Consider the following 57671-nt stretch of genomic DNA (forward strand, 5'->3'; position numbering starts at 1 on the left):
TGGTTCAAACAAACCAATACCGTATTTAACTTGTAAGCGAGGTGTAATATAACCACTGACTATCACTTGCGATTTATCCCCACCACCTTGTGTTTCAAGGTTTAAATTCTGAATACCAAATGTTTCCCCTAATTTACCTACTAATTGGCTACTTTGTGCTAATCCTAAACCGATTAACGCCGTACCAACAGTATTATTTGCACCATTATCATCAGCAGCTAAAGAATGACCTGTTAATAAATAAGATAGTGCATTATCTTGTGACATTGCAGGATCAGAAAAAACAGATACCTGTGGTGATTCAGCTGATCCTGTTACTTTAATACCTGCAATCACATTATCTTCAATGGACTTAGGATTGCGGATTGCTTCTATATTGATGAATGGTTGTGATGGTAAACCAGAAAAACTAATTTGTCCTTTATTGATTAATAAATCTTGCCCAAAAGAAGTGTATCGACCTTGAATCAGGTTCACTTGTCCAAATAATCCGAGATTTTGCTGTTCTTGTCGTACATTTAAAATACCACTGATATAACTTTTTAAGCCATAGGCATTAATTTTTACTTCTTTCTCAATATTCACTTGAATATTAGCTCGTAGTGCCATTTCATTTGTTTTGCTTGCAGGCGGTTGATTATTTTTATTTAAGATAACCTCATCACTACTAACTTTAACAGCACTTTCTGGAAGTTGGTTGATATTGATATTACCAGTTGGAATATTAACCTGCCCAGTTAAGTTGAGTAATTTAGGTGTTGCTTGAATTTGAATATTTGGGCTAACAGATAAGTTTGCAAAAGGTAAAATTGCTAATTGAAATTTTTGAGCATTGATCTTGAGATTACTATACCAATCAGAAGATTTTGACCAACCTGCATCACCAACGAGGTTTAATTGATCCTCTTTGTTAGAGATAATTTTGCCGTTAATTTTAGATTGATTGCCATTAAAAGTTAAATTTAATTGCCCCTTCTTAATATCAAAAGGTAGGGATTGGAGAGAAGCTTGTAGATGGTTTAAATCGATAGTTCCATACAGTAATGGATTAAGTAGTGAACCTGTAAATTTTAGTTGACTATTTAATTCACCTTTCAGTTTTTCATTTTTAAATAATAATGGTTGGAGAAAATCTAATTTTAGCCCGCTAAGTTGCAATGTACCATTTAGGTTTCGTTGTTTTTCTAAATCATCGATTTGGATTTGGCTATTTAATTTTCCTTGTTGGTTGAGATTAAGGATTGCTTGTAAGGATAAATTATTATCCGCCAGTTTACTGTGGAGATTGATTTGATCGAATTTAAAATTGATTGTCCGATAATTTAATTTTTGTTTTAAGTGAATTGTTGAACTAGTAAAGTCTAGGTTTAAGTTTGCGGGTTTCTGTTTAAACCAAGCGACATTACCTGCTAGATTAAAATTTCCTAATAGCGAAGTATCGCTAGGTAGAAATTTTTGTAGAAAATGTAGGTTTGCATTTTGGCTAATAAATTCTATTTTTCCTTCTTGTCCTAAAATCAGGGGTTGTGGAAAGCACAGTGGTAAACTTTGGTTTTTCCAGCAATGGGCAGAAATAGTGGTAAGTTGTTGTTGATTATTGTAAGTCAGATCAATGATTTGATTATTATTGAATAACCCCACAGGAGTGGTTAAATTTGCATTCAGGAGTTTGCCTTGCCAACGTTGTTGTGGTTGATCAAAACGACCTTGTAAGTCTAAATTTAAGCTAATAGGCGATCCTTTAAGATTGAGCGTTAAGCTGTGTTGTTGTTCATTACCTTGTGCCTGTAATTTGATCTGGCTTAAATTCAGTGTATTGCCATAAAGAAAGTTATTCGCCTGAAGGTCCAATTTTCCTGCAATTTGATTTTGCTGGTGATTAATATCACTTGTTAAATGAAAATTTTGTAATGAAAATTGTTGAAAACGTAAGTTATTGCCTTGTAAATCTGCTATCAAGATAGGATTAAATAACTGTCCTTGAAGTTTTAAAGTACCATTTAAAGTCGCAGTAAGATGCGGAATTAAGCCAGTTAAATTTGGTGCATTAATTTTTGCTAAGAAATCGGAGTTTTTACCTAAATGCCCTTTAAAATAGAGATGATTATTGCCGTAATATAGATCTAAACCAGTGGTATTAAGTAATACTTGTGGTGGTGTTACGTTTAAATTCCCTGTTAATAGTAAAGGTTTATGGTTGAATACCCCTTTGAGATGAATATCATCAAGTGTTAATTGCAGGTTTTGATGTTCAATGGTACCTGCTACCTTGACTTCACCAGACAAGGTTGATTGCCAAGACTTGGTGTTAAGGTAATCTTCAAGATGTAATTGATCTGGTTTTAAATTTGCTCGCCAATGAATCGTCTTTTCCCAGTCAATCTTGCCATCAAGTTGTAAACTTCCTCGTAAAGCCTTTATATTCGCTTGTGTGATTTGAAAAAAGGTTGGTGTACCTTCCCCATTGATATTAAGGGTTAGCTTAGGGCTGTATAATCCTGCAACTTGCCCAGTTAAATTAAGTTGATATTTTAATAGGTTACCAGTGAGATTGAGATCTAGATTAGTCAGGTGTAATTGGTCAGTTTTCGGATCTTGTTTTGGTTGTAATTGCAGTGGGTAATGTGCTTGTTTTATGTTTAGGCGTAAATTAAAAGGGGTACGCTCTTGGTTTAAATTAATAACGGTGTCTAGTGTTAAATCTGCAAGACCACTAGTAGCAAGGTGTAATTTGGATTGCCCTATCAAATTTCCTGTTGCTGAAAGCTTAATTGTACTAGCAGGAATCTGTTGTTGATCAGGTAAAGCGAGTTGGTTGCGTTGTAATAGTTGGTTTAATTCCTCTGTGGTATGCCCTGTTACAGCCAATTCAAAGGGAAAAGATGAACTAAATTGTGCGTTACCATTTATTGTTAAATTACCAATTGGGCTGAAGGCTGCCAGTGTGATATTTTTAATTTGCTCTGGGGTTGCAGCAAGATTAAGTTGTAATCTATCAAGGATAAAAGGTGAAGCGGTTGGATCAGGGTAATATTGCCAATTTTCTCCTTGTATCTTTTCAAGAGTAATTGCAAAAGGTAATTTAACACTGCTTGTTGGCGATAACAGTGGTTGAGTTAATTGTTCTTTTAGTTTATTCCAATCTAAAGGGGAATCTAGACGAGTAGCTTGTGAACTCGTTACTTTGTTAGATGTAGCCTGAATAAAGGTTAGCCCTTGAATAATTGTAGGGGCTATATATATCCCTTCTTGATCACCCGTTTGAACAGCTGTTTCAAAATGTTTTAGCTTTAATTGGCGCTGGTTAAGATTAAGGGATAACTGGTTTATCTCTAATTGATTGAGAGTAATAGAGGGTAGCTTGATTACTTTCTGCTGATCTTCTGGATTCGCTGCAGTTTCTGTAGTATTAACAGTATGAATATCAATCTGCGGTTGTTGTAAGCTTATCCGCTTAATACAGAGATGCTGGTTTAAAAGGCAGGAAAAATCTATTTGTAAATCCGCTGTCGCAAGTTGGATATTAAAATCCTCGCTGTGATAGCGTAGATCTTGTATCTGCAGCCCCTGTTGTAAGTTACCAGTTACCTGTTTAATACTAAGATCATTAATCCAATAAGTCGCAAGTTTTATTAATCCACGTTGCCCTACACCTGTACTAAGTAAAAATGAACTGGTGATACCAAAGAATAAAAAAAGTAAAAAAATAATCCACATACAACGATGCCATAAAGTATGTTTTTTTTTCACTTGCGTATTTTTTTCTTTTTCTACCACTGTTGGATCTTGGCTCTCTTTCTTCATTTTTTGTCCTAATTAGTTATAACTCTGCCCCTAAACCAATATAAAATTCAACATTTTTATTTTTGTGTCGTTGAGTATTAACTGGGGTAGCCACATCAAATTTTACTGCTCCAATCGGGGTATGCCAGCGAACACCAACACCAGCACCTTTGCGTAAATTTTTAGGCGAAAAATTATTCGCTGCGAAACCTGCATCGTAATAGATCGCTCCCCACCATTTTGGTAAGAGTTGATATTGATATTCTAAACTTGCAGTAAATAGTCGTGTACCACCAATTAATTTCCCATTATGGTTTCTTGGAGCAATACTATTATATGAATAACCACGAATACTGCGATCACCACCAGCGAAGAAACGTAAGGTTGGTGGGATTTTATCAAAGTTATTTGTGGCTAAATAACCTAATGATGCTCGCGTAATGAGGCGATGTTTGGTCGCAAAAGTACGCAACCAAGTCGTTGATGCTTGCAGTCGATAAAAATTAATATCCGATTTCCATAATTTTTGCCCGATATCAAGCTGAATTTTCTGTGAATCTCCCCAAGTTGGGAATAACCCACCACGAATACGAGTACGGTTGAATCCGATTGTTGGGTAGATAAGCATACTTTGTTCCGTCAGACCACCCTGTGTAAAATTATCACGTCTGACTTTCACACCAGCAAATGTTTGCCAGCCGTTTTCTCTATTCCAATAGCGTAAAGTTGCTAAAGTCAAAGCTTGTGTTTTGGTATCTTTATCTCGCTCTCTTTCGCCACCAATAGCAATTTCATAATAGTAGTTAAGAGGGTTTTTGGATAAGGGGATTTGATATAGCATCTCGATAGTTTGTTTCGGAGATGAAAGATACAAATTTGATGAAAAACTTTGCCCTCGACTATTAATCCATGGTTTTTTCCAACCAAATTGTAAACGAGGACCTATATCTGATGCATAGCCAATCCCTATTTCATAACGATTTTTAGGACGAGGTTGCATTAACACTTTTAAATTAATCAGATCGTTAGGTTGAATACTCGGTTGGACAACAACGGAACGAAACCAGTTAGTTGAAGAAAAATCTGCGGTTAATTTAGAAATATCTTGTAAAGAATAGGGATCACCACTTTTGATTTGTAACATATTAGTTAAGTAATCGTCACGGATTTGTGCACCTTCAAAAGTAATTTTTCCATATTTATAGCGATTGCCGCTATTAAAAACTAATTGCCAGTAAGCAGCGTGTTTATCAGGATTCACTTCTAATTGATGGCGTTCAAATTTAGCATTGAAATAACCTAGACTGACAGCCGTTTTTTTTAAATTATCTTTGTAATTTTCATAAGTTTCTTGGTTTAAAATCGTGCCTTTCTGAGGAATATCTTTTAATAGTGCTTGGAAGATAGGATTGTCTTTGGCCTCACCTTCTAGTTTGATATTAATTGCTGCAATACGGACAGGTTCCATTAATTTGACTGTTGCAATTAATACGCCAGTTGTTTTCGTTTTTGGGTGAAGTGTAAATTCAATTCTACTATTAAAATAACCTAATGCACGTAGTGCTTGATCAATATTTTCACTGACTAGCTGGCGATAACGTTCAGAATCTTCTGCATCAGTGGTGTTTAATGCAGCAAGATATAACTTAACATTATTATTAAGATCTTGATTATTAATGCCTTGTACTTTTAGTTCTACGGTGTAATTTTGTGTTTGCAGATTTTTTAGAGAATCAAAAGTGAGAGTTTCTTGGCTTGAATGATACGTGGTAGTGAATCCAGCTATAGGTGTTATTGTCAGAAAGAAAGTGCAAGAAAGCATATAAAGTAACGAATTATGCCGCATTTTATTTGAATCCTTATCAGTAAGTGACAATCTCTTTCTACTGGAATGGTTATATCAAAGAGGTAAGTATAATAACGATAAAATCTCTAGTAAATTATTATTTTAAAAAGAAGAGGTTAGGGAAAATTGATTGCTGCTGTTTGCGTCTCACTAAGCTATCAAATAACCGCTATTGCTAGCGGTAAACAATGTTGAATTAACGTTGTAGCCAATTAAGCGGATTATATGGTACTCCTTTATGACGAATTTCAAAGTAAAGGGCGGTTTGATCTTGTCCACCGCTACTGCCAACTTCAGCAATTTTTTGTCCTGCGGTAACGTAATCCCCTATTTTTACATCAATCGCCTGATTATAGCCATAAATTGTCATATCATTTTTACCATGAGCGATAACGACAACTAGACCATAACCTTGCAACCAATTAGCTAAAATGACTCGTCCAGATGCAATAGCAGTAACAGGGCTACCTTGAGGTGCTTGAATGACAATACCTTTCCAACGTAATTCGCCAATTTGTGTTTGGTTGAAGTAATGTAGGATAGTGCCTTTTACTGGGCGAGGATATTGCTGTTTAGCGATACCTAGTCCTTGTTCAGAATCATGTTTAAGTTTTGCTTCTTGGGTTGAACTTTCAATTTGAATAGTTAATTGTTGTTCATTTTTTCGTAGTGTTTCTAGACGTTGTTGATCTTGTTCTAAATTATTATTTAATTTTATCAAGGTTTGTTCTCTCTGCTGCCGCAGTTGTTCTAAATTAAGCTTTTTATTTTGTTGTTGTGTAATGTTTTGTTGCTGTTGAGTTTGTTGTTGAATTAATAATAAACGTTGTTTTTCAAGATGCTGTTTATCTTGGTTTAATTGTTGTAATAATGATAATTTAACTTGGTTAAAAGTAGCATAATATTGTTTGATACGTTCGCTTGAACGTGCATTTTCTGAGAATAATTTCTCAATTAATGAAGGATTAAGATTTTGTTGATAGGCGGTGGTAATAAGTAAGCCTAATTGTTCTTTTTGTTGTTGTATTTTTGCTTCTAACTTTTTAATTTTATTCTGATTTTCTTGAATACTTGATTTTAGCTTTTCAAGTTGTTGTTGTTGCTGTTGTAGTTGTTTAATCGTTTGATTGATTTGTTCTTCTTGAAATTGAAGGGCTTGTAACAAAAATTGTTGTTGTTTTTTCTGTTCTGAAATTTTTTGTTGTTGTTGGGTTAGTTGTAATTTGAGTTGTGCCAAATTTTTATCTGCTTCATCAGCGAAACTCAGATGAGAAAAGCAAAAAATGATAATAGTGAAGATCCCTGATAAAAAGATAGATTTTTTATCTCTTGCTTCTTTTTTATTCATAGAAGATTGACAAGGCAATATCGGTAAAATTGAGCGAAATAATATCATAAATTAGCTTTATTTTCTTTTGATTAAGATGGTTTATTGTAGGTGTTTTTTTGCGAAAGATCAGCAAACAAGGATAATTACACTGAAAACTATTTAAAAAAAAGTGGTTTTTTGTTATAAAAGGCGACAGTTTTTTTGAGTTATTTTTAGGAGAAAATTATGAAATTAGTATTTATCCGTCATGGTTTAAGTGAATGGAATGCGTTAAATCTTTTCACAGGTTGGCGTGATGTAAATCTTAGCGAGAAAGGTATTGAAGAAGCAAAAGTTGCTGGTAAAAAATTAAAAGAAGCGGGTTTTGAGTTTGATATTGCATTTACTTCAGTTTTAACTCGTGCTATTAAAACCTGTAATATCGTACTAGAAGAATCTAATCAATTATGGGTGCCACAAATTAAAACTTGGCGTTTAAATGAACGTCATTATGGTGGTTTACAAGGCTTGAATAAAAAAGAAGCGGCTGAAGAACATGGTGATGAACAAGTACATATTTGGCGTCGTTCTTATGATGTTTTACCACCAGCATTAGCAAAAGATGATCCAAATTCTGCACATAATGATCGCCGTTATAAACATTTATCAGCAGATGTTGTTCCTGATTGTGAAAATTTAAAAGTGACTTTAGAACGTGTATTACCTTTCTGGGAAGATCAAATAGCACCAGCCTTATTGGATAAAAAACAAGTTTTAGTTGCTGCTCATGGAAATTCTTTGCGTGCGTTAGCAAAACATATTGAAGGTATTTCAGATGAAGGGATTATGGATTTAGAAATACCAACAGGGCAACCGTTAGTCTATGAATTAGATGATAATTTGAAAGTAGTGAAAAAATACTACTTATAAAATTAAGAATGACTGAATAAAAACACTTTCTAGATCGCATAGAAAGTGTTTTTTACATAAAAAAACGTATAAAAACGAATTTCTATCTAGGTTTAGATTGTTTAATAGGGTAAAGTGCGGTTATACTTATACTACTTTTTTGTCAGTGGAAACGAGAATAAAGATTTATGGATGTATTAATTCCAAAAGTAATAGCTTTCGCAACACAGCATTTAGTACTAGTTGGTGCGTGGGTTATTGTTTTTTTTGCCACAATTTTTGTTTTTATCAAAGAAGCACTTTCTAGTGTAAAAGAAATTGATAATCAAGGTTTAACATTCTTGGTAAATAAAGAAAATGCAGTAGTAATTGATATTCGTTCATTAGATGAATTTAACCAAGGACATATTGCTGGTAGTTATCAATTTTTACCTACGGATATTAAAAACCGTAATATTGGTAAAATTGAGCAGTATAAAGAAAGACCTGTTATTGTGGCTTGTGCAAATGGTTTTAATGCACGTGGTATTGCACAGGAATTGTATAAACAGGGCTTTACTCACGTTTATAATTTAAAAGAAGGTATTACTGGCTGGCGTGTTGCAAGTTTACCTTTAGTTAGAAAACATTAATTTACATTTTTTATTAATCTCATTTAATAAGGATTTAGAATATGGCTAAAAAAAATAAAGCTGAAGCAGCAAAAGGTGCATCTAAAGAGAAAAAACAACAAGAAGAAGCTGTTGTAGTAAAAGAAGAAGTTGCTGCAACTACTGAGCAACCTGAGGCACAGCAAGAACAAGCTCAGCCAGTATTGCAAATTCAGCGTATTTATGTAAAAGATGTGTCTTTTGAAGCACCTCATTTACCTCATTTATTCCAACAAGAATGGAAACCACAACTTAAGTTTGATCTAAATACTGAGACAAATCAATTAGCTGAAGATCTGTATGAAGTGGTTTTAAACCTTTCTGTTGAAACAACTTTAGAAGATAGTAATGAAGTTGCATTCTTATGTGAAGTGAAACAAGCGGGTGTCTTTACAGTAAGTGGTTTTGATGATATTCAGTTAGCACATTGCTTAATTTCACAATGCCCAAATACTTTATACCCTTATGCTCGGGAATTAATTTCTAACTTAGTTAACCGTGGTACATTCCCTGCATTAAACTTATCTCCTGTGAATTTTGATGTTCTATTTATGGAATATTTACAACGTCAACAGGCAGAAGCAGAAGAAGCTGAAAAAGCACAATAAGGTTAGAGACATTTACTATTATTAAGTCGATTTCTGTTACACTAAAGGCACCTTGATGGTGCCTTTATTTTTTATTTGCTTATGAGGTAGGTATGTCAAATAATCAACTAATTCAGCAAACTACAATGGTTAATATGGAAGGAAAACAACCTATTACTGTATTAGGTGCAGGTTCTTATGGTACAGCATTAGCAATTACCTTTTCTAGAAATGGTTTTCCAACCATATTATGGGGGCATAATCCGCAAGAAATTGAAAAATTATCAAAGGAACGAGAAAATGCTCGTTTTTTACCAGGAGTGGTGTTTCCAGAAGCACTTCAATTAGAAACGAATTTAGTCACTGCATTACATTGTTCAAGAGATATTTTAATTGTTGTACCAAGCCATGTTTTTTCTGAGGTGTTACATCAAATTAAACCTCATTTAACTAAAAAGCATCGGATAATTTGGGCAACTAAAGGCTTAGAACGTGATACAGGACGTTTATTGCAAGATGTTGTTGAAGAGATTTTGGGAAAACGTCATCCATTAGCTGTTTTATCAGGCCCTACTTTTGCGAAAGAGTTGGCTTTGGGCTTACCCACAGCAATAACATTAGCTGCTAATGATCAACATTTTGCACAGCAGTTTCAAGCCAGAATTCATTGTAGCAAGCATTTTCGGGTTTATTTGAATCAAGATATGATTGGAGTGCAGTTGGGTGGTGCAATTAAAAATGTCATTGCGATTGGTGCAGGTATTTCAGATGGTATAGGATTTGGTGCGAATGCTCGGACTGCCTTGATTACAAGAGGGATTGCTGAAATTTCACGTTTAGGCGAAAGTTTAGGGGCGAACCAAGCGACTTTTATGGGAATGGCTGGATTAGGTGATTTGATATTGACCTGTACAGATAATCTCTCACGTAATCGTCGTTTTGGTTTAATGTTAGGCCAAGGGTTAACAACTGCACAAGCATTAGATGAAATAGGTCAAGTTGTTGAAGGCTTTTATAATACAAAAGAAACGTTATGTTTAGCCCAACGACAAGGTGTGGAAATGCCAATAACTGAACAAATTTATCAAGTGCTATTTTGTGGTAAACCAGCTCACGAAGCAGCAATAACATTATTGGGACGAGAGAAAAAATTGGAATAATAAGATTTATTTATCTTATTTAATAGTATTGTAACTGCTGTATTGATCTAATCAGTGGTATTTTTTAATTCTGAGAGAGGCATAAATGTCGGGATTAATAGGACAAATTTGGCAACATATTCGACAAGAAGCTACATTATTGGTTGAACAAGAGCCGATCTTAGGTAGTTTTTTTCACTCAACTATCTTGGCTCATCAACAATTAGAGCAAGTATTAAGTTATATTTTAGCCAATAAGCTTTCAAATCCAATTATGCAAGTCATTTCATTAAAAGAGATTATTGATGAAGCATATCGAACTTATCCTGAACTTGTAGAATTTGCTGCTTGTGATATTCAAGCTGTAAGAGAGCGGGATCCTGCCGTATCAATGTGGTCAACACCATTATTATATTTAAAAGGTTTTCACGCATTACAAAGTTATCGTATTACCCATTATTTATGGCAACAAGGAAGAAAAGCTTTAGCGATCTATTTACAAAATCAAATTTCAGTGGCATTTGATGTTGATATCCATCCTGCAGCTAAAATTGGATATGGTATTATGCTTGATCATGCAACAGGTATTATCATAGGTGAAACCTCAATTATTGAAAATAATGTATCTATCTTACAAAATGTAACTTTAGGGGGCACAGGAAAAGAAAGTGGAGATCGGCATCCTAAAATTCGTGAGGGGGTGATGATTGGAGCTGGTGCGAAAATATTAGGGAATATTGAAATAGGGCGTTATGCAAAAATTGGTGCAGGTTCAGTCGTATTACATCCAGTTCCAGAATACAGCACGGCAGCAGGCGTTCCAGCAAAAGTGATTAGCTTGAATAAGCATACCCATCCAGCTTTTGAAATGAATCAATATTTTGATGATCATAATAAATAAAATTTATTTAATATTAATTTTATAGGAATATCTAAAAAGATTTTTTATCACTTCTATTAAAAATAAGTTTATTGGTCAGCTTGAAAATATTTATTTCCCTAACTCTAAGATTGACAAGTATAGGTTTGTATTCTAAAATCCAACGTCCACTTTCTTTATGGGTGGATATTTTTTAAACATTCAATAGTGAATAACATTAAACTGGAGCTTTTTAATGGCAACTATCAACCAGCTAGTACGCAAACCGCGTGTGAAGAAGGTTGTAAAAAGCAACGTTCCTGCACTAGAAGCATGTCCGCAGAAACGTGGCGTGTGTACTCGTGTGTACACTACTACACCTAAAAAACCGAATTCAGCATTACGTAAAGTATGTCGTATTCGTTTAACTAATGGCTATGAAGTAACCTCTTATATTGGTGGTGAAGGTCATAACTTACAAGAACACTCCGTTGTATTAATTCGTGGCGGTCGTGTTAAAGACTTACCTGGTGTGCGTTATCACACCGTACGCGGTGCATTAGACTGTGCAGGCGTAAAAGATCGTAAACAAGGTCGTTCTAAATACGGCGTGAAGAGACCTAAAGCTTAATGGAACTCCGTTAAGTAAGGCCAAACGTTTAACTTAGTACCCTTGAATAGTAAACCATGACTCCAGCAATAGAGTTTTGGATAACCTGAAGATTTAATATACGGAGAAAAAGCCATGCCACGTCGTCGTGTGATTGGTCAACGCAAGATCCTTCCAGATCCAAAGTTCGGATCAGAATTACTTGCAAAATTTATTAATGTTTTAATGGTAGATGGTAAAAAATCTATCGCTGAAACTATCGTTTATAACGCATTAGATACTTTAGCTCAACGTACTGGTAAAGAGCATTTAGAAGCATTTGAAGCGGCATTAGAAAATGTACGTCCAACAGTAGAGGTTAAATCTCGTCGTGTTGGTGGTTCTACTTACCAAGTACCAGTAGAAGTGCGTCCAGTTCGCCGCAATGCTTTAGGTATGCGTTGGATTGTAGAAGCTGCGCGTAAGCGTGGTGATAAATCAATGGCATTACGCCTTGCGAATGAATTATCAGATGCTGCTGAAAACAAAGGTGCAGCGGTGAAAAAACGTGAAGACGTTCATCGTATGGCAGAAGCTAATAAGGCTTTCGCACATTACCGTTGGTAATTTTTATGATCGCCTTGCAGGCTTGGTTTCTACAAGCCTGCATTTATTCCTAATTTTAAAAGCCTAGCGAGAGGAAATAATCGTGGCACGTACAACTCCTATTGAGCGTTATCGTAATATCGGTATCAGCGCTCACATCGACGCAGGTAAAACAACTACCACTGAACGTATTCTTTTTTATACTGGTGTAAGTCACAAAATTGGTGAGGTGCATGATGGTGCAGCTACCATGGACTGGATGGAACAAGAACAAGAGCGTGGTATTACAATTACTTCTGCGGCAACAACTTGCTTCTGGCAAGGTATGTCAAAACAATTCCCACAACACCGCATTAATATCATCGACACTCCGGGACACGTTGACTTCACAATTGAAGTAGAGCGTTCTATGCGTGTACTTGATGGTGCAGTAATGGTTTACTGTGCAGTAGGTGGTGTTCAACCTCAATCAGAAACCGTATGGCGTCAAGCAAATAAATATAGTGTTCCACGTATTGCGTTTGTCAATAAAATGGACCGTACTGGTGCTAACTTCTTACGTGTTGTTGAACAAATTAAAACCCGTTTAGGTGGGGTTGCGGTACCAATCCAATTACCTATCGGTGCGGAAGATAATTTTAGAGGTGTGATCGACCTATTAAAAATGAAAGCGATCAACTGGAATGAAGCAGATCAAGGTATGACTTTTACCTATGAAGATATTCCAGCCGATTTACAAGATTTAGCTGAAGAATGGCATCAAAACTTGATTGAAACCGCAGCTGAAGCTTCAGAAGAGTTAATGGAAAAATACCTAGGTGGTGAAGAATTAACTGAAGAAGAAGTTAAAACTGCATTACGTCAACGTGTGTTAGCGAATGAAATTATTCTAGTAACTTGTGGTTCCGCCTTTAAAAATAAAGGTGTTCAAGCAATGCTTGATGCGGTTGTAGAATATTTACCAGCACCAACAGACGTACCAGCAATCAAAGGTATTCATCTTGACGAAACTGAAGGTGAGCGTCATGCAAATGATGATGAACCATTTGCAGCATTAGCATTCAAAATTGCAACTGACCCATTTGTAGGTAACCTAACCTTCTTCCGTGTATATTCTGGGGTGGTAAACTCTGGTGATACCGTCATGAACTCAGTAAAACAAAAACGTGAACGTTTCGGTCGTATTGTACAAATGCACTCTAACAAACGTGAAGAAATTAAAGAAGTTCGTGCTGGAGATATTGCGGCTGCAATTGGTTTGAAAGATGTTACTACAGGTGATACTTTATGTGATGTTAGCAACCCAATTATCCTTGAGCGTATGGAATTCCCTGAGCCAGTAATCTCGGTAGCGGTAGAACCAAAAACAAAAGCTGACCAAGAGAAAATGGGGATCGCATTAGGGCGTTTAGCACAAGAAGACCCTTCATTCCGTGTTCATACTGATGAAGAGTCAGGACAAACCATTATCTCAGGAATGGGTGAGTTACACTTAGATATCATTGTTGACCGTATGCGTCGTGAATTTAAAGTAGAAGCGAATATCGGTAAACCTCAAGTTGCTTATCGTGAAACTATCCGTACTACTGTTAAAGATGTTGAAGGTAAACATGCAAAACAATCTGGTGGTCGTGGTCAATATGGTCATGTTGTTATTGACTTATATCCATTAGATCCAGAAGGCCCGGGTTATGAATTCGTGAATGAAATCAAAGGTGGGGTAATTCCAGGTGAATATATTCCTGCGGTAGATAAAGGAATTCAAGAACAACTTAAATCTGGTCCTTTAGCAGGTTATCCTGTGGTTGATATCGGTGTACGTTTACATTTCGGTTCTTACCATGATGTTGACTCATCTGAATTAGCATTTAAATTAGCGGCATCATTAGCGTTTAAATCAGCATTCGGACGTGCAAATCCAGTATTACTTGAACCAATTATGAAAGTTGAAGTAGAAACTCCGGGTGAGTATGTTGGGGATGTAATCGGTGACTTAAGTCGTCGTCGTGCGCTTGTAAGTGGTCAAGAAAGTAACGAATTTGTAACCAAAATTAATGCGGAAGTTCCACTTTCAGAAATGTTTGGTTATGCAACAGACCTTCGTTCACAAACACAAGGTCGTGCTTCTTACTCAATGGAACCATTGAAATATGCTGAAGCACCAGCAAATGTTGCTGCTGCAGTAATTGAAGCACGTAAATCAAAATAATTTTTATTAGAGGACTAAGTATCAGGAATGATACTTAGTCTGACAGACAATAATAAATTTATTTTATATATTATTTTCACAGCTAAAATTGTGATAGTTAAATTAAACAAAATCTATATACCATAGTGGTGTGTAGAATTAATATTAAGGAAACTTAATCGTGTCTAAAGAAAAATTTGAACGTACAAAACCGCACGTTAACGTGGGTACAATCGGCCACGTTGACCATGGAAAAACAACTTTAACTGCAGCAATTACTACTGTATTAGCAAAACACTACGGTGGTGCTGCACGTGCATTTGACCAAATTGACAATGCACCAGAAGAAAAAGCGCGTGGTATCACCATCAACACTTCACACGTTGAATACGATACCGAAACTCGCCACTATGCACACGTTGACTGTCCGGGACACGCTGACTATGTAAAAAACATGATTACTGGTGCAGCACAAATGGACGGTGCTATCTTAGTAGTAGCAGCAACTGATGGTCCTATGCCACAAACTCGTGAGCACATCTTATTAGGTCGCCAAGTAGGTGTACCATACATCATCGTATTCTTAAATAAATGCGATATGGTTGATGATGAAGAGTTATTAGAGTTAGTTGAAATGGAAGTACGTGAGCTTCTTTCTCAATATGACTTCCCGGGTGATGATTGCCCAATCGTTCGTGGTTCAGCGTTAAAAGCGTTAGAAGGCGAAGCAGAGTGGGAAGAAAAAATTCTTGAGTTAGCAAACCACTTAGACACTTACATTCCAGAGCCAGAGCGTGCGATTGACCAACCATTCTTATTACCAATTGAAGACGTATTCTCAATCTCAGGTCGTGGTACTGTAGTAACAGGCCGTGTAGAGCGTGGTATTATCCGCACGGGTGATGAAGTTGAAATCGTTGGTATCAAAGAAACTACAAAAACTACTGTAACAGGTGTAGAAATGTTCCGTAAATTACTTGACGAAGGTCGTGCAGGTGAGAACATTGGTGCATTATTACGTGGTACAAAACGTGAAGAAATCGAACGTGGTCAAGTATTAGCGAAACCGGGTTCAATCACACCACACACAGATTTTGAATCAGAAGTTTACGTATTATCAAAAGAAGAAGGTGGTCGTCACACCCCATTCTTCAAAGGTTACCGTCCACAATTCTATTTCCGTACAACTGACGTAACAGGTACGATTGAATTACCAGAAGGTGTTGAGATGGTAATGCCGGGTGATAACATCAAGATGACTGTAAGCTTAATCCACCCAATTGCGATGGATCAAGGTTTACGTTTTGCAATCCGTGAAGGCGGACGTACTGTTGGTGCGGGTGTTGTTGCTAAAATTATCAAATAATTGATATTTACAATGAATAGAAAGGGAGCTTTTAGTTCCCTTTTTTATTATTTTTTGTATATATCAAATGAGAAATATTGAAAGATTATAATAAAAAATTATTGTATAAAACTTAGCATTTATTAAGCATTTGATGATAGCTTTTTATTCTGCTTGGAAATGGATTAAAAGAAAAGAATTAAGACTTTCTTTATATAATATGAGGTAGGTGAAGTAGGTTATATTTAACTATTAATTATAACTATTTATATACAAGCGTTAATTTTTAATATGAAAGCAAAAAATAAAATGCTAAAATTTGCAGTTCTAAAAATAAGTTTATGTTATAAGCCTGAATAAGGCATTAGTCGATAGGTCAGCTATGAGTACAGAAGTTGATAAAAAGAAAATTTCACATGAGTCGGCAAGTGAAAGTAAAGGAAAAAATGGTCTATTATGGTTTTTATCTTTAGTTTTAATTGCTGTATCTGCCGTTGGTAACCTTTATTATGCTGATAGATTTTCTATAGCTATTCGTATAGTGGGAGTAGTTGTATTATTAGCAATCGCATTGTTGTTACTGGCATTCACAACACAAGGCACTAAAGCCAGAGTTTTTTTGAAAGAGTCTCGTATTGAGTTAAGGAAAATTATTTGGCCAGCACGCTCTGAGGCAACCCAAACAACTTTTATTGTAATGGGGGTAACAGTTGTTACTTCATTAATATTGTGGGGGCTAGATTCCATTATTGTTAGTTTAATTAATTTTATCACCAGTTTGAGGTTCTAAATATGAGTGAAAATTCACCTAAAAAACGTTGGTATGTGTTACAAGCTTTTTCAGGTTTTGAAGCGAGAGTAGCAATGACGTTAAAAGAATATATCAAACTGAATCAAATGGAAGAGCAGTTTGGTGAAGTTCTTGTCCCAACAGAAGAAGTTGTTGAAAATGTTGGTGGTAAACGTCGTAAGAGTGAGCGTAAATTCTTTCCTGGTTATGTTTTAGTACAAATGGAAATGAATGATGATACTTGGCATTTAGTACGCAGTGTGCCTAGAGTGTTAGGATTTATCGGTGGTACAGCAGATAAACCTGCACCAATTTCAAATAAAGAAGCGGAGCTTATTCTTAATCGTTTAGAACAAAATAGTGATAAACCAAGACCGAAAACGATGTTTCAACCAGGTGAAGAAGTCCGGGTTAAAGAAGGTCCATTTATGGACTTCAATGGTACTGTTGAAGAAGTTGATTATGAGAAAAGTCGTCTTAAAGTCTCTGTCTCTATCTTCGGGCGTGCAACACCTGTTGAATTAGAATTTAGTCAAGTAGAAAAAAATAGTTAAAGTTTATACTAAAATTTAGTCTTTAAATTTTAGTTATAATTGTTTTTTATGCTTGAAAGTTAAACGTCAATTCATTAGAATGGCGTGCTTTAAACACATCGGGAAGCCGAAAGGCGTTATACCCATAAAGAGGAAAATAAAATGGCAAAAAAAGTACAAGCCTATGTTAAGTTGCAAGTTGCAGCTGGTATGGCTAATCCTAGTCCGCCTGTTGGTCCAGCATTAGGTCAACAAGGTGTTAATATTATGGAATTCTGTAAAGCATTCAATGCTCGTACTGAGAGTATGGAAAAAGGCTTACCAATTCCTGTTGTAATTACAGTTTATGCTGACCGTTCTTTCACTTTTATTACTAAAACTCCTCCAGCTGCTGTATTGTTGAAAAAAGCAGCGGGAATTAAATCTGGTTCTGGTAAACCGAACAAAGATAAAGTGGGTAAAGTAACTCGCCAACAAGTACAAGAAATTGCAGAATTAAAAGCAGCAGATATGACTGGTGCAACTATCGAAACCAAAATGAAATCTATTGAAGGTACTGCACGTTCAATGGGCTTGGTAGTGGAGGACTAATCAATGGCTAAACTAACCAAACGCATGAAAGCAATTAAAGCAAAAGTAGATTCAACTAAGGCTTATGATATTAATGAGGCAGTTGCTTTATTAAAAGAATTAGCAACGGCTAAATTTGTTGAAAGTATTGATGTTGCTGTAAATTTAGGTATTGATGCACGTAAATCTGATCAAAATGTTCGTGGTGCAACTGTATTGCCACATGGTACAGGCCGTAGCGTGCGTGTTGCAGTATTTACTCAAGGTGCTAATGCTGAAGCAGCTAAAGAAGCTGGAGCTGATTTAGTTGGTATGGAAGACTTAGCAGAGCAAGTGAAAAAAGGTGAAATGAACTTTGATGTTGTTATTGCTTCACCTGATGCAATGCGTGTTGTCGGTCAATTAGGTCAGGTATTAGGTCCTCGTGGTTTAATGCCAAACCCGAAAGTTGGTACTGTAACATCTAATGTTGCTGAAGCTGTTAAAAATGCAAAATCTGGTCAAGTTCGTTATCGTAACGATAAAAATGGTATTATTCATACTACTATCGGTAAAGTTAACTTTGAAGCAGAACAAATCAAAGAAAATTTACAAGCTTTATTAGCGGCTTTAAATAAAGCAAAACCAACATCAGCAAAAGGTGTTTACATTAAAAAAGTAAGCCTTTCAACTACAATGGGTGCTGGTGTTGCTATCGATCAAGCTAGCCTATAAGTTATTTGCTTTACAAAGGCATAATTTGAAATTATAATTATTGCCTTTATTTTGTGTATAGTACAAATTATACCGATTTCTGGTTGGTGCTTGACCATTTCAAGCCCCATCCAAGACCGCAGGGGAAAGTAATTTTCTTAATAATCCTGCGTAGATGGTGTACAGAATAAGAACCTAATTTCTGCTTCTGGCACCGAAAGTGTCTTGATATTTTTTTATATCAAGTGTTAACAAATCTGGTTTTACCAGAGTGTATTCAGGAGCTAAAGCCAATGGCATTAAATCTTCAAGATAAACAAGCAATTGTTGCTGAAGTAAGCGAAGCTGCCAAAGGTGCCTTATCTGCTGTTGTTGCCGATTCTCGTGGTGTAACAGTAGAGAAAATGACTGAATTACGTAAATCAGCGCGTGAAGCTGGCGTTTATATGCGTGTTGTGCGTAATACTTTATTACGCCGTGCTATTGAAGGTAGCGCATTTGAATGTATGAAAGATACGTTTGTAGGTCCGACACTTATCGCATTTTCTAATGAACATCCAGGTGCAGCTGCACGTTTGTTTAAAGAATTTGCAAAAGCAAATGATAAGTTCGAAATTAAAGGCGCAGCCTTTGAAGGTGAGTTCATCGAAGCAAAAGCTATCGATCGCTTAGCAACTCTACCAACATACGAAGAAGCGATTGCACGTTTAATGGGTACAATGAAAGAAGCCGCAGCAGGCAAACTTGTACGTACTATTGCAGCAATTCGCGATCAAAAAGAAGCTGCTTAATTTTAGCAGTTCAGTATATTAAACAACTTACTTTAGGAATTGATTGTTATGTCATTAACTAACGAACAAATTATTGAAGCAATTGCTGAGAAATCAGTAATGGAAATCGTTGAACTTATTTCAGCAATGGAAGAAAAATTCGGTGTTTCTGCAGCAGCAGCGGCAGTTGCAGTAGCAGCTGGTGGTGAAGCAGCAGTTGAAGAAAAAACTGAATTTGATGTAGTATTAGCTGGTGCTGGTAGCAACAAAGTAGCTGTAATCAAAGCAGTTCGTGGTGCAACTGGTTTAGGCTTAAAAGAAGCTAAAGATTTAGTAGAATCTGCTCCAGCAACCTTAAAAGAAGGTATTTCTAAAGCTGAAGCTGAAGCTCTGAAGAAAGAGCTTGAAGACGCTGGTGCTCAAGTTGAAATTAAATAATTGAAATTATTTAAATTTTAGCAATAATGGCTGGTGGTTTTACCATCAGCCATTTTGTGCCTTTTAGAAACTGGGCTAAAAATAGCGTTAAATATCCCATTTCTTTCTTAAAATTAATAACAAGTTATATAATTTTAACTCATTGTTTTCACTAGAAAACAATCTAATAATATCAATTCTGCCACCTTGTGTATGATAAATAGGGTGTGTGGATTGCGGATCTGAACAGCAAGCAGAGGAACCCATGGTTTACTCCTATACCGAAAAAAAACGTATTCGTAAGGACTTTGGCAAGCGTCCACAAGTTCTCAATATTCCTTATTTATTAACTATCCAGTTAGACTCTTTTGAAAAATTTATTCAAAAAGATCCAGAGGGACAACAAGGTTTAGAAGCTGCATTCCGCTCAGTTTTTCCTATTGTCAGCAATAATGGTAATACCGAATTACAATATGTTGACTATAAACTGGGTGAGCCAGTCTTTGATGTTAGGGAATGTCAAATTCGAGGAACCACCTATGCTGCACCGTTACGGGTAAAATTACGTTTAGTCAGTTATGACAAGGATGCGGCACCGGGTACAGTTAAGGATATTAAAGAACAAAATGTCTATATGGGTGAGATTCCATTAATGACTGATAATGGTACTTTCGTCATCAATGGTACGGAACGTGTTATTGTTTCTCAATTACATCGTAGTCCGGGTGTGTTCTTTGATAGTGATAAAGGTAAAACACATTCATCAGGTAAAGTACTCTATAATGCACGCATTATTCCTTATCGTGGTTCTTGGTTAGACTTTGAATTTGATCCAAAAGATAATTTATTTGCACGTATAGACCGTCGTCGTAAATTACCCGCTACCATTATTTTACGTGCTTTAGGTTATACCACTGAAGAAATCTTAAATCTTTTCTTTGATAAAGTTAGTTTTGAAATTAAGAATAATAAATTATTAATGGCTTTAGTCCCAGAAAGATTACGTGGTGAAACCGCAACTTTTGATATTGAAGCAAATGGTAAAGTTTATGTTGAACGTGGTCGTCGTATTACAGCACGCCATATTCGTCAATTAGAAAAAGATAATATTAATCAGGTAGAAGTACCAACTGAATATATTATTGGTAAAGTTGCAGCTAAAGAGTATGTTAATTTAGAAACAGGTGAATTAATTTGTCCTGCAAATGGTGAACTTAGTTTAGATATTTTAGCTAATTTAAGTCAGGCAGGTTATAAAGTTATTGAAACCTTATTTACCAATGATCTTGACCATGGGGCTTATATTTCAGAAACATTACGTATTGATCCATCATATGATCGTTTAAGTGCGTTAGTTGAAATTTATCGTATGATGCGTCCTGGTGAGCCACCAACAAAAGAAGCTGCAGAAGCATTATTTGAGAATTTATTCTTCTCATCAGAACGCTATGACCTATCAGTAGTAGGTCGTATGAAATTTAATCGTTCATTAGATATTCCAGCAGGAGAAGGTGCTGGGATTTTAAGTAATGACGATATTATTCGTGTTATGAAAAAACTGATCGATATTCGTAACGGTCGTGGTGAAGTAGATGATATTGACCATTTAGGTAACCGTCGCATTCGTTCAGTAGGTGAAATGGCTGAAAATCAATTCCGTATTGGTTTAGTTAGAGTGGAGAGAGCAGTAAAAGAACGTCTTTCATTAGGTGATCTTGAATCTGTTACACCTCAAGACTTAATTAATGCGAAACCAATCTCTGCCGCAGTTAAAGAATTCTTTGGATCATCACAATTATCTCAATTTATGGATCAAAATAATCCATTATCAGAGGTAACACATAAACGTCGTATTTCTGCATTAGGTCCGGGTGGTTTAACACGTGAACGTGCAGGTTTTGAGGTGCGAGATGTTCACGCAACGCATTATGGTCGTGTATGTCCAATTGAAACCCCTGAAGGACCAAACATTGGTTTGATTAATTCATTATCTGTATATGCAAGAACTAATGATTATGGTTTTCTTGAAACACCATATCGTAAAGTCATTGATGGTCAGGTAACAGAAGAAATTGAATATTTATCTGCGATTGAAGAAGGCAATTATGTTATTGCTCAGGCTAACTCGAATTTAGATGAGAATTTCCGTTTTACTGATACCTTTGTTACTGCTCGTGGTGAACACGGTGAATCAGGTTTATACAAACCTGAAGAAATCCAATATATGGATATTTCTACACAACAAGTTGTTTCTGTTGCTGCAGCATTAATTCCATTCCTTGAACATGACGATGCTAACCGAGCATTAATGGGTGCAAACATGCAACGTCAAGCAGTTCCAACTTTACGTGCAGATAAGCCATTAGTGGGTACAGGTATTGAGAAAGCGGTTGCGGTTGACTCAGGGGTAACTGTTGTTGCAAAACGTGGTGGTTATGTTGAATATATTGATGCTTCTCGCATTGTGGTTAAAGTGAATGAAGATGAAACCATTCCGGGAGAAGCGGGTATTGATATTTATAATTTAACAAAATATACCCGTTCAAACCAAAATACCTGTATTAACCAAGTACCTTGTGTTTCTTTAGGCGAACCGATCGGACGTGGTGAAGTATTAGCTGATGGTCCTTCAACCGATTTAGGAGAATTAGCTTTAGGGCAAAATATGCGTGTTGCATTCATGCCTTGGAATGGCTATAACTTTGAAGATTCAATGCTAGTCTCTGAACGTGTTGTTCAAGAAGATCGTTTTACAACTATTCACATTCAAGAACTATCTTGTGTTGCCCGTGATACTAAGCTAGGTTCTGAAGAAATTACTGCAGATATTCCAAATGTTGGGGAAGCTGCGTTAAGTAAGCTTGATGAATCAGGGATTGTATATATCGGAGCAGAAGTTAAAGGTGGCGATATTCTGGTAGGTAAAGTGACACCAAAAGGTGAAACACAATTAACTCCAGAAGAAAAATTATTAAGAGCAATCTTTGGTGAGAAAGCTTCTGATGTAAAAGATTCTTCATTACGTGTGCCGAATAGTGTTTCAGGTACAGTAATTGATGTTCAAGTCTTTACACGTGATGGTGTAGAAAAGGATAAGCGTGCATTAGAAATTGAAGAAATGCAGTTGAAGCAAGCGAAAAAAGATCTTGTTGCAGAATTGGAAATTTTTGAAGCAGGTTTATTTGCTCGTGTGCGTAACTTATTACTTGCTGATGGTTTCGATGATGCGAAACTGGAAAAAATGGCACGTATTAAATGGTTAGAACAGAGTTTAAGTACGGAAGAAAAACAAAACCAATTAGAACAGTTAGCTGAGCAGCACGAAGCATTACAAAAAGAATTTGAGCAAAAATTAGAAAATAAACGTAAGAAAATTACCCAAGGCGATGATCTAGCACCAGGTGTCTTGAAAGTTGTTAAAGTTTATCTTGCGGTTAAACGTCAAATTCAACCAGGTGATAAAATGGCAGGTCGCCATGGTAATAAAGGGGTTATCTCGAAAATTAATCCTGTCGAAGATATGCCATATGATGAAAATGGTCAACCAGTGGATATTGTATTGAATCCATTAGGGGTACCATCTCGTATGAATATCGGGCAGATTTTAGAGACCCATCTAGGTTTAGCGGCTAAAGGTATCGGCGATCAAATCAATAAAATGATCAAAGAAAAACAAGAAGTAGCGAAATTGCGTGAATATATGCAAAAAGCGTACGATCTCGGACATTCTTGTCAGAAAGTTGATTTAGATAACTTTAGTGATGATGAAATTTTACGTCTTGCATCAAATTTACGTAAAGGTTTACCAGTAGCTACACCAGTGTTTGACGGAGCAGATGAAACTGAGATTAAAGAACTCTTGAAATTAGGTGGTTTACCAACATCAGGACAGATCACTTTATATGATGGTCGTACAGGTGAGAAATTCGAGCGTCCAGTAACAGTGGGCTATATGTATATGCTCAAATTGAACCACTTAGTTGATGATAAGATGCATGCACGTTCGACAGGATCTTATAGTTTAGTTACTCAACAGCCATTAGGTGGTAAGGCTCAATTCGGGGGACAACGTTTCGGTGAGATGGAGGTATGGGCATTAGAAGCATATGGTGCTGCATATACCTTACAAGAGATGTTAACCGTTAAATCAGATGATGTTAACGGTCGTACCAAAATGTATAAAAATATTGTTGATGGTACACACCAAATGGAACCTGGAATGCCAGAATCCTTTAATGTATTGTTAAAAGAGATCCGTTCATTGGGAATCAATATTGATTTAGATGAAGAATAATCTCTAGATCAACAGCGAAAATACGTCCAAGTGCGGTATTTTTACTGCACTTGAATAAATTTAAAACTCCACGGGAGCAAATCTGTGAAAGACTTAGTTAAGTTTTTAAAAACACAATCTAAATCAGGCGAAGATTTTGATTTAATCAAAATTGGCTTAGCCTCACCTGATATGATTCGTTCGTGGTCTTTTGGTGAAGTTAAGAAACCAGAAACCATCAACTATCGCACTTTTAAACCAGAACGTGATGGTCTATTCTGTGCCAGAATTTTTGGTCCAGTGAAAGATTATGAATGTTTATGTGGTAAATATAAACGTTTAAAACATCGTGGTGTCATCTGTGAAAAATGTGGTGTTGAAGTAACTCAAACCAAGGTTCGCCGTGATCGTATGGGACATATTGAGTTAGCATCACCAGTCGCTCATATCTGGTTCTTGAAATCTTTGCCATCTCGTATCGGTTTATTACTTGATATGCCATTACGTGATATTGAGAGAGTGCTATATTTTGAATCTTACATCGTAACAGAAGCGGGTATGACTGATTTAGAAAAAGGTCAGTTATTAACCGAAGAACAATTCCTTGAAGCGGAAGAGCGTTGGGGCGATGAATTTGATGCCAAGATGGGAGCGGAAGCAATTCAAGCCTTATTGCGTGGAATGGATCTTGAATTGCAATGTGAAACTTTACGTGAAGAATTACAAGAAACAAATTCAGAAACAAAACGTAAGAAAATCACAAAACGCTTAAAATTATTAGAAGCGTTTATCCAATCAGGCAATAAACCAGAATGGATGGTATTAACCGTATTGCCAGTATTACCACCAGATTTACGTCCATTAGTACCATTAGATGGTGGCCGTTTCGCTACATCGGATTTAAATGATCTATATCGTCGAGTTATCAATCGTAACAACCGTTTAAAACGTCTTTTAGATTTAGTTGCACCAGATATTATTGTCCGCAATGAAAAACGTATGTTACAAGAATCTGTCGATGCTTTATTAGATAATGGTCGTCGTGGTCGTGCAATTACAGGTTCTAATAAACGTCCATTGAAATCTTTGGCTGATATGATCAAAGGTAAACAAGGTCGTTTCCGTCAAAATTTATTAGGTAAACGTGTAGATTATTCAGGGCGTTCTGTTATCACCGTAGGTCCATACTTACATCTACATCAATGTGGTTTACCGAAAAAAATGGCATTGGAATTATTCCGTCCATTTATCTACTCAAAATTAGAAAGTCGTGGGATTGCTTCAACAATCAAAGCGGCGAAAAAAATGGTAGAAAGAGAAGAAGCGATTGTTTGGGATATTCTTGCTGACGTTATTCGTGAACACCCAATCTTATTAAACCGTGCACCAACATTGCACCGCTTAGGTATCCAAGCATTTGAACCAATTCTGATTGAAGGAAAGGCAATTCAGTTGCATCCATTAGTATGTTCAGCATTTAATGCGGACTTCGATGGAGACCAAATGGCGGTTCACGTTCCATTAACCTTAGAAGCTCAACTTGAAGCTCGTGCGTTAATGATGTCAACCAACAACATTCTTTCACCAGCAAACGGAGATCCGATTATCGTACCTTCACAGGACGTGGTTTTAGGTCTTTACTATATGACCCGTGAAAAAGTGAATGCGAAAGGCGAAGGTATGCTATTACAAGATCCACGTGAAGCAGAAAAAGCCTATCGAATTGGTGAAGCCGAATTACACGCTCGAGTAAAAGTGCGTATCACTGAATATACGAAAAACCAAGAAGGGCAGTTAGAGCCTCAAACGACTTTAACTGAAACAACTATTGGTCGAGCTATTTTATGGATGATTGCACCAAAAGGTATGCCATTTAGTTTGTTTAATCAAACTTTAGGCAAAAAAGCAATCTCTAGATTAATCAATGAAAGCTATCGCCGTTTAGGTATGAAAGATAGTGTTATTTTTGCTGACCAATTAATGTACACTGGTTTTGCATATGCTGCACGTTCTGGTTCATCTGTAGGGATTGATGATATGGTGATCCCTGAGAAGAAATATGAAATTATTTCTGCAGCAGAAGCAGAAGTGGCAGAAATTCAAGAACAATTCCAATCAGGTCTTGTAACTGCGGGTGAACGCTATAATAAAGTGATTGATATTTGGGCAGTTGCTAATGAACGTGTTGCCAAAGCTATGATGGAAAATCTTTCTACTGAGGAAGTGATCAACAGCAAAGGAGAACCTGAAAAACAAGCCTCATTTAATAGTATTTTTATGATGGCTGATTCAGGGGCTCGTGGTTCGGCGGCACAGATTCGTCAGTTAGCTGGTATGCGTGGTTTGATGGCTCGTCCAGATGGTTCAATTATTGAAACACCAATTACAGCAAACTTCCGTGAAGGATTGAACGTATTACAGTACTTTATTTCAACTCACGGGGCACGGAAAGGTTTAGCAGATACTGCATTAAAAACAGCAAACTCTGGTTACTTAACTCGTCGTTTAGTAGATGTTGCTCAAGATTTAGTTGTTGTTGAAGACGATTGTGGTACACACGAAGGCATCGTAATGACACCGTTAATTGAAGGTGGTGATGAAAAAGTTAGCTTGAAAGAGCTAGTATTAGGTCGTGTTGCAGCAGAAGATATCTTAAAACCGGGTACAGAAGAAGTCTTAATTCCTCGTAATACGTTACTAGATGAGAAATGGTGTGAAGTGATTGACCAAAACTCAGTAGATAGTATTAAAGTACGTTCGGTGGTAACTTGTAATACCGATTTTGGCGTGTGTGCGAAATGTTATGGCCGTGATCTTGCTCGTGGGCATTTAATTAACCAAGGGGAAGCAATAGGTGTTATTGCTGCACAATCGATCGGGGAACCGGGTACTCAGTTGACGATGCGTACTTTCCATATCGGGGGAGCGGCATCTGCGGCAGCAAAAGAATCGAGTGTTCAAGTTAAAAATACTGGTATTCTTCGTTTGAGCAATGCAAAATTTGTTACAAACAAAGAAGGTAAACTGGTTATTACTTCACGGAATACAGAATTAACAGTAATTGATAATTTTGGTCGTACCAAAGAGCATTATAAATTACCTTACGGGGCTATTTTAAATAAAGCTGATGGAAATGAAGTCAATGCAGGTGAAACAGTAGCAAACTGGGATCCACATACTATGCCGGTTGTTTCTGAAGCATCAGGCTTTATTAAATTTGTTGATATTATTGATGGCTTAACTGTTACACGTCAAACAGATGAATTAACAGGGCTTTCTTCTATTGTGGTACAAGATGTTGGTGAACGTGCTACCGCAGGGAAAGATTTACGTCCAGCCTTAAAACTTGTTGATGCACAAGGTAATGATATCTTAATTCCAGGCACAGAAGTACCAGCACAATACTTCTTACCAGGAAAAGCAATTGTTACTTTAGATGATAATGCTGAAGTTTATATCGGGGATTCATTAGCTCGTATTCCTCAAGAATCATCTGGTACAAAAGATATTACGGGGGGCTTACCTCGAGTTGCAGATCTTTTTGAAGCTCGTAAACCGAAAGAACCAGCTATTTTAGCGGAGATTTCAGGAATCGTTTCATTTGGAAAAGAGACTAAAGGTAAACGCCGTCTATTAATCACCCCAACAGAAGGCGAAGTGTATGAAGAGATGATTCCAAAATGGCGTCAGCTTAACGTCTTTGAAGGTGAGATGGTACAACGTGGTGATGTGATTTCTGATGGTCCAGAATCACCGCATGATATTTTACGCTTGCGTGGCGTTCGTGCAGTAACAGAATATATCGTAAATGAAGTACAAGACGTTTACCGCTTACAAGGGGTAAAAATTAACGATAAACATATCGAAGTTATTGTGCGTCAAATGTTGCGTAAATGTATCATTACCAATGCTTATGATTCAGAATTCTTAGAAGGTGAACAAGCGGAAGTGGCACGAGTTAAAATTGTTAACCGTAAACGTGCCGAAGAAGGTAAACCTTTAGTTGAGTTTGAACGTGAATTATTAGGTATTACTAAAGCATCATTAGCTACAGAATCGTTTATTTCAGCGGCTTCATTCCAAGAGACAACCCGAGTGTTAACTGAAGCAGCGGTAGCGGGTAAACGTGATGAATTGCGTGGCTTAAAAGAGAACGTGATTGTTGGACGTTTGATCCCTGCTGGTACAGGTTTTGCATATCATCAAAATCGTATGAAAAAACGTGTAGAACAAGCTGCGGAAAAAACACTCACACTTTCTGTTGAAGAGCCTGAAAGCACTAAAGTAAGTGCTGAAGATGCAGCAGCAAGTTTGGCTGAATTATTAAATATGAATAATTAAGCTTAGAAGTGATTTATATACCCCACATTTTGTGGGGTATTTTTTTACTTACTAACAAACATAAAAAATAAAGGCTAAATAAATATTTAGCCTTTAATTATTTGATTGAATTATTATTCAACAGTTAATGTTTTACCTTGATATTCCCCAGTCAAACTGTGTAAGAAGTCAACAATATCATCAACATCCTGTTTAGGTAATACCACTCCACTTTGATATTTTAACATTACTTCAACAGCTTGATGTAAGTCTTTAGCAGAAGCATCGTGGAAATAAGGTGCAGTTAAAGCAATATTGCGTAAGTTTGGTACTTTGAATCTGAATTTATCTCTCGGATCTTGGGTTTGTGAATAGCGACCATAATCTGCTTCAGTGATAGGCGTGCCTCTATCTGCAAAATAATCACCTTTTAATCCCATCAATTCATAGGATTGACCACCTAAAGTAACACCACTGTGGCAGGTATCACATTTATATTTTTGGAATAATTCATATCCTCTTACTTGAGCTTGAGTTAATGCCGAGCTATCACCCTGTAAATAACGATCGAATGGGCTATTTGGCGTGATTAACGTTTTTTCAAATTCCGCTATCGCATTTGTAATATTTTGCTTAGTAAAGCCATCAGGGTAAACTTTAGTGAAGGCTTGTTTAAAGTTTTCATCTTGATTGAGTTTATCAATGATCTCATTCCAATCTTTTGAACCCATTTCAATCGGATTTAGTGGTGGTCCACCAGCTTGATCAGCGAGATCTTTCGCACGACCGTCCCAGAATTGAGCAAAATTAAATACAGCGTTGTACACAGTCGGTGCATTGATTCCACCTTTTTGCCCAAAAATTCCTGTTGAGGTTGGTAATTGATCAACACCACCTGTGGTTAAACTATGGCAAGTCGCACAAGAAATTGTGCCATCACCAGATAGAGCTGTACTATGGAACAGAACGTTTCCTAATTCAACTTTTGCTTGATCAACAGGAATATGTTGTGGAATAGGTTGAATAAAGCGAGTTGCCGATGTACCTTCTGTATTTTCTGGTAAGTGATAACGTTGACGTTGTTCTCTGATCCAATTGAGCAATGTTTCTTGTTCTTGAGAATCAAGAGAAGATCCCCAATGCAAATGAACGAAAGATTTTAATGGCATTTCATTATTTAAGATGACACGCTCTAATTTTGCTAAGGTTGCGGTCGAAATTTTTTCAGGATCATTAGCATAGGCAGTAATTTCATCTAATAAGAAATGTGCTTGCCCTTCAGCAGCATCTTTTGAGGTAAGATTTTTGATGATAGGTAGGCTTGCATAGAAAGGTTTTTCAGATTGTGGACTATGACAATATTGACAGCCATTCTGATAAAATATTTTTTCTACCGCTTTAAATTGTGGGTCGGTACTTTCACTCTTACTTAACCATAAATTTTCTTGTTGTTTATCAAAATGGTGGACATACCCGACCATCCCGAAAAAGCCGATAGCTATTGCTGCACCAACAGACAATACCAATTTCTTTTTTTTCATAAAAGCCTCTTTACATTAATAGAAAGTTTGAAGTCAATATATTAACTAAAATAGTTGTTTTTAAATTGATTAGTATCAAGAAACATCATCAGTTATGTAAATTGAATTGATAGTTATATAAATATATTTCAACTAAAGTGAGATGTTTAACCTTTATTATCCTAAATTAGTTAAACGATTAAAAGTCGAGGTAGGACGGTAGGACAAGCAATGATTGAATTAAGAGAGGTAGTTTATTTTGATGATGGTACGCCTTTTGAGTATACCATTGCTACTATTAATAGCGATCTTTTTAATATTCATCAAATTACCAGTAGAAATTAAGTAAAATAAAAACCACCTAATTTTGTGAGAAAATAAGGTGGTTTTTTTATAATTAAAAATCAACAGGCACTTTATTTTCAATCATATGCCTTAGTTGCTTTGTATCAGGAAATGGATTTTCTTTTATTTGAGCTATAATTCCCGTTAAAGCAGTGTATACAACATAGAGTTTATTTTCATTTAACTTGCAATCTAAGATTTCAAACTATCGGTCGGTTAGTATAAATTTCGCATAATTTAGTTTGCTGATTAAAATGCTTACAAATACCGTCACCTTCGATCTAGAGCACTTAAAATAGGATTTTTATCAAGATTCATACAACATAATCCACATTGATCGCAGTAAAAGTCGTTGTCATTTTGTAAACAGATTAATTTAGTCATATCAAACGAGATCTTTTTTTATCAGATCCTTTCTATAAAAATTTTTAATCCTGAATAGTTCAAAAAGTAAGTTTCTTGAGCTGGAATTGTACAAAAAAACAACTGCACAATCTTAAATTATTTCATTATCGATCTTCGGTGAAAAAGGATATTGTTCAGCCTTTGAACAATATCGTGCGATGTACAATATAGCTGGATAGGAAAAGGATATAGATTATTAAATTTTAAAATTTAGTTAATTTTTAAGTTACTTTTTGTAACTAATTATTTAATCTTTTTTTAGTAGATAAGAAAATAATAATATTTTTTGATTCAAAATAAGTTTTGATAATAAATATATAACGATTACTTTTTAGTGATTATATATTTATTTTAAAATATATTTAGATGAGTAAATTTTAATAAGGAAGGATTAAATGAAATTAGCATTTAAAGTGCCTCAATTATTAGGTATCGTAATTCTAACAGGTTTGTTATATATACAAACACCACCAGCTGGATTATCTATTGAAGGTTATCATTTAGCATTATTATTTATTGCTACCATAGCTTCAATTGTAATGAATATTATGCCTACGGGTGCGATAGCTGTGTTATCAATAGCCGTTTATTGTATTTTCTTACCTGTTGAACCAACAGGTAAAGCAGCAATAGCAATGGCATTAAAAGGCTTTAATAATAGTTTACTTTGGTTGATTGTCATTGCTTTTATGATGGCGAGAGCTTTTTCTAAGACAGGTTTAGGCGAAAGAATATCCTTAATTTTATTAAGTAAATTTGGTCAATCTTCTTTAAGAATAGCGTATTGTTTAGGATTAGCTGATTATATTTTAGCACCAGCAACACCGAGTAATACAGCCCGTTTTGCTATCATTTCACCTATTGCAGACAGTTTAGCAAAGACGATTAACTCTGATGATAGAAAATTAGGTGAATATTTGATTTCTAATGCTTCTGCAATGAATGATGCTTCAGCTGTTGGGTTTAGTACTGCTTTTGCAGGAAACTTAGCTTTAATTGGAATTGCAGCGAATTTATTAGGAATTAAATTAACTTTTGGTATTTGGGCTAAATATTTATTACTTCCATCATTTTGCTTGTTCTTATTAATCCCTTTTATTTTATATTTGTTTATTTCTCCTAATACGAAAAAAACACCTGAAGCACCTCTTTTTGCGAAAGAAAGATTAAAAGAAATTGGGAAAATACAATCTCAAGAGATTATGTTAGCAGTCATTTTTATTGCTTTAGTTATTATGTGGATTTTAGGCTCAATATTAAATCTAAATGCGACAGGTGCCGCCTTTATTGGTTTATCCGCAATGTTAATGTTTGGAATATTAAGTTGGGATGATATTAAATCTGAAAAAGGAGCGTGGGATACCTTAATTTGGTTTTCGGTATTGATGGGAATGGCGGATCATCTAAGAACCTTAGGCGTTGTTCAATGGTTAGGTTCTCAAGTTTCTACTGAGTTATCAACTTTAATGCACGGTGCTTCGCCACTGCTTTTTTTATTTGTGCTAATGTTTTTCTTTTTATTAACGTCTTATTTATTTGCTTCAGGTACGGCAAAAGTTGTGGCATTAGGTGGTGTGATTATTGGAACCTTACTCTCTCTTGGAGTTGAACCTATGATAGCGGTATTATCCGTTGCGGGTGTAATGAATATTGGTTGTAACTTAACAACTTATTCTCATGCACGTAATCCCTTAGCTATGGGCTATGGCTATCATACCACAGGAAAGTGGATGGTTAATGGGGTGGTGATTGTCTTCTCTGGATTTATTATTTTTATGTTGACTGGATTAATTTGGTGGAATCTTTTAGGTTTTTAGTTCTGGAATAATAAATGAAGATTAAAATCTCTGACTTGAATACGTTATTAAAGCAGGGTAGCATTTGCATTATCTATTGATGATTATTTATAGCTAGAAATGACGCCAACAATTTTAATTTTTGATTCAGGTATGGGCGGATTGAGTGTTTATCATGAAATTCGCCGGCAGTTACCTGAAGCACATTATATTTATTGTTTTGATAATGCATTTTTTCCTTATTCAGAAAAACAAGAAGCTTGTTTAATTGAACGAGCTCTCTTTATATGCGAGAAAGTTTGCTCTAATTATCAGATTGATATTATAGTAGTTGCTTGTAATACCGCTAGTACAGTAGTGTTACCCGCTTTACGAAATAAATTTTCTTGCGCTATTGTTGGTACCGTCCCAGCAATTAAACCTGCTGCAAAGATATCTAAAACCAAAGTTATTGGATTATTAGCGACTAAAGGTACTATCAAGCGTGCTTATGTTGATCAACTGATACAGCAGTATGCACAGGACTGTGAGATAAAACGTTTAGGTAGTACTAGATTAGTTGAAATTGCAGAGCAAAAGCTATATGGAAATATGGTAGAGATGAGACAAATTGAATCTTCTGTAGCAGAATGGCAGAATGAAATTGAATTAGATACCGTAATTTTAGGTTGTACACATTTTCCATTACTGAAACAAGAATTACAATTTTGTTTACCTCAAGTTAAATTCTTTTTGGATTCAGGTGCTGCTATAGCAAAGCGCGTAAAATCATTATTAAATATAAATGAAATTAAAAACAGTGGTTTAAAAACAAATTTAATGTTAGCGACAAAAGCATTAGATCACCAAGATCGTTTTATTTTCTCAATGAGAAGCTGGGGATTTGATCGTTTTATGATCTTACACTGAGAGAAAAATGGCTTTGGAAATATCAAATTACGAATAAAAAATAATTAAATTGTTTTTAAAAACAGCAAAAAAATTAAAAAATCAAAAAAACTTAAAAAAAGAGTTGCAAGTTGATTAGATATGCCTATAATACGCAGCACAACGACACGCCGTTGAAGAGATGAGAGAGTCAAGCGTGTCGTTTTTTGTTCTTTAAAAAATCATCAGACAATCTGTGTGGGCACTTGGAGGCGTTGAGGCGTCCGAGAGTGCTGAAGAAGAAGTCAGTAAGAGCGGATGTCGATTCAAGAATTGAAAGATTAAAAAGATTAAATTGAAGAGTTTGATCATGGCTCAGATTGAACGCTGGCGGCAGGCTTAACACATGCAAGTCGAACGGTAGCAGGTAAGTACTTGTACTTATGCTGACGAGTGGCGGACGGGTGAGTAAAGCTTGGGAATCTGGCTTATGGAGGGGGATAACCATTGGAAACGATGGCTAATACCGCATAGTATCGAGAGATTAAAGGGTGGGACTTTTTGCCACTTGCCATAAGATGAGCCCAAGTGAGATTAGGTAGTTGGTGGGGTAAGGGCCTACCAAGCCGACGATCTCTAGCTGGTCTGAGAGGATGGCCAGCCACACTGGGACTGAGACACGGCCCAGACTCCTACGGGAGGCAGCAGTGGGGAATATTGCGCAATGGGGGGAACCCTGACGCAGCCATGCCGCGTGAATGAAGAAGGCCTTCGGGTTGTAAAGTTCTTTCGGTGATGAGGAAGGTGTATTGTTTAATAGATAATGCAATTGACGTTAGTCACAGAAGAAGCACCGGCTAACTCCGTGCCAGCAGCCGCGGTAATACGGAGGGTGCGAGCGTTAATCGGAATAACTGGGCGTAAAGGGCACGCAGGCGGATGGATAAGTGAGATGTGAAAGCCCTGGGCTTAACCTGGGAACTGCATTTCAGACTGTTCATCTAGAGTTTTGTAGAGAGGGGTAGAATTCCACGTGTAGCGGTGAAATGCGTAGAGATGTGGAGGAATACCGGAGGCGAAGGCGGCCCCTTGGACAAGAACTGACGCTCATGTGCGAAAGCGTGGGGAGCAAACAGGATTAGATACCCTGGTAGTCCACGCTGTAAACGATGTCGATTTGGGGGTTGGACATAGTTCTGGCTCTCGTAGCTAACGTGATAAATCGACCGCCTGGGGAGTACGGCCGCAAGGTTAAAACTCAAATGAATTGACGGGGGCCCGCACAAGCGGTGGAGCATGTGGTTTAATTCGATGCAACGCGAAGAACCTTACCTACTCTTGACATCCTAAGAAGGTCTTAGAGATAAGACTGTGCCTTCGGGAGCTTAGAGACAGGTGCTGCATGGCTGTCGTCAGCTCGTGTTGTGAAATGTTGGGTTAAGTCCCGCAACGAGCGCAACCCTTATCCTTTGTTGCCAGCGATTAGGTCGGGAACTCAAAGGAGACTGCCGGTGACAAACCGGAGGAAGGTGGGGATGACGTCAAGTCATCATGGCCCTTACGAGTAGGGCTACACACGTGCTACAATGGCGTATACAGAGGGAGGCGAAGCTGCGAAGTGGAGCGAACCCCAGAAAGTGCGTCGTAGTCCGGATTGGAGTCTGCAACTCGACTCCATGAAGTCGGAATCGCTAGTAATCGCGAATCAGAATGTCGCGGTGAATACGTTCCCGGGCCTTGTACACACCGCCCGTCACACCATGGGAGTGGGTTGTACCAGAAGTAGATAGCTTAACTGCGAGGGGGGCGTTTACCACGGTATGATTCATGACTGGGGTGAAGTCGTAACAAGGTAACCGTAGGGGAACCTGCGGTTGGATCACCTCCTTACCGAAAAGAGGTCTTTGGGTGCTCACACAGATTGTTTGATGGGAAGTAAAGAAGGGTATCGTCAAATGTGTCCCCATCGTCTAGAGGCCTAGGACATCGCCCTTTCACGGCGGTAACCGGGGTTCGAATCCCCGTGGGGACGCCATTTGACGGTATCTTTACGATACATTGTTCTTTAAAAATTTAGACACAAGCAAAGAAACGAGAAGAGTACTCAAGCGACCGAGAGGTTGTGAAGTATTTGAGAGAAGAAGTGTTGAAGCGAAAGGCGATACTTCTGATAAGCATCAACCACAAAGGCAAAGTAAATCAAAGCATTTGAGGTTGTATGGTTAAGTGACAAAGCGTACACGGTGGATGCCTAGGCAATCAGAGGCGAAGAAGGACGTGCAAATCTGCGAAAAGCGTGGGAGAGTCGATAAGAGGCGCTATCATCCCACGATATCCGAATGGGGAAACCCGATAGATGAAGAATCTATCATTCCTTTGTGAATCCATAGCAAAGGAAGGCAAACCGGGAGAACTGAAACATCTAAGTACCCCGAGGAAAAGAAATCAACCGAGATTCCGTCAGTAGCGGCGAGCGAACGCGGAAGAGCCGTTAGAGATAATAATAAAGCTAAAAGAAGTGGCTGGAAAGCCAAACCAAAGAGGGTGATAGTCCCGTATTTGAAAGCGTTATTATGGTACTAAGCTAACAACAAGTAGAGCGGGACACGTGATATCCTGTTTGAAGATGGGGGGACCATCCTCCAAGGCTAAATACTCCTGATTGACCGATAGTGAACCAGTACCGTGAGGGAAAGGCGAAAAGAACCGTGGCGAACGGAGTGAAATAGAACCTGAAACCGTGTACGTACAAGCAGTGGGAGCCCCTTTTAGGGGTGACTGCGTACCTTTTGTATAATGGGTCAGCGACTTATATTTTGTAGCAAGGTTAACTGAATAAGGGAGCCGAAGGGAAACCGAGTCTTAACTGGGCGATAAGTTGCAAGGTATAGACCCGAAACCCGGTGATCTAGCCATGGGCAGGTTGAAGGTTGGGTAACACTAACTGGAGGACCGAACCGACTACTGTTGAAAAAGTAGCGGATGACTTGTGGCTGGGGGTGAAAGGCCAATCAAACCGGGAGATAGCTGGTTCTCCCCGAAATCTATTTAGGTAGAGCCTTGAATGAATACCTTTGGGGGTAGAGCACTGTTTCGGCTAGGGGGCCATCCCGGCTTACCAACCCGATGCAAACTCCGAATACCAAAGAGTAATGTTCAGGAGACACACGGCGGGTGCTAACGTCCGTCGTGGAGAGGGAAACAACCCAGACCGCCAGCTAAGGTCCCCAAGTCTATATTAAGTGGGAAACGAAGTGGGAAGGCTTAGACAGCTAGGATGTTGGCTTAGAAGCAGCCACCATTTAAAGAAAGCGTAATAGCTCACTAGTCGAGTCGGCCTGCGCGGAAGATGTAACGGGGCTAAATATAGCACCGAAGCTGCGGCATCAGACGTCTGTCTGTTGGGTAGGGGAGCGTTGTGTAAGCCGTTGAAGGTGAATCGAGAGGTTTGCTGGAGGTATCACAAGTGCGAATGCTGACATAAGTAACGATAAAGGGGGTGAAAAACCCCCTCGCCGGAAGACCAAGGGTTCCTGTCCAACGTTAATCGGGGCAGGGTGAGTCGGCCCCTAAGGCGAGGCTGAAAAGCGTAGTCGATGGGAAACGGGTTAATATTCCCGTACTTGGATAAACTGCGATGTGGGGACGGAGTAGGTTAGGTTAGCGTACTGCTGGATATGTACGTTTAAGTTGGTAGGTGGGTGAACTAGGCAAATCCGGTTCACCGCTAACACTGAGAAATGATGACGAGACACTAAGGTGTTGAAGTAACTGATACCACACTTCCAGGAAAAGCCACTAAGCTTCAGGTTTATCTAAACCGTACTGAAAACCGACACAGGTGGTCAGGTAGAGAATACTCAGGCGCTTGAGAGAACTCGGGTGAAGGAACTAGGCAAAATAGCACCGTAACTTCGGGAGAAGGTGCGCTGGCGTAGTGTGAAGTTCTTCGCGAATGGAGCATGAACCAGTCGAAGTGACCAGCTGGCTGCAACTGTTTATTAAAAACACAGCACTCTGCAAACACGAAAGTGGACGTATAGGGTGTGACGCCTGCCCGGTGCTGGAAGGTTAATTGATGATGTTATCGCAAGAGACGCATCTGATCGAAGCCCCAGTAAACGGCGGCCGTAACTATAACGGTCCTAAGGTAGCGAAATTCCTTGTCGGGTAAGTTCCGACCTGCACGAATGGCGTAATGATGGCCAGGCTGTCTCCACCCGAGACTCAGTGAAATTGAAATCGCCGTGAAGATGCGGTGTACCCGCGGCTAGACGGAAAGACCCCGTGAACCTTTACTATAGCTTGACACTGAACATTGAATTTTAATGTGTAGGATAGGTGGGAGACAATGAAGATGAGACGCCAGTCTTGTTGGAGTCAACCTTGAAATACCACCCTTTAACGTTTGATGTTCTAACGAAGCACCCGCACAGGTGCTCGGACAGTGTCTGGTGGGTAGTTTGACTGGGGCGGTCTCCTCCCAAAGTGTAACGGAGGAGTACGAAGGTTTGCTAATCACGGTCGGACATCGTGAGGTTAGTACAATGGTATAAGCAAGCTTGACTGCGAGACAGACACGTCGAGCAGGTGCGAAAGCAGGTCATAGTGATCCGGTGGTTCTGCATGGAAGGGCCATCGCTCAACGGATAAAAGGTACTCCGGGGATAACAGGCTGATACCGCCCAAGAGTTCATATCGACGGCGGTGTTTGGCACCTCGATGTCGGCTCATCACATCCTGGGGCTGAAGTAGGTCCCAAGGGTATGGCTGTTCGCCATTTAAAGTGGTACGCGAGCTGGGTTTAGAACGTCGTGAGACAGTTCGGTCCCTATCTGCCGTGGGCGTTGGAGAATTGATTGGGGTTGCTCCTAGTACGAGAGGACCGGAGTGAACGCACCGCTGGTGTTCGGGTTGTGTCGCCAGACGCATTGCCCGGTAGCTAAGTGCGGAAGAGATAAGTGCTGAAAGCATCTAAGCACGAAACTTGCCAAGAGATGAGTTCTCCCAGTCTATAAGACTGTAAGGGTTGTTTAAGACTAAGACGTAGATAGGCGGGGTGTGTAAGTGTAGTGATACATTGAGCTAACCCGTACTAATTGCCCGAGAGGCTTAACCATACAACGCTCAAATGTTTTGGGGAGTGGGTACTCTTGAGTAGCTTGTGACTAAATAACTTAACGAATGTTAAGCCGTTAACTGGTGAGTTTAACGTTATCTTTATCAACAAATAAAGAAAATTAACAAACTCACGAAAGAACGAAACAAACAGAGAACAACAAATAACAAACAACAAGATAAAAAGAATTTTCCCGGCGGTCATAATGCAGTGGTACCACCTGATACCTTGCCGAACTCAGAAGTGAAACGCTGTGATGCCGATGGTAGTGTAGGGTCTCCCTATGTGAGAGTAGGGTACCGCCGGGGTTAATTAATTAGAGAGAATAGAAAAGCACAAACATAAGTTTGTGCTTTTTTGTGCTTTGATTTTAGAATCATTTTATAAAAATGATATTTAATAAATTAAATGTCATTTATGTGTAAGTTATAACTCTCTTATTGATTGTTTAATATCATCAATAGTATATCCTCTATTGTCTAATTCTTGTTTTGCCGCCGCCGCTTTTAATGGGCTAGTATTTCTTTCATTTTTGAAGATTTTTGCTAATTCTCTGTCTTTTTAAGTATTTTTAATAGTATATATTTAGTGTAAATAAAAAGACCATAGAAATAGTATTTAAAAAGCAACAAACTTTTTTAAAAATGGAATTTTAAAAGTTAATAGAATGAGTATAGTATAGTTATTAATATACTCAAATACTGCAGGTGATCATCACTTTATCATACCTAACGCAATGCCTGATGCAGATTTATGAGATACATCAGTTGCTAATAACCCACCAAGAAAACAAAGCTAAATTCCTAAAGTAATACCAAATTATGATGGGATTATTTGGCTATGTGGGAGCATCGTTAGGTGAGTTTTTAACAGGTTTTATGATTGATAAGACAACAACTATTGTTGACGATGAAAAAATTTATGATTTTGCTAGCCTTTCATATTTCTGGATTGGGGCTGATTTTATGTCAGTGATTGCTGCTACGATTTTTGCAATAATGATATATTTGAAAGAATGAAAAGCTGTTATAGTTAGATGAAAAGTAAAGATAATAAAAAAACAGCACCTAAGTGCTGTTTTTTGTATTTAATAAATGAATGAAATATAGGGGATTACATCATACCGCCCATTCCACCCATACCGCCCATGCCTGCTGGCATATCAGTTTTATCATCTTTTGGTAATTCAGTTACCATACATTCAGTGGTGATCATTAAGCCTGCAACAGATGCCGCAAATTGTAGAGCTGAACGAGTTACTTTAGTTGGATCTAAAATACCCATTTCGATCATATCACCGTAAGTTTCTGTGCCAGCATTGTAACCAAAGTTACCTTCACCTTGTTTAACAGCGCTTGCTACAACAGAAGCTTCTTCACCTGCATTGGTAACGATTTGACGTAATGGGGCTTCCATTGCACGAAGAGCTAGTTTAATGCCAACATTTTGTTCTTCATTATCACCTTTTAGATCTGCTATTTTGCTTGCAGCACGGATCAGTGCAACACCACCACCAGCAACAACGCCTTCTTCAACTGCAGCACGGGTTGCGTGAAGTGCATCTTCAACACGCGCTTTTTTCTCTTTCATTTCAACTTCTGTAGCAGCCCCAACTTTGATAACTGCAACACCACCAGCTAATTTAGCAACACGTTCTTGTAATTTTTCTTTGTCATAATCAGAAGTTGCTTCTTCGATTTGTTGACGAATTTGTGCTACACGTCCTTGGATTTGAGCTTGTTCACCAACGCCATCAATAATAGTGGTGTTATCTTTAGAAATGACGATACGTTTTGCTTGACCTAGATCTTCTAGGGTCGCTTTTTCTAATTCCATACCAATTTCTTCAGAGATAACAGTACCATTGGTTAGGATTGCGATGTCTTGTAACATTGCTTTACGACGATCACCGAAGCCCGGTGCTTTTACAGCAGCCACTTTTACGATACCACGCATTGTGTTGACTACTAAGGTTGCTAAAGCTTCACCTTCAACATCTTCAGCAATGATGGCTAAAGGTTTACCTGCTTTTGCAACAGCTTCTAATACAGGTAACATTTCACGAATATTGGAGATTTTTTTATCAACTAATAAGATATAAGGGCTATCTAGTTCAACGGTGCCTGTTTCTGGTTTATTAATGAAATATGGTGATAAATAACCACGGTCGAACTGCATACCTTCAACTACGTTTAATTCATCTTCTAAACCACTACCATCTTCAACGGTAATCACACCTTCTTTACCAACTTTATCCATTGCTTGTGCAATCAGTTTACCAACAGTGCTATCAGAGTTAGCCGAGATAGTACCTACTTGTTCAATTGCTTTGGAATCGGTGCAAGGAACAGATAATTTTTTTAATTCTTCTACTGTTGCAGCAACGGCTTTATCGATACCACGTTTTAAATCCATTGGATTCATACCAGCAGCAACTGCTTTCAAGCCTTCATTTACAATAGCTTGAGCAAGAACAGTTGCAGTGGTGGTACCATCACCTGCTGCATCATTTGCTTTAGAAGCAACTTCTTTTACCATTTGTGCACCCATATTTTCGAATTTATCTTCTAATTCGATTTCACGAGCTACTGAAACACCATCTTTAGTAATAGTTGGGGCACCGAAAGATTTATCTAAAACAACATTACGTCCTTTAGGACCTAAAGTAACTTTTACTGCATCTGCAAGGGTATTTACCCCTTTTAACATTTTTACACGAGCATCATTACCAAATTTTACGTCTTTTGCTGCCATTTTCTTTTTCCTTCTTTACACTATATTATTCAACAATTGCTAAAATATCATTTTCAGAAATAATTAAGACTTCTTCACCGTCAATTTTTTCTGCTTTTACGCCGTAACCATCATTAAAAATAACGGTATCACCGACTTTAACATCTAATGGTTGAACATTGCCGTTTTCTAAAATACGACCTTTACCCACAGCTAATACTTTAGCACGAGTAGATTTTGTTGCTGCTGAACCGGTTAAAACGATACCACCTGCAGATTTTGTTTCAACTTCTTCACGTTTAATAATTACACGATCATGTAATGGACGAATATTCATATATACTCCTTAAAATTAGCATGTTGAGAAATAACGCACTAAAAATGGGGGACGATTTAGCAGTTTCAAGGGGGGAGATAAATATTTATTCTAAATTCCTCTATTTAATTTTAAATAAGAGAAAGTTAATGTAATTTTTTATCATCATCTGCTTTCTTTTGATATTCCGCATCAATGATGTCGTCTTGGTTGGGAGTAAAAGTTGAGTGGTGGTGTGAAAAAAGATGAATTTTGCGACTGATAAAAGCTTCTAAGGATAAGCCAACAGAAGGAATTAGAAGGAATAGAGCGAGAATATCAGTAAGAAGGCTTGGGATAAAAAATAAAATACCCGCTAAAATCCAGATACCTGATTGGAATAAGGCTCGGGTTGGTAGTTCTCCCCGTTGTAATTGACTGCGGACACTAAGCAGGGTGTAAAGTCCTTGAGTGCGAATCATAAACAGCCCAATACAAGATGATAGAAAAAGTAAAGCTAGTAGTGGTAGTACTCCGATAGCTGAGCCTAACCAAACTAAGAGAGAAACTTCAAGATAGATAAATGAAAATAGGATTAAAACAAACATAAGTAGTGGCATAGCTGCTCCTTGTAATCAAAACCTTTTTATAGCATAGGTTGGTGGTATTAAATTTCAACTATTTTAGTGCGGTTTAGTGACATATTTAAATAAAAAAAGCTAATGGATTAGATAAAATTATATTGACTAAATGGCTTTTAACTTTGTGATCTTTATCACATAAAAAAAGTAGATTGCTTTCTATAATATGTTTGAACCAATCAAGGATATATAGGTAAAAACATTTATATCCATCTTATATCTCAATAAATTATCTAAGGAGTTCAAGATGAGTAATACACGCAAAGAAGTAGATTTATTAGGTGAAAGAGAGATTCCTGCTGAAGTGTATTGGGGAATTCATACTTTACGTGCGGTTGAGAATTTTAATATTTCGAAGGTAACAATCTCCGATATTCCTGAATTTGTGCGTGGTATGGTGATGGTCAAAAAAGCGACTGCAATGACAAATGGAGCATTAGGGGCAATACCACAGCAGGTGGCAGATGCAATTGTCTCTGCTTGTGATCACATCTTGACTACTGGGAAATGTATGGATCAATTTCCATCAGATGTTTTCCAAGGTGGTGCAGGCACTTCCGTAAATATGAATGCAAATGAAGTGGTTGCAAATCTTGCCTTAGAAATAATGGGACATAAGAAAGGTGAATATCAATACGTTGACCCAATGGATCACGTTAATGCAAGCCAATCAACGAATGATACCTACCCAACAGGATTTCGGATTGCGGTTTATAACAGTATTATGCAACTTGTTGAAAAAATTAGATATTTACAACAAGGTTTTGAGAATAAAGCGATCGAGTTTGCGAATATATTGAAGATGGGGCGGACACAATTACAAGATGCGGTGCCGATGACTGTTGGTCAAGAATTTAAAGCTTTTGCGGTCTTGTTAGAAGAAGAAGTTCGTAATTTAACTAATACTTCAGCATTATTGCTAGAAGTCAACCTAGGTGCAACTGCTATTGGTACAGGTCTAAATACTCCTGAAGGTTATACTGATTTGGTTGTACAAAATTTATCTAAAGTAACAGGGTTACCTTGTGTTAAAGCTGAAAATTTAATTGAAGCTACCTCAGACTGTGGTGCATACGTTATGGTTCACGGTGCATTAAAACGCACAGCAGTGAAATTATCTAAAGTGTGTAATGATTTACGCTTGCTTTCATCTGGTCCTCGAGCAGGCTTAAATGAAATTAATTTACCTGAATTACAAGCAGGTTCTTCCATTATGCCAGCGAAAGTAAACCCAGTTGTGCCTGAAGTAGTAAACCAAGTTTGTTTTAAAGTGATGGGGAATGATTTTACTGTCACTATGGCATCTGAAGCGGGACAATTACAATTAAATGTTATGGAGCCTGTGATTGGGCAAGCTATGTTTGAATCTATCAGTATTTTAACCAATGCTTGTGTTAATTTACGGGATAAATGTATTGATGGTATTACAGTCAATAAAGATGTTTGTGAAGGTTATGTATTTAATTCAATTGGTATTGTAACGTATCTCAATCCATTTATTGGACATCATAATGGAGACTTAGTAGGTAAAATCTGTGCTAAAACAGGGCGTGGTGTGAAAGAAGTCGTGTTAGAACAAGGTTTACTAACCGAAGAAGAACTAAATGATATTCTTTCTATTGAAAATCTAATGCACCCTAAATACAAAGCAAAACTTGTAAAATAACACTCATCAGTAATTGCTAGAGAGCAAAAAGATCAAAAGTGCGATTTAACTCGCACTTTTTTTGTTAAGAAATAAAAAATTATATTTGTCGTTGACGAACGATTTCAAACAGACAAACTCCCGTTGCAACAGAAACATTTAATGATGAAACTGAACCAGCCATAGGGATACTGAGGAGTTGATCGCAATGTTCACGAGTTAACCGTCTCATTCCTTCTCCTTCTGCTCCCATAATAAGAGCAATGGCACCAGTTAAATTAGCTTGGTATAAACTTTCGCTTGCTTCTCCTGCTGTGCCAACAACCCAAATATTGTATTTTTGTTGTAGTTCCCTTAATGTTCTGGCAAGGTTAGTGACACGAATTAATGGCACGGTTTCTGCCGCACCGCAGGCAACTTTTCTTACTGTTGCATTCATATTAGCCGATTTATCTTTAGGAACGATCACTGCATCAATCCCTGCTGCATCAGCAGTACGTAAACAAGCCCCTAAATTATGCGGATCTGTTATGCCATCTAAAATTAATAAAAAGGGCGGTTTTGTACGAGTAGGATCTAACAAAATGTGCGTTAAATCTTGTTCATTCAACTCTTGAGCTGGTTGAATCCGAGCTATAATACCTTGATGAACTTCACCATTGGATTTTTTATCCATAGTAGTTCGGTTTAGATATTGTATGCTAATGCCTAAATTAGCTAATTCGGTTAAGAGGGGGTGTAAGCGTTTATCTTCCCTCCCTTTTAAGATAAAAACTTCAATTAAACGTTCAGGTGCATTTTCTAAGAATGCTGTAACAGCGTGAATACCGTAAATTTGTTCGCTCATAATTATCCTTGTAATACAATTATTTTTTCTTTTTGTTTTTTTTCGTTAATTTAACTTGAAATGTACGAGATTTTTTACCATTTTTATTTTGTTTTTGACGAAGATATTTTTTATTTTTTTCTCTAGCTGTTTTTCCTTTTCTTCTCACGGATCTTTCACTGGAAATAAGATTAAAATCTAGCGTACGTTGTTCGAGGTTGACGGCAACGACTTTAATTTTTACAGGATCACCCAGACGATATAGCATACCACTGCTTTCTCCGATTAAACGTTGACCTGCTGGATCAAAGCGATAGTAATCGTGAGTTAATGTTGAAATGTGAACCAGTCCATCAATAAAGAGATCGTCTAAACGTACGAAAAATCCGAAACCTGTTACACTAGAAATTGTACCACTGAAGATCTCACCAACGTGATCTTGCATAAATTCACATTTAAGCCAATCTGCAACATCACGTGTGGCATCGTCAGCTCGGCGTTCAGTCATCGAACAGTGTTCACCAAGTTGATCGATCTGTTCCAAATTATAATGGTAAGCCCCTCCTTGTTGATAAAGTTTAGGCGTATTGGTTTGCTTTGCTAAGAGGGCTTTTATTGTTCGATGTAAACTCAGATCAGGGTAACGGCGAATAGGGGAAGTGAAATGTGCATATTCTTTTAGCGCTAAGCCAAAATGCCCAATATTGTCAGCAGAGTACACTGCTTGGCTAAGAGATCGTAACAGCATTGTTTGAATTAATTCTTTATCGGGACGATTTTGTACTTTTTCCATTAACTGAGCATAATCGCTTGGGCTAGGTTGTAGCCCACCAGATAATGTTAAACCACACTCACGTAAAAAATCTTTGAATGAGGTTAATTTTTCTTCACTTGGTTGGGCATGAATACGAAATAGTGCAGGTACTTGATGAGATGCAACAAAATTAGCCGCAGCGATATTGGCTAAGATCATACATTCTTCAATAATTTTGTGGGCATCATTGCGTTTTAGTGGCTCAATCCGTTCAATCCGACCTTGAGTGTTAAAAATAAATTTTGTTTCGATAGTTTCAAATTCTATCGCCCCTCGCTGTTGCTTAGCTTGTTGTAATACTTTAAACATTTGATAAAGTTGATTGAGATGAGGCACAAGATGTTGATAACGCTGAGATAAAGCTTCATCTCCTTGTAAAATTTTCCAAACTTTATTGTAGGTTAAACGAGCGTGAGAATTCATCACTGCTTGATAGAATTGATACCCTGTGATTTTTCCTGTCGTTGAAATGGTCATTTCACAAACTAGACATAAGCGATCAACTTGAGGATTGAGTGAACATAAACCATTAGATAGTTTTTCTGGTAACATTGGAATAACACGATTAGGAAAGTAAACCGAGTTACCTCGTTGATAAGCACTGCTATCTAATGCGGTTTTAGGGCGAACATAATAGCTAACATCAGCAATAGCAACCCAAAGCGTCCAACCACCATTAGGATTTGCTTGGCAATATACGGCATCATCAAAGTCTCTTGCATCTTCACCATCAATTGTTACTAAGGGAAGTTGTCGCAGATCAACTCGCCCTTTTTTTGCTGACTCAGGTACTTCTTCACTTAGATAGGTAATTTCTTGTTGAACCGTTTCAGAGAAACTATGTGGAATTTCATAATGGCGGAGTGCTATTTCAACTTCCATACCTTTGGCTAAATTGTCACCCAGAACCTCAATAATCGTTCCTATTAATTTGTGATTGTTTCTGCGTGGGGTTAATTCAACTACTACCACTTGTCCCATTCTTGCACCAAGCCTAGCTTCATTGGGAATTAAAATATCTTGGTTAATTCGACTATCATCAGGTACGACATAGCCAATCCCATCTTCTGAGAAAAAACGTCCAACAATATGTTTTTTACGTCTTTCAATAATTCGTTTAATCCGAATTTCTTGCCGTTCACGTTTGTCAGTGCCTTTTAGTTGAGCTAAAACTTGGTCTCCATCTAAGACTTTTTGCATTTCAATATTGGGGATAAAGTAATCATCTTTTCTACCTTCCACTTGTAAAAAGCCATAGCCATCTCGATGTCCTAGAACAGTTCCTTTTAAAAAACCTTGTGTTTCAGGTAAAGCGTAGCGTTTTCGTTTTGTTAAAATTAATTGCCCACAATTTTCCATTGCACGAAGACGTCGGCGCATAGCTTCTTGTTGTTCTTTATTCTTTAAGTGAAAGATAGCTTGAATTTCTTCACGACTTAGCGAATTTCGTTGTTGGATAGTTGATAAAATCAGCTCTCGACTTGGAATCGGATTGCCATATTTAGCGACTTCTTCGGCATAATTTGGATCTTGGTATTTCAACATAATATTTCCTTGTTGTTGAGCGGATTCAATATGAATGGTGGATAAGGGCTGTGTATAAGTCTGACACTAACGAAAACAGATAACAAGATAAGAATATGATTTTACTTTCTAGTTTGGCATTGCGGACAATAGAAACTATTGCGTTGCCCAATTACCATACTTTCAATCAGTTGCCCACAAGTTACGCAAGGCTGAGCTTTTCTACCGTAAACCAGTAATTGTTGTGCAAAATAACCGGGACGACCATCAGGTTGTAGAAAGTCTTGTAACGTTGTTCCGCCTTGTTTAATCGCTTCGCTTAACACTTTTTTTATGGTGGTAACAACTTGTTTTGCTTCAGATTGGGTTAATTTCATTGCAGGCATTGTGGGATGGATACCACAGAGAAATAGGCTTTCATTAGCATAAATATTACCCACACCAACAACAATTTGGTTATTCATTAAAAATGTTTTAATCGCAGTAGTTTTTTTTCTACTTACTTGATAAAGATAATCTGCTGAGAATGCTTCAGTAAGTGGTTCAGGGCCTAATTTAGTGAGTAATGGATAATTTTCTAAATCCTCAACCCAAAGCCAAGCACCAAATTTTCGAGGATCGTTATAACGTAAGATTTTGCCATTATCCAACAGCATATCAATATGATCGTGTTTTTGTGGTGAAGCCGTGTTTTCAACTAAACGTAATGAACCAGACATACCTAAATGCACTAAAATATACCCATTATTTAATTTAAAGATTAAATATTTAGCTCTGCGTTGAATTTCAAGAACAACTTGATTGGCTAAATCAAATAGTTCAGGGCTGATTGGATGGCGTAATTTAGCAGTGCGAATAGTCAAAGTTTGAATGGTTGCACTTTTTACATAGGGTAAAATACCATTTTTGGCAGTTTCAACTTCAGGTAATTCAGGCATAATAGTTAATGTTTATTTTGTTTAGGATTAATGAATTCTATCTTACCATTTTGTTGAACTTTATAATAGCCATTATCCCCTGTTAGAAGATTGCCATTGACATATCCAACATCACAACCAGCAATAGGCATTTTATATCCTAGTAGATCGATAATTAGAGTAGCTAATTGTTGATGATAACCTATTTTACATGCTGAAAAGATATGATTAATTTCCTGTTGTAATACAGTATCTGGAGTATAGATAAATAATGGAACAATATAATTATCATTTACGGTTGTTCCTTGATTATAAACTTGGTCAGTAACATATTGTCCATGATCAGAGGTATAAATTAATATCCAATCTTTTTCAGGACGTTGTATTAATTTTTGATAAATTTGTTTGATTAATTGATCAGTGTGAAAAATAGTACTGTCATATTTATCAATAATTGTTGTATCTCCAAATACCATTTCTTTTGGCTCTAACCATTTTCCATAAGGTGTATGTGAACCACGCTGATGAAGAACAATAAAATTATTATTTTTATTTAGATTAATTTTCTCAAACAGTGGAATAAGGTGATTATCACTAATATTTTCATAAGGGTCATAGCCTAAATGAGTTGGAAAAATAATATGTTCTATCCAACGTTTTCCAAATAAACTAGTAATAGCCATTTCCATTTCTGCTTGAGCCGTATAAAAATACGTATGAAAATTATTTTCTTTTGCTAAGCGAAATAAACTAGTATTCCCTTGATTAATTTGAGTCATTCCATTTGGATATGGAATAGCATTGAAAAAAGAAGGTAGAGAAATAGCTGTCATTTTACCAGCAGAGTAAATTGGAAGTAATAATCCTTTTTGATCTTCTTGCATTTGCTCAAAGAAAGGTGTCGTTTTTCTAGAATAGCCAAAAGCACTAACATGGGTAGCTGTTTCTGCTTCTCCCATAATAAGAATAATATTTTTGATTTTAGGAGAATGATTTTTTTCAGGTGTTTTATGCGTATATTCAGGCACAGAGCTTAAAGAAAAGAGTTGGTAAGGTAAAATACGTCCTAAAAAATAACCAAAACTATAATAATTAGCTTTTATCCTACCATAATTTGTTTTTGGTGAAATACCATGTTCTTGAGAAGTACTAAATGATCTGATTGAAATATAGACTATTAAAAGAATAAAAAGAATATCGGAATAAACATAAGTTTTACGTCTATATTTTGCAATAGAGAGAAAAATTAAGCAATCTACCGTTCCCCATAATAAAGGTATGATAAGTTTATCAAGCATAGGTATGCCTGCCGCATATACTTCATGCCATTCTTTAATTGCTAAATAATAATTTAATCCATTAACCCAATTTTGATAAACTGCAAAGTGGATATTGTTAATGATGATACTGAGAAAAAAGAAAAAGAATATAAATAGGCGAGAAAGTTTAAAGCGAGCAAAATAATACAAACTGACAAAGAGTAAGGTTATTAAATAGTTTTCTGGGGCTTTAGTTAAGCCAATAGGAGGGATTGAATTAACTATCCGATAACCGATTTCACTCATAAATAGCATTAGAGTGAAAATATTTATAATAACGAAATCTCTTTTAAATCCACTTAATTTTGCAATAAACATAGAAACTTTTCTCAGGATAAAGTAAGTATGTAAAAAAACCCGAAATAAATTCGGGTTTTTAAATTGGTCAGCTGAAATTATTTAATTTTAGCTTCTTTATAAATAACATGCTTACGAACTACTGGATCAAATTTTTTGATTTCCATTTTTTCTGGCATATTACGTTTATTTTTAGTTGTTGTGTAGAAATGACCAGTTTCAGCAGTAGAAACTAATTTAATTTTCTCACGAGCACCTTTTGCTGCCATTTTTCAGCTCCTTAGATTTTTTCGCCTTTAGCACGAAGATCAGCTAAAACTGCATCAATGCCTTTTTTATCAATAATACGCATACCTTTAGCGGTAAGACGTAAAGTTACGAAACGTTTTTCACTTTCAACCCAGAAACGGTGAGTGTGAAGGTTTGGTAAAAAACGACGGCGTGTAGCGTTCATAGCGTGCGAACGGTTATTACCTACCACCGGACGTTTGCCTGTTACTTGACAGACTCTGGACATTTGTGATTCTCCAATAATTAATTAAAGCTTAAGCTAGCTGGTGCGGGTTACCATAATTAACAATTTCAAGGAATCTATTAATCTTTTTATGGCTACCTCGTCAGGTATAAAACCCGACCCACTTCCTCATTAAAGGTCGTGGATTATACTTGTTTTATTCTTTTTTCTCAAGAGAAAATAGGTCAAAGATTGATATTTTTCTTATTGAAATTAAGTAGTTTTATTTTATCAATATAACATCGCATTTTCTGCTAATGAAAAAGGTTCGCCTTGTCCAATGATAATGTGATCCAGTAAACGTACTTCAATTAGTTCACAAGCTTGATTGATCTTTTTGGTTATATAAATATCTTCAGAGCTAGGCTGGGTTTTACCCGAAGGGTGATTATGTGCCAGAATAATGGCGGCTGCATTACAAAATAAGGCGGATTTTATGATTTCTCTAGGGTGAACCGTTGCACTGTTGATTGTGCCTAAAAAAAGGGTTTCTTTTTTAATTAGAAAATGTTGGTTATCTAAAAATAACACCATAAACATTTCTCGTTCTCGTCGAGCTAATTCTGTTTGCAGATAGAGTTTAGTAATTTGAGGATTATCGAATAACGTTCTTTCGCTGAGTTCTTGATTTAAATAACGTTTAGTCATTTCAACACAAGCTTGTAATTGAATAAATTGTGTTTTTCCTAAGCCTTTAACCTCACAAAAGTTTTCTAAAGGGGCGGAGAGTAAATGATAGAGTGAACCAAAATGTTGTAATGCGTGTGTTGCTAATTGTATTACAGGGCAGTTTTTTATACCTGTGCGTAGAAAAATAGCAAGTAGTTCTTGATCGCTAAGGGATTCAGCACCTTGTTGTAGTAATTTTTCTCGAGGCATTAAATGATTCGTTTGGGATGTTAGCATAGTATGTTCAGCATTAATTTAAATTGGGATAGCTACTATGCGATAAAAAATAAGGGGGAAAGAGATTAAAAAATTTTTTTGCGATGTAGATCGGAATAATTTAGCGTCTTTAATAGCGTTATTTTCTTACTTTAATCGGTGGATATGATTAGCTGATCATTGAAAATTCCAGTAAAATAGTTGCCATTTTAATTTAAGTAGGGGTAAATATGGCACAGGGTGTATATCGGAAACGTATTTTAATTGGTATCAGTGGTGGAATTGCGGCATATAAAACGATTGAATTAATCCGCTTATTGCGTAAACAGCAAGCTGAAGTCCGAGTAGTATTAACCCAAGCAGCAAGCCATTTTGTAACCCCATTAACATTACAAGCAATTTCAGGTAACCCTGTTGCTGAGAGTTTGCTTGACCCACAAGCTGAGTTAGCCATGGGGCATATTGAATTGGCGAAATGGGCAGATTTAATTTTAATTGCCCCTGCTTCTGCTGATTTGATTGCTCGCTTAGCAATGGGAATGGCAAATGATTTGCTAACCACCCTTTGTTTAGCAACTACTGCACCTATTTTTTTAGCACCAGCTATGAATCAACAGATGTATCGGCAAGCTATTGTTCAACAGAATTTAGCCAATTTATGTCAACGAGGGATAACCCTCATAGGCCCTAATAGTGGAGAACAAGCTTGTGGCGATACTGGGATTGGGCGAATGTCTGAACCACAAGAATTATTTGAGTCGATAGCACAATATTTTGTTAAATTGCCTTTATCCTCTCAACAATTAGCTTCCATTAATCAACTACCGAGCCTTAATGTGCTTATTACCGCAGGACCAACAAGAGAACCTCTTGATCCAGTTCGTTATCTTTCCAATCATAGTTCAGGTAAAATGGGGTTTGCGTTAGCACAGGCTTTTGCCGCAGTGGGGGCAAAGGTTACGTTAATTTGTGGTCCTGTCAATTTACCTACTCCTGTTAATGTTACACGAGTAGATGTTCAGACTGCATTAGAAATGTGGCAAAAATCATTGGAATTAGCACCACAGAATCAAATATTTATAGGTTGTGCTGCGGTGGCAGATTATCGGGTAGAACAGATTTCTACACAGAAAATCAAAAAAAGTGGCGATAAAATTCAGCTAAATTTGGTTAAAAATCCAGATATTATTGCTGATGTGGCTCACTTGCCTAATCCTCCTTTTATGGTTGGTTTTGCCGCAGAAACGCAAGATCTAGCAATTTATGCTCAAGATAAATTACAGCGTAAAAAATTAGATATGATTTGTGCTAACGATGTATCTAGCAAGATACAAGGGTTTAATAGTGATAATAATGCCTTACAGCTATTTTGGAAGAATGGTGAATACCAATTACCTTTAGCAAATAAAAAGGAATTAGCACAACGTTTAGTAGAGATAATTATTCAACGTTATCAAGTTAGTCAGGAAGAGTAAGTATGAAAAAAATTGATGTTAAAATTTTAGATTCACGTATTGGAACAACATTTCCCTTACCTACTTATGCAACAGCTGGATCAGCAGGGTTAGATTTACGTGCTTTACTTGATCAACCGTTAGTACTACAACCGGGGGAAACAAAATTAATTCCAACTGGCTTATCTATTTATATTGCTGATCAAAATTTAGCGGCAGTTATTTTACCACGTTCGGGCTTAGGACATAAACATGGTATTGTTTTGGGAAACTTAGTGGGTTTAATTGATTCAGATTATCAAGGTCCTTTGATGGTATCTGCTTGGAATCGTGGTACTGAACCTTTCACTATTGAGGTGGGAGATCGTATTGCACAATTAGTTTTTGTACCTGTGATACAAGCTGAATTTAACTTGGTTGAAGATTTTGAACAAACAGAACGTGGCGAGGGTGGTTTTGGGCATTCAGGAAAGTCGTAAAACGATGCAAAAAGTGAAAAAAAGAAGTCTTAATGAAAGACGCCAGCAAGTACTAACTGTGCTTACTCATATGTTACATTCAAAAGAAGGAATGGAACGTATTACAACTGCACGTTTAGCGGCAGAAGTAGGGGTGTCTGAAGCGGCTCTTTATCGTTATTTCCCAAGTAAAACAAAATTGTTTGAAGCCTTGATCGATCAAATTGAGGCAATATTACTTAATCGGATTAATCAATCCATGAAGTTGCAAACAGATACAAAATTAAGGGTTCATGATATTTTGCAAATGATTTTGGATTTTGCACAAAAGAACCCGGGATTAACTCGAGTGCTAACTGGGCATGCTTTGATGTTTGAGGATAAGGCATTACAAGTAAGGGTGGCAAAGTTTTTTGATCGGCTAGTTTTTCAATTTGCAAATATTTTACAAATGCGAAAATTACGTGAAGGGCGAGGCTTTAAACTTGATGAACAGGTTATAGCAACATATTTAGTTACTCTCTGTGAGGGGCAATTTATGCGTTATGTTCGCTATGATTTTCGTCATATCAGCCAACAGAGTTTTGAACAACAATGGCAATTAATTGAACCAATTTTTGATTAAGTATTAAAGCGATGATTATTCCTTGGCAGCACCTTGAACCCGAAACATTAAAAAATATTATCCAAAGTTTTATCCTGAGAGAAGGAACGGATTATGGGCTATATGAACTCTCTTTAGCAGAAAAAGAGCAACGGTTACAGCAACAAATTGAGCGAGGTGATGTTCTGTTAGTTTGGTCTGAATTGCATCAATCCATAGATCTTAAACCTAAAGCATTTTTTGTTACAAATAAATAGGTCGAATAAGTATGGCAAACACTAATTATAAAACGAGTACGGCAGAACTTATAGATGCGTGTAAAAATGAAGTACTTGCAATCCAACAAGATTCTACTAATCAGAATAATCAATCGACACCTATAGACCCAACAGTGGATTGGTTTTTATCACATTGTCATATTCATCGTTATCCCGCGAAAAGTACTCTTATCCATGCTGGTGAAAAAGCAGAAACCTTATATTATCTGATTAAAGGGTCTGTTGCTGTGTTAGTGAAAGATGAAGATGGGAAAGAGATGATCTTGTCTTATCTTAGTCAAGGGCAATTTTTTGGTGAGATTGGTTTATTTGAACAAGAGCAAGAACGTACCGCTTGGGTGAAAGCAAAAACAACTTGTGAAATTGCTGAAATCTCCTATAAAAAATTTCGTCAATTAATACAATTAAATCCTGAAATTTTGATGTATTTAACCGCACAACTTGCTCGTAGGTTACAAAATACTTCTAAACAGGTTAGTAATTTAGCCTTTTTAGATGTAACAGGGCGAATCGCACAAACATTATTACATTTAGCGAGAATGCCAGAAGCGATGACTCACCCTGATGGAATGCAGATTAAGATTACACGCCAAGAAATTGGGCAAATAGTGGGTTGTTCACGTGAAACGGTTGGGCGAATTTTAAAAATGTTAGAAGATCAAAATTTGATCTCAGCTCACGGTAAAACGATAGTGGTATTTGGTACACGATAGAATAGAATGAAATTTTCCCCACTTAAGTGGGGATAGTGGGGATTTTCTTATTTTAATCTTTGAGTTTGTCGATACTTAAGATGATTGCCTGATCTGGTCGGGTTACCTGCCAGCGAATATTAAAGTTAGCAAGAGAAATACCATAAATTCGTTGCTCTGTTTTTCCTTGTCGATATGCTGGACGAGGATCTTGGGCAATAACATCAGTAATAAAGCGTTGAAAATGGGGTTGAGCTACTAAGATCGTGTTTAACTGTTGTTGAGCCAAATTTGAAAATTGTACGGTTAATTTTTTAGATGGTTTTTCTGTTGCAAAGCCTGCTGTGGCTTCTGGTTCACTATCCGCATAAGGAAGATAAGGTTTAATATCTAAAATCGGAGTTTGATCGACTAAATCAACACTACCAAGATACAGGAATACTTTTCCTTTTTCGGACACAATCTTTTCTAATTTTACTTTAGATAAGCCGATTGGATTCGGACGGTGAGTCGCTCGGGAAGCGAAAACACCTACTCGGCTATTACCACCTAAGCGAGGTGGTCTAACAGTTGTTTTTATCTGTTGTGAATTAATTCGATCAAATTGAAAAATAAGCCAAAGATGGGAAAATTGTTCTAATCCTCGAACCGATTCTATTGTATTGTAAGGAGCGAGCAATTCAATAATACCTTTGCCATCAGGAACTAATTCAGGCTGTCTAGGGACGGAAAATTTTTCATTATATGGGGTATGAATGATGGCAATAGGTGAAAGAATGAGTTCATTATTCATTAAAAATATCCCTAATAAATGATAGTTAATTAGATAAATCCTGTATAAAATCAATAAACCTAGTCAATTTTAGTATAAAATTATTCGTTTCATTTAAATTATTTAAGTATTATTCATATTTACCTTTGAGATTAAAGAGATAGCAATTATTTATGACTCAAAATCAATTAAAAATGTGGTTAGTAACAGCTCGCCCTAAAACGTTACCATTAGCTTTAGCTTCTATTATGACGGGAGCTGCACTTGCTTATCGATTTGAAAGCTTTAATGTAGGGGTTACTTTACTTGCCATTATTACTGCATTATTGTTACAGATAGTATCAAATTTTGCGAATGATTATGGCGATCATTTAAAAGGGGCTGATACTACGGAGCGGATAGGGCCTTTACGTGGTATTCAACAAGGTGCAATTACTGCAACCCAGCTTAAAATTGCGTTGTTGATTTTAATTCTTTTAACTTTAGTCAGTGGTAGCACGTTAATTATACTGGCTTATCATAGTATTAAAGATCTAGTGGTTTTTGGATTATTAGGTATTTTAGCGATTATTGCTTCCATTACTTATACCGTAGGGCGTAAACCATATGGTTATCTAGGATTAGGGGATATTTCTGTTTTAATCTTTTTTGGTTGGTTAGCCGTTGGCGGAACGTTTTATTTGCAAGCGTATTATTTAAATTTAACGGTTTTTTCGGTTGCAACGGCTTCTGGATTATTGGCAGCAGCAGTCTTAAATATTAATAATTTACGAGATCTAGAACAGGATAAAAAGGTTGGGAAAAATACTTTAGCGGTACGTTTGGGAGAACGGAATGCTAAAATATATCATCTTTTTTTATTATCGTTTTCATTCCTTTTATATTGGGCGGCATTATTTAGTTTAACTTGGCATAATATTTATTACTTAATGTTGTTGCCTTTACCCTTATTATTTAAACAAGGGAAAGCCGTTTTATTCGCAACCGATCCAATGCAATTACGTCCATTATTAGCACAAATGGCGATGTTGGCATTATTAATTAATGTATTATTTAGTGTGGCATTAATATTAGGCTTTGATTGGTAATTTAAGATTATCCGTTTATACTAATAACAGTTTATTTCTTTTGATGATTAAGGATAGTGTAATGCGTATTGATACTTCAGAACTTTGTGATATCTATTTTGAACAGATTGATGTAGTTGAACCGATATTTTCGAGTTTTGGTGGTGTTTCGTCATTTTGGGGAAAAATTACCACAGTGAAATGTTTTGAAAGTAACGGATTAATCGCTGAAATTTTAGAAGAAGAAGGGCAAGGACGTGTTTTATTAGTTGATGGCGGCGGTTCTGTTCGTCGGGCATTAATTGATGCTGAATTGGCTCAATTAGCAGCAGACAATGGTTGGGAAGGTATTATTGTTTATGGTGCAGTGCGTCAAATTAGCCAATTAGAAAATATTAATATTGGTATTCAAGCACTTGCACCTATTCCAGTCAGTGCAGATGATGAGAATGATGGAAAAGTTGATCAGCCTGTTAATTTTGGTGGTGTGTCTTTCTATCCTGAAGATTATATTTATGCGGATTTAACTGGAATTATCCTTTCTGAAGAGATGTTAGATTTAGAGACTGAATTAACCTAAATAGATTTATTTGTGCTAAGCATATATTTAATATGAAGATAAAAACTTTGCGTAATATTTACACAGAGTTTTTTTTATGTATAGTGAAGGTTCTAAATTAACCATTACCACCTTCAAATTAAAGGAAAACCTTATGTTAAAAGATTTTCGTTATCAACAAGCGACAAAAGAAGCACGCTGGTCATTATGGATAACATTATTGTATCTTGTTGGCTGGTGTGTTTGTGCATATCTTTCCCCTAAAACCTCAGGCTGGTTAGGCTTTCCATTATGGTTTGAGCTGTCTTGCCTCTATTTACCGATTTTATTTAGTCTGATTGTTTTTGTTGTTACCCGTTTTGTTTATCAAGATATTGATTTAAATAAAAATTCAGAAAAGTAAATAGGGGTAAAAAGATGAATTTAAATTATGCAATTATTTTTCCACTTGTTATTTACTTAACCTGTGTTTTTGCTGCTGCATTTTATGCTTATTACAAACGGAAAACAGGGGATTTTCTCACAGAATATTACTTAGGTAATCGTTCAATGACTGGGATTGTACTGGCAATGACAACAGCTGCCACCTATGCTAGTGCAAGCTCATTTGTTGGAGGACCGGGAGCAGCATATAAATTTGGCTTAGGCTGGGTGTTACTTGCAATGATCCAAGTGCCAGTTGTTTTTTTAGCATTAGGGGCATTGGGAAAGAAATTTGCGTTACTAGCACGGCGTTCTAATGCCTTAACTATCAATGATTTACTTCTTTATCGTTATAAGAATAAGTATTTAGTTTGGATCTCTTGTATTGCCTTATTAATCTCATTTTTTGCGGCAATGACTGTACAATTTATTGGTGGTGCAAGATTACTTGAAACAACCATTGGACTAGAATATCGCCAAGCATTATTTATTTTTGCGATCACCGTGGGATTATATACTTTTATTGGTGGATTTAGAGCAGTGGTCGTTACTGATGTCATTCAAGGAACAGTGATGATGATCGGAACGATTCTATTATTAGCTGGCGTGATCTATGCAGCAGGTGGGATCGAGGTTGCATTAGAGCGTTTAAGTAACATTGATCCGGGTTTGGTAACCCCTATGGGACCAAATAATATGCTGAGTTTTACTTTTATGTCTTCATTT

44 protein-coding genes, 1 tRNA gene, 3 rRNA genes and 1 pseudogene (2 of these 49 only partly in view) are annotated in these 57671 nt (G+C 36.9%); 34 read left to right on the top strand and 15 right to left on the bottom strand.

The genetic code is table 11. The annotated features are described in order from the left end of the window. The 3 genes from tamB to CEP47_RS01170 form a co-directional block, all read right to left on the bottom strand. A protein-coding gene (gene tamB, locus CEP47_RS01160; protein WP_261919799.1) for an autotransporter assembly complex protein TamB crosses the window boundary here: on the bottom strand, positions 1–3804 show its 5' portion. The gene continues 105 nt to the left of window position 1, outside the view; only the first 3804 of its 3909 coding nucleotides appear in the window; the start codon lies at positions 3802–3804; the stop codon falls past the left edge of the window. 16 nt (positions 3805–3820) lie between these two features. Beyond that, positions 3821–5629: an autotransporter assembly complex protein TamA gene (gene tamA, locus CEP47_RS01165; RefSeq protein WP_261919798.1), complete on the bottom strand. Its 1809-nt coding sequence runs from the start codon at positions 5627–5629 to the stop codon at positions 3821–3823. A gap of 196 nt (positions 5630–5825) precedes the next feature. Further along, positions 5826–7025: a murein hydrolase activator EnvC family protein gene (locus tag CEP47_RS01170; protein ID WP_261919797.1), complete on the bottom strand. Its 1200-nt coding sequence runs from the start codon at positions 7023–7025 to the stop codon at positions 5826–5828. A gap of 159 nt (positions 7026–7184) precedes the next feature. Here CEP47_RS01170 and CEP47_RS01175 point away from each other — a divergent pair, with 159 nt between their 5' ends. The 17 genes from CEP47_RS01175 to rpoC all read left to right on the top strand — a co-directional run bounded on the left by CEP47_RS01175 (position 7185) and on the right by rpoC (position 28197). Then, positions 7185–7868 carry a 2,3-diphosphoglycerate-dependent phosphoglycerate mutase gene (locus tag CEP47_RS01175; protein WP_261919796.1) on the top strand — a complete coding sequence of 228 codons (684 nt, stop codon included), beginning with the start codon at positions 7185–7187 and terminating at the stop codon, positions 7866–7868. Between the two features lie 167 nt (positions 7869–8035). Further along, on the top strand, positions 8036–8479 hold the full coding sequence (locus CEP47_RS01180) for a rhodanese-like domain-containing protein (protein WP_261919795.1): 444 nt from the start codon (positions 8036–8038) through the stop codon (positions 8477–8479). A gap of 41 nt (positions 8480–8520) precedes the next feature. Beyond that, the gene (gene secB, locus CEP47_RS01185) at positions 8521–9105 is read left to right on the top strand and encodes a protein-export chaperone SecB (protein ID WP_261919794.1); all 585 of its coding nucleotides are present in this window, start codon (positions 8521–8523) and stop codon (positions 9103–9105) included. A gap of 125 nt (positions 9106–9230) precedes the next feature. Next, positions 9231–10244 carry an NAD(P)H-dependent glycerol-3-phosphate dehydrogenase gene (gene gpsA / locus CEP47_RS01190; RefSeq protein ID WP_373463142.1) on the top strand — a complete coding sequence of 338 codons (1014 nt, stop codon included), beginning with the start codon at positions 9231–9233 and terminating at the stop codon, positions 10242–10244. A gap of 85 nt (positions 10245–10329) precedes the next feature. Continuing rightward, complete coding sequence (cysE, locus tag CEP47_RS01195) at positions 10330–11124, top strand: serine O-acetyltransferase (protein ID WP_261919793.1); 795 nt, start codon at positions 10330–10332, stop codon at positions 11122–11124. 214 nt (positions 11125–11338) lie between these two features. After that, entirely contained in the window at positions 11339–11713 is a 375-nt protein-coding gene (gene rpsL / locus CEP47_RS01200) for a 30S ribosomal protein S12 (RefSeq protein WP_013745731.1), read from the top strand. A 114-nt stretch (positions 11714–11827) separates the two neighbouring features. Beyond that, positions 11828–12298 (top strand): 30S ribosomal protein S7, encoded by a 471-nt coding sequence (gene rpsG / locus CEP47_RS01205; RefSeq protein WP_261919792.1) that lies wholly within the window; start codon positions 11828–11830, stop codon positions 12296–12298. 82 nt (positions 12299–12380) lie between these two features. Beyond that, positions 12381–14486, top strand: coding sequence for an elongation factor G (gene fusA / locus CEP47_RS01210; RefSeq protein ID WP_261919791.1), 2106 nt, complete (start codon positions 12381–12383; stop codon positions 14484–14486). A gap of 160 nt (positions 14487–14646) precedes the next feature. Beyond that, positions 14647–15831 carry an elongation factor Tu gene (gene tuf / locus CEP47_RS01215; RefSeq protein WP_261919790.1) on the top strand — a complete coding sequence of 395 codons (1185 nt, stop codon included), beginning with the start codon at positions 14647–14649 and terminating at the stop codon, positions 15829–15831. 361 nt (positions 15832–16192) lie between these two features. Next, positions 16193–16600, top strand: a complete 408-nt coding sequence (secE, locus tag CEP47_RS01220; RefSeq protein ID WP_261919789.1) for a preprotein translocase subunit SecE — start codon at positions 16193–16195, stop codon at positions 16598–16600. A 2-nt stretch (positions 16601–16602) separates the two neighbouring features. Then, positions 16603–17154: a transcription termination/antitermination protein NusG gene (nusG, locus tag CEP47_RS01225; protein WP_261919788.1), complete on the top strand. Its 552-nt coding sequence runs from the start codon at positions 16603–16605 to the stop codon at positions 17152–17154. Positions 17155–17295: 141 nt separating this feature from the next. Continuing rightward, positions 17296–17724, top strand: coding sequence for a 50S ribosomal protein L11 (rplK, locus tag CEP47_RS01230; RefSeq protein ID WP_261919787.1), 429 nt, complete (start codon positions 17296–17298; stop codon positions 17722–17724). A gap of 3 nt (positions 17725–17727) precedes the next feature. Beyond that, entirely contained in the window at positions 17728–18417 is a 690-nt protein-coding gene (gene rplA / locus CEP47_RS01235; RefSeq protein WP_261919786.1) for a 50S ribosomal protein L1, read from the top strand. 272 nt (positions 18418–18689) lie between these two features. Then, positions 18690–19187, top strand: a complete 498-nt coding sequence (gene rplJ / locus CEP47_RS01240) for a 50S ribosomal protein L10 (protein WP_261919785.1) — start codon at positions 18690–18692, stop codon at positions 19185–19187. A 48-nt stretch (positions 19188–19235) separates the two neighbouring features. Beyond that, positions 19236–19604 (top strand): 50S ribosomal protein L7/L12, encoded by a 369-nt coding sequence (rplL, locus tag CEP47_RS01245; protein ID WP_261919784.1) that lies wholly within the window; start codon positions 19236–19238, stop codon positions 19602–19604. A gap of 244 nt (positions 19605–19848) precedes the next feature. Continuing rightward, the gene (rpoB, locus tag CEP47_RS01250; RefSeq protein ID WP_261921016.1) at positions 19849–23877 is read left to right on the top strand and encodes a DNA-directed RNA polymerase subunit beta; all 4029 of its coding nucleotides are present in this window, start codon (positions 19849–19851) and stop codon (positions 23875–23877) included. An 84-nt stretch (positions 23878–23961) separates the two neighbouring features. Next, positions 23962–28197 carry a DNA-directed RNA polymerase subunit beta' gene (gene rpoC, locus CEP47_RS01255; protein ID WP_265482659.1) on the top strand — a complete coding sequence of 1412 codons (4236 nt, stop codon included), beginning with the start codon at positions 23962–23964 and terminating at the stop codon, positions 28195–28197. A gap of 113 nt (positions 28198–28310) precedes the next feature. Here the strand turns inward: rpoC and CEP47_RS01260 are convergent, their stop codons facing one another. Beyond that, on the bottom strand, positions 28311–29717 hold the full coding sequence (locus CEP47_RS01260; RefSeq protein ID WP_261919782.1) for a cytochrome-c peroxidase: 1407 nt from the start codon (positions 29715–29717) through the stop codon (positions 28311–28313). 1124 nt (positions 29718–30841) lie between these two features. Between CEP47_RS01260 and CEP47_RS01265 the strand changes: the two genes are divergently transcribed. The 7 genes and pseudogenes from CEP47_RS01265 to CEP47_RS01295 form a co-directional block, all read left to right on the top strand. Beyond that, complete coding sequence (locus CEP47_RS01265; RefSeq protein ID WP_261919781.1) at positions 30842–32263, top strand: anion permease; 1422 nt, start codon at positions 30842–30844, stop codon at positions 32261–32263. Between the two features lie 99 nt (positions 32264–32362). Next, positions 32363–33151 carry a glutamate racemase gene (murI, locus tag CEP47_RS01270; RefSeq protein ID WP_261919780.1) on the top strand — a complete coding sequence of 263 codons (789 nt, stop codon included), beginning with the start codon at positions 32363–32365 and terminating at the stop codon, positions 33149–33151. Positions 33152–33461: 310 nt separating this feature from the next. Then, positions 33462–34999 (top strand): 16S ribosomal RNA (locus CEP47_RS01275). A 69-nt stretch (positions 35000–35068) separates the two neighbouring features. Further along, positions 35069–35144 (top strand) — tRNA-Glu (locus tag CEP47_RS01280). A gap of 185 nt (positions 35145–35329) precedes the next feature. Then, positions 35330–38229, top strand: a 23S ribosomal RNA gene (locus CEP47_RS01285). 191 nt (positions 38230–38420) lie between these two features. Next, positions 38421–38536 (top strand): 5S ribosomal RNA (rrf, locus tag CEP47_RS01290). The 16S, 23S and 5S rRNA genes sit together here with 1 tRNA gene alongside, the layout of an rRNA operon. 513 nt (positions 38537–39049) lie before the next feature. After that, positions 39050–39247 (top strand): annotated as a pseudogene (locus CEP47_RS01295) (MFS transporter); the annotation flags it as partial. A gap of 94 nt (positions 39248–39341) precedes the next feature. Here CEP47_RS01295 and groL read toward each other — a convergent pair. The 3 genes from groL to CEP47_RS01310 form a co-directional block, all read right to left on the bottom strand. After that, complete coding sequence (groL, locus tag CEP47_RS01300) at positions 39342–40982, bottom strand: chaperonin GroEL (RefSeq protein ID WP_261919779.1); 1641 nt, start codon at positions 40980–40982, stop codon at positions 39342–39344. A 25-nt stretch (positions 40983–41007) separates the two neighbouring features. Continuing rightward, positions 41008–41298 carry a co-chaperone GroES gene (locus tag CEP47_RS01305; protein ID WP_261919778.1) on the bottom strand — a complete coding sequence of 97 codons (291 nt, stop codon included), beginning with the start codon at positions 41296–41298 and terminating at the stop codon, positions 41008–41010. Positions 41299–41423: 125 nt separating this feature from the next. Next, positions 41424–41876: an FxsA family protein gene (locus tag CEP47_RS01310; protein WP_261919777.1), complete on the bottom strand. Its 453-nt coding sequence runs from the start codon at positions 41874–41876 to the stop codon at positions 41424–41426. 268 nt (positions 41877–42144) lie between these two features. Here CEP47_RS01310 and aspA point away from each other — a divergent pair, with 268 nt between their 5' ends. Beyond that, positions 42145–43563: an aspartate ammonia-lyase gene (gene aspA, locus CEP47_RS01315; protein ID WP_261919776.1), complete on the top strand. Its 1419-nt coding sequence runs from the start codon at positions 42145–42147 to the stop codon at positions 43561–43563. A gap of 79 nt (positions 43564–43642) precedes the next feature. Here the strand turns inward: aspA and rlmB are convergent, their stop codons facing one another. The 7 genes from rlmB to radC form a co-directional block, all read right to left on the bottom strand. Then, a complete protein-coding gene (gene rlmB, locus CEP47_RS01320) occupies positions 43643–44389 on the bottom strand; it encodes a 23S rRNA (guanosine(2251)-2'-O)-methyltransferase RlmB (RefSeq protein WP_261919775.1) in 747 nt (248 codons plus the stop codon). A 19-nt stretch (positions 44390–44408) separates the two neighbouring features. Next, positions 44409–46727 carry a ribonuclease R gene (rnr, locus tag CEP47_RS01325; RefSeq protein ID WP_261919774.1) on the bottom strand — a complete coding sequence of 773 codons (2319 nt, stop codon included), beginning with the start codon at positions 46725–46727 and terminating at the stop codon, positions 44409–44411. A gap of 101 nt (positions 46728–46828) precedes the next feature. Further along, the gene (mutM, locus tag CEP47_RS01330) at positions 46829–47644 is read right to left on the bottom strand and encodes a bifunctional DNA-formamidopyrimidine glycosylase/DNA-(apurinic or apyrimidinic site) lyase (RefSeq protein WP_261919773.1); all 816 of its coding nucleotides are present in this window, start codon (positions 47642–47644) and stop codon (positions 46829–46831) included. A gap of 5 nt (positions 47645–47649) precedes the next feature. After that, complete coding sequence (locus CEP47_RS01335) at positions 47650–49188, bottom strand: phosphoethanolamine transferase (protein ID WP_265482660.1); 1539 nt, start codon at positions 49186–49188, stop codon at positions 47650–47652. A 149-nt stretch (positions 49189–49337) separates the two neighbouring features. Further along, positions 49338–49508 (bottom strand): 50S ribosomal protein L33, encoded by a 171-nt coding sequence (gene rpmG / locus CEP47_RS01340; protein ID WP_261919771.1) that lies wholly within the window; start codon positions 49506–49508, stop codon positions 49338–49340. Positions 49509–49519: 11 nt separating this feature from the next. Next, positions 49520–49756 (bottom strand): 50S ribosomal protein L28, encoded by a 237-nt coding sequence (gene rpmB / locus CEP47_RS01345; RefSeq protein WP_261919770.1) that lies wholly within the window; start codon positions 49754–49756, stop codon positions 49520–49522. 228 nt (positions 49757–49984) lie between these two features. Next, the gene (gene radC, locus CEP47_RS01350) at positions 49985–50659 is read right to left on the bottom strand and encodes a RadC family protein (RefSeq protein WP_261919769.1); all 675 of its coding nucleotides are present in this window, start codon (positions 50657–50659) and stop codon (positions 49985–49987) included. Between the two features lie 209 nt (positions 50660–50868). On the opposite strand from radC, the gene coaBC reads away from it, so the two are divergent. The 5 genes from coaBC to crp are packed head-to-tail and all read left to right on the top strand — an operon-like array spanning position 50869 to position 54145. Further along, positions 50869–52113: a bifunctional phosphopantothenoylcysteine decarboxylase/phosphopantothenate--cysteine ligase CoaBC gene (gene coaBC, locus CEP47_RS01355; protein ID WP_261919768.1), complete on the top strand. Its 1245-nt coding sequence runs from the start codon at positions 50869–50871 to the stop codon at positions 52111–52113. A 2-nt stretch (positions 52114–52115) separates the two neighbouring features. Continuing rightward, on the top strand, positions 52116–52571 hold the full coding sequence (gene dut / locus CEP47_RS01360; RefSeq protein WP_261919767.1) for a dUTP diphosphatase: 456 nt from the start codon (positions 52116–52118) through the stop codon (positions 52569–52571). Between the two features lie 4 nt (positions 52572–52575). Continuing rightward, positions 52576–53175 (top strand): nucleoid occlusion factor SlmA, encoded by a 600-nt coding sequence (slmA, locus tag CEP47_RS01365; RefSeq protein ID WP_261919766.1) that lies wholly within the window; start codon positions 52576–52578, stop codon positions 53173–53175. 11 nt (positions 53176–53186) lie between these two features. Then, positions 53187–53411, top strand: coding sequence for a YheU family protein (locus CEP47_RS01370; RefSeq protein ID WP_261919765.1), 225 nt, complete (start codon positions 53187–53189; stop codon positions 53409–53411). A gap of 11 nt (positions 53412–53422) precedes the next feature. Beyond that, positions 53423–54145 carry a cAMP-activated global transcriptional regulator CRP gene (gene crp, locus CEP47_RS01375; protein WP_261919764.1) on the top strand — a complete coding sequence of 241 codons (723 nt, stop codon included), beginning with the start codon at positions 53423–53425 and terminating at the stop codon, positions 54143–54145. A 52-nt stretch (positions 54146–54197) separates the two neighbouring features. Here the strand turns inward: crp and tsaA are convergent, their stop codons facing one another. After that, positions 54198–54917 (bottom strand): tRNA (N6-threonylcarbamoyladenosine(37)-N6)-methyltransferase TrmO, encoded by a 720-nt coding sequence (gene tsaA / locus CEP47_RS01380; protein WP_261919763.1) that lies wholly within the window; start codon positions 54915–54917, stop codon positions 54198–54200. A gap of 152 nt (positions 54918–55069) precedes the next feature. Here tsaA and CEP47_RS01385 point away from each other — a divergent pair, with 152 nt between their 5' ends. The 4 genes from CEP47_RS01385 to panF form a co-directional block, all read left to right on the top strand. Beyond that, positions 55070–55984: a 1,4-dihydroxy-2-naphthoate polyprenyltransferase gene (locus CEP47_RS01385; protein WP_261919762.1), complete on the top strand. Its 915-nt coding sequence runs from the start codon at positions 55070–55072 to the stop codon at positions 55982–55984. Positions 55985–56045: 61 nt separating this feature from the next. Further along, positions 56046–56543, top strand: a complete 498-nt coding sequence (rraA, locus tag CEP47_RS01390) for a ribonuclease E activity regulator RraA (RefSeq protein WP_261919761.1) — start codon at positions 56046–56048, stop codon at positions 56541–56543. A gap of 133 nt (positions 56544–56676) precedes the next feature. Further along, positions 56677–56925: a YhdT family protein gene (locus tag CEP47_RS01395; RefSeq protein WP_261919760.1), complete on the top strand. Its 249-nt coding sequence runs from the start codon at positions 56677–56679 to the stop codon at positions 56923–56925. Between the two features lie 14 nt (positions 56926–56939). Continuing rightward, a protein-coding gene (panF, locus tag CEP47_RS01400) for a sodium/pantothenate symporter (protein WP_261919759.1) crosses the window boundary here: on the top strand, positions 56940–57671 show its 5' portion. Its footprint extends 693 nt past the window's final position; only the first 732 of its 1425 coding nucleotides appear in the window; its start codon is at positions 56940–56942; the stop codon falls past the right edge of the window.

It is taken from the genome of Mergibacter septicus, from assembly GCF_003265225.1.
Lineage (GTDB): Bacteria > Pseudomonadota > Gammaproteobacteria > Enterobacterales > Pasteurellaceae > Mergibacter > Mergibacter septicus.

Coding starts and splice junctions, on each gene's coding strand:
- tamA (WP_261919798.1), bottom strand. CDS start 5,629: ATGCGGCATAATTCGTTACTTTATATGCTTTCTTGCACTTTCTTTCTG.
- CEP47_RS01170 (WP_261919797.1), bottom strand. CDS start 7,025: ATGATATTATTTCGCTCAATTTTACCGATATTGCCTTGTCAATCTTCT.
- CEP47_RS01175 (WP_261919796.1), top strand. CDS start 7,185: ATGAAATTAGTATTTATCCGTCATGGTTTAAGTGAATGGAATGCGTTA.
- CEP47_RS01180 (WP_261919795.1), top strand. CDS start 8,036: ATGGATGTATTAATTCCAAAAGTAATAGCTTTCGCAACACAGCATTTA.
- secB (WP_261919794.1), top strand. CDS start 8,521: ATGGCTAAAAAAAATAAAGCTGAAGCAGCAAAAGGTGCATCTAAAGAG.
- gpsA (WP_373463142.1), top strand. CDS start 9,231: ATGGTTAATATGGAAGGAAAACAACCTATTACTGTATTAGGTGCAGGT.
- cysE (WP_261919793.1), top strand. CDS start 10,330: ATGTCGGGATTAATAGGACAAATTTGGCAACATATTCGACAAGAAGCT.
- rpsL (WP_013745731.1), top strand. CDS start 11,339: ATGGCAACTATCAACCAGCTAGTACGCAAACCGCGTGTGAAGAAGGTT.
- rpsG (WP_261919792.1), top strand. CDS start 11,828: ATGCCACGTCGTCGTGTGATTGGTCAACGCAAGATCCTTCCAGATCCA.
- secE (WP_261919789.1), top strand. CDS start 16,193: ATGAGTACAGAAGTTGATAAAAAGAAAATTTCACATGAGTCGGCAAGT.
- nusG (WP_261919788.1), top strand. CDS start 16,603: ATGAGTGAAAATTCACCTAAAAAACGTTGGTATGTGTTACAAGCTTTT.
- rplK (WP_261919787.1), top strand. CDS start 17,296: ATGGCAAAAAAAGTACAAGCCTATGTTAAGTTGCAAGTTGCAGCTGGT.
- rplA (WP_261919786.1), top strand. CDS start 17,728: ATGGCTAAACTAACCAAACGCATGAAAGCAATTAAAGCAAAAGTAGAT.
- rplJ (WP_261919785.1), top strand. CDS start 18,690: ATGGCATTAAATCTTCAAGATAAACAAGCAATTGTTGCTGAAGTAAGC.
- rplL (WP_261919784.1), top strand. CDS start 19,236: ATGTCATTAACTAACGAACAAATTATTGAAGCAATTGCTGAGAAATCA.
- rpoB (WP_261921016.1), top strand. CDS start 19,849: ATGGTTTACTCCTATACCGAAAAAAAACGTATTCGTAAGGACTTTGGC.
- CEP47_RS01260 (WP_261919782.1), bottom strand. CDS start 29,717: ATGAAAAAAAAGAAATTGGTATTGTCTGTTGGTGCAGCAATAGCTATC.
- CEP47_RS01265 (WP_261919781.1), top strand. CDS start 30,842: ATGAAATTAGCATTTAAAGTGCCTCAATTATTAGGTATCGTAATTCTA.
- murI (WP_261919780.1), top strand. CDS start 32,363: ATGACGCCAACAATTTTAATTTTTGATTCAGGTATGGGCGGATTGAGT.
- groL (WP_261919779.1), bottom strand. CDS start 40,982: ATGGCAGCAAAAGACGTAAAATTTGGTAATGATGCTCGTGTAAAAATG.
- CEP47_RS01305 (WP_261919778.1), bottom strand. CDS start 41,298: ATGAATATTCGTCCATTACATGATCGTGTAATTATTAAACGTGAAGAA.
- CEP47_RS01310 (WP_261919777.1), bottom strand. CDS start 41,876: ATGCCACTACTTATGTTTGTTTTAATCCTATTTTCATTTATCTATCTT.
- aspA (WP_261919776.1), top strand. CDS start 42,145: ATGAGTAATACACGCAAAGAAGTAGATTTATTAGGTGAAAGAGAGATT.
- rlmB (WP_261919775.1), bottom strand. CDS start 44,389: ATGAGCGAACAAATTTACGGTATTCACGCTGTTACAGCATTCTTAGAA.
- rnr (WP_261919774.1), bottom strand. CDS start 46,727: ATGTTGAAATACCAAGATCCAAATTATGCCGAAGAAGTCGCTAAATAT.
- mutM (WP_261919773.1), bottom strand. CDS start 47,644: ATGCCTGAATTACCTGAAGTTGAAACTGCCAAAAATGGTATTTTACCC.
- CEP47_RS01335 (WP_265482660.1), bottom strand. CDS start 49,188: ATGAGTGAAATCGGTTATCGGATAGTTAATTCAATCCCTCCTATTGGC.
- rpmG (WP_261919771.1), bottom strand. CDS start 49,508: ATGGCAGCAAAAGGTGCTCGTGAGAAAATTAAATTAGTTTCTACTGCT.
- rpmB (WP_261919770.1), bottom strand. CDS start 49,756: ATGTCCAGAGTCTGTCAAGTAACAGGCAAACGTCCGGTGGTAGGTAAT.
- radC (WP_261919769.1), bottom strand. CDS start 50,659: ATGCTAACATCCCAAACGAATCATTTAATGCCTCGAGAAAAATTACTA.
- coaBC (WP_261919768.1), top strand. CDS start 50,869: ATGGCACAGGGTGTATATCGGAAACGTATTTTAATTGGTATCAGTGGT.
- dut (WP_261919767.1), top strand. CDS start 52,116: ATGAAAAAAATTGATGTTAAAATTTTAGATTCACGTATTGGAACAACA.
- slmA (WP_261919766.1), top strand. CDS start 52,576: ATGCAAAAAGTGAAAAAAAGAAGTCTTAATGAAAGACGCCAGCAAGTA.
- CEP47_RS01370 (WP_261919765.1), top strand. CDS start 53,187: ATGATTATTCCTTGGCAGCACCTTGAACCCGAAACATTAAAAAATATT.
- crp (WP_261919764.1), top strand. CDS start 53,423: ATGGCAAACACTAATTATAAAACGAGTACGGCAGAACTTATAGATGCG.
- tsaA (WP_261919763.1), bottom strand. CDS start 54,917: ATGAATAATGAACTCATTCTTTCACCTATTGCCATCATTCATACCCCA.
- CEP47_RS01385 (WP_261919762.1), top strand. CDS start 55,070: ATGACTCAAAATCAATTAAAAATGTGGTTAGTAACAGCTCGCCCTAAA.
- rraA (WP_261919761.1), top strand. CDS start 56,046: ATGCGTATTGATACTTCAGAACTTTGTGATATCTATTTTGAACAGATT.
- CEP47_RS01395 (WP_261919760.1), top strand. CDS start 56,677: ATGTTAAAAGATTTTCGTTATCAACAAGCGACAAAAGAAGCACGCTGG.